The sequence below is a fragment of the Pseudarthrobacter sp. WHRI 8279 genome, from assembly GCF_040224115.2.
In the GTDB taxonomy this organism is placed as follows: domain Bacteria; phylum Actinomycetota; class Actinomycetes; order Actinomycetales; family Micrococcaceae; genus Arthrobacter.
On record NZ_CP168163.1, the window covers coordinates 113,933 to 171,009 of the forward strand.

Below are 57,077 nucleotides of genomic sequence, written 5' to 3' on the forward strand. Positions count from 1 at the left end.
TTCTGGGCACCTTGATCGCAGAGAACTTCGCCCCCGAGGTCCGCTACACCGGCGCTTCACTGGGCTATCAGCTCGGTGCAGCGATCTTCGGCGGCACGGCCCCGATCATCGCGGCATGGCTCTTCGAAATCAGCGGTGGACAGTGGTGGCCCATCGCAGCCTATGTCGCCGGCTGTGCCTCAATCTCGATCGTGGCCTCCTTTTTCATCAAACACGTCGCACATAGCGAAGGCACGGATGCCCCTTCGGTCACCGAGCCTGCAGCCAGCACTCACCAAGGGGCAGCGATTTGAGCTGCCCAGCTCCCCAAGCCCATTAACTCGTTGAACTCCTGAACTTCGTATACAAGAGTTCAACGGCAAGAACCGCCTTGCCGCGCTGACCATGCAGGATCTCGGGCTCATCCTAAAATTGACTCTTACCGGCAAGCAGCCTTCAACGACACCCACGGCAGCCCGAGGGGGAGATAGCGATGCAGCGTGCCCGTTAGGCTTTGAGGATATTGACTTTCGCCCCGATATCCTCAAAGCCTGCACAGCCCGTCGTCACCTCGGCGCATGATCGGCCGTTCTCAGGGGCGCCAAGTGGGTCATGCTCGCTGTGGTCCGGGCAGGCAGTGGCACTGAGCTGGCAACTGATGACGACCGGCGCCTTCGGAAAGGGCGGCAGATTAGCGGGTGCTGAGGGAGAAATCTGGCGCACCAATCCCTTCACGTTGCAGGACGTGGCCCTTGACCGTGCAGCTATGACGGCGAGGTTGGGGGAGTATCCCAGCTTGGAGCGGGTTTGGGCACGCTCTCTGCTGGACAGGGAAACATGCTGTTTCCGAGGGTCGTTTTTTGCTCGGGGTGTCGGTAGACCGGTTCCGTCCCCTGTTCGTGCTTGCCCACGCATATCAGCGCCAGTGCCGGTGGCACGAGGCCGCGCGGCTACAGGAGGAAGCCTTGCGACTGGCCCGTTCGCCCGCCAGGGAGGCATAGTCCGGTATGAAATCGGCCGCTGTTTCTTTGATGAAGCCCTCTACCCTCATGCGGCCGCGCTGGTGAATTACTCCTGCTTACGCACTCCTGGGTGTCAAAGGCAACCTAGGAATGACCGGTGGCGGCAGGTTGGTTTGCCCGTTGGCGGCAGGTGATTGACCGGTCACGGCAAGTATTTTTGGACAGGGTCAGGCGCCCCGGGCGTGCCGGGTTTTGGGGCGCCTGACCGGGTTTTGGGTTAGTTCATGGGGCGGGTGCCTTTCCCGTTTTGGGCTTGCATGAGCCTGACGGACTCGCCGCTGGTTTGGCAGAGGTGGGCGTGGTGGAGGAGCCGGTCAACGGTCGCGGTGGCGATGGTTTTGGGCATGAGTTCATCGAACCCGGAGGGGTGGATGTTCGAGCTGATCGCCAGGGACCGCTTTTCGTAGGAGGCTTCCACGACGCGGTAGAAGCCCTCGGCTGCGTCCGCGGAGACCGGCAGCAGGCCTATGTCATCGATGCAGATCAGGTCCACGTTGGTGGCGCGGGTGATGGCTTTGTTGACGCTGTCGTCGATGCGGTGCCGGCGCACCAGGGCGCCGAGGTCTTCCATGCTGAGCCAGGACACGGACATGCCCTGATCGATGGCCAGTTGGCCGAGGGCTTCCAGGAGCAGTGTCTTGCCGGTGCCGGAGGGCCCGCAGGCAATCAGGTTCTCCCGCCGCCGGACCCATTCCAGGGTCCGCAGGAACGACGTTGTTGCAGCCGGCAGGGTGGAGAGGGCTTCGTCCCAGACATCGAAGGTCTTCCCTGTGGGGAATCCGGCACGTTTGCGCCGGGTGGCCAGCATCGAGGCGTTCCGGCCGGTGGCTTCGGCTTCGAGCAGGACGCGGACGACTTCGGTGGGGTCCCAGCGTTGGGCTTTGGCGGTGGCAAGGACCTCGGCGACCACGGCCCGGGCGTGTGGCATCCGGGTCGTGCGCATCAGTGCGATCACGTTCTCCACCGCCGCGTCAGCCAGGGGCGGGGTTATGGTGTTAGCGCTCATCGATGGCTCCTTCAAAGTCTTGATCAGTGGTGGTGTTAGGGGTGGTGCCGAAGTTGGCCCAGGCGCTGGTGCCCTGACTCAGCCACCGGCCCTGGTCGGTAACGGTGTGGGTGGCGCCGGTCGTGTGGCTTTTGCCGTTGCCGGTGTTGACGATGGAGATCAGGTCCTCGTGGGTGAAGCGCTGGTGCACCGCTGCCGCTCCCAGGCCCTTGTCGACCTCGTCGACGCCAAGGACCTTGGCGAGGGTGACAGCGCGTTCCATTTTGTGCCGGATCTTCTGGGTACCCGCGGCAGCGGCTTCCTTGAGCCAGAGCGCGGCTCCGGCGCCGAGGGCCAAGAACTCCTCCTCTGCCTTGTTCGTCGGGCGGATCACCCGTTCCAGGGCCCCTGCAGGGGCCGGCGGGAAGTGGGTCTCGATGATCGCGGGGGTGCCGGGGCGGGTGAGCTTATGCCGGGCGACCTCGACCGGGCCGGAGTCCCCAACGTGGACGATGATCACCTCGGTCTCGGTGCCCCGCACCCACACCATCTGACCCATCAGGGTGTGCGGGACGGAGTACCGGGACTGCTGAAAGGTGATCATGGGCATGTTCGGCGGGACCTGCCGGGTATGGCCGAAACTCGCTGTCACCGGGGTCGCCGGAACCGGGTGCAACCGGGGCTGTTCGAGAACCCGGAGCATGTCCTCCGGGATCTCGAGAGTGGCCCGGTGCACCCGCGAATTCACCTCCTCCATGAACGCCTCGCAGGCAGCCTCCAGCTCGGAGAAGGACCGGTATTCGGGCAGGAGGTTGGTCTCTTTCGGGACGATGTCGGCTTTGGCGATCTTCACCGCGTTCTCCACCCCGCCCTTCGAGGCCGGGTCCGCCGGCAGACACGTCTGCAGCGAGGTTGAGTAGTGCCTCGCGAAGGCCACGATCTGATGGTTGCGGACCGGGATCCCGGCGACGTGCTCGACCGTGACGGTCTTCTCGTTATCGGTCAAAATGTAGGTCGGGACCCCGCCGATCAGGCGGAACGTCCGGTCGAGGGCGGCGAACACGCTCGGCATGGTCTTATCCCGCAAAGCAATCACAATCCGGAACCGGGAGAACGCCAGCCAGGCCACGAACAGCACAGTCTTGACCCCGTCCACGATGGGACCGTCGCCGTAGTCATACTGCAACCACAGACCCGGCTCAGGAGTCCAAGGACGGTGCACACGCACGTTCCGTGCACGGTATTTCGCCTTCAGTTCAGCCAGCGTGGTCCTGGTCGTCCGCTCACACCCGGTGAACCCCAAAGCGACGAGTTTCTCATGCACCACGTCGCCGCGGATCTTCCCGCGGGACTGCTCGACCCAGGAGATCATCTGTGGCAGGAACGGGTCAGTCATCCGGCCGCGCTGCCGGGCCACCGGCGCCTGCGCACCGTCCTGGCGGGCTTTCACATAAGCGCGCACCGTGTTGTGTGAGACGCCGCAGATCTTCGCGGCATCCCGGTACGACCGGGTTAAATCGTAAGCAGCTAAAATTTCCATGAACTCTCCTGGAGACTTCACAACGAGCCCCTTCCTCCCCACAACGGGTGAAATACAGACGATTGGCATCGCCATTTCACCGCGGAAGGAAGGGGCTCTCCCCGTAACGACACGAGGGATGGACAAGAGGAATCCCAGCACGCCCAGCCACACACCGTGGCCTACTGCTGTCCAAAAATGCTTGCCGCCGCTGGTCAAAACAACTGCCGCGAACGGTCAACCAGTTTTGCCGTCTCCGGTCAGTTTAAAGTTGCCGCTTACACCTGGGGGAGGAACCATCGACGATGCTGCCACAGGCCTTGGGGAGCCCCTCTCAGCCGCTACTGGCATCCCTGCGGATCAGAGGCATGCGTATTCCTAGATCGAACCCCGCCTTAGAGTCGACAAGGGAGACCAAAGACGGGCGTTCAGGGGACTCCTTGGGACAAGCAGGTTCCCGAACGGCAGAATCTGTCGTCAGGACACATTTTCCCTATCTCTTTTGGCCAGTGCGTGCTTTGCTGAATTCTCAACGTGTCAGAACGATCAACGGGGGAATTGTGGAACTTTGGCAATGGGCGTTGGCCATACTTGGCGGGGTTTCCGCAACTTTCATCTTGGCGGCCATCGTTTGGGGCATGTGGGATGTTTTAGGGGATATTCGTTTAGACCCAGCTTCTAGAATTGTGTGGGTGCTTGTGATGGCCTTCGTGCCGCTGTTCGGGGTAATTGCGTGGCTCTACGCAAAGCCAAGGCTATCCAGCACCTTGTGACGATGCCCGGCGAAATATTGGTTCGTTGGTCCTGGTTCGCTGGAACAGCGACGCCTAATCCGGCCGGAGAACCAATTTGGTCATGGCTTAGCCCGGAGGTTGACGTAGCGGGACCAGGCGTCGCCTGCCGCATCGGCGTGGAGGAAAGCGATTTGGTGGCTGTATCCGAGTGCGTCGGCGACCAGTGGCGGTGGTGAGACTAAGAGGTGTTCGTCGAGAGCCGAGTTACGTGCGCCGCGAAGGTCGATGCCCAGCCTTCGGAGCCTGTCCATGATGCCGTTTGGGTGCAGGGGTTGGCCAGCTCGGGTCCCCGGGAAGAGCCAGGGGCTTTGCGTGTCTGATCCTGTTCTGAGGTTCGGACGGCTTTTAAGGTGCTCTCGAAGCAATTCGGCGAAGGGTTTGGGAATGGGCACCGGGTGCGCGCTGAAGGTGATCCACATGTTGCCGGTGGTTTCATTGGTTTCGATAGCGTCGGTCCGGAGTTTTGCGACCCGAACGAGCGGTTGGGCGAATAGAAGCAGCAGGATGCCGGCGACTCGGTAAGGCAGGGACTCGCTGGTGCCGGTGAGTAGTTCCCGGAGCCAGGCCACGCGCTGGTCCTGGGGGATCGCGGGGCGGGTCTTGGCAGTGTAGTGGCCCATGTCCACTCGGTGGTTTGTGCCGGTGTTCTTGATGAAGACGATGAAGGTGCGGATGGCTTTTCTGGTCGTGGGACCGGTGGCGAGCCAGGTTTCGATGTCTTGTTTGGTGCAGTTCGCCGCGGTCCGCTGATGGGTAGCCCAGAGCCAGTCCAGGAACTTGATGGTTTCCGTAATCTCCTGTTTGGCGGAGTGCACCGGGGCCTGAGCGCTCTTCTCCGGTGTTGTGATGGACCGGATGCGCCGGAGGTGATGCCACGTGGCGAACTGTGCGACGGGTTTGGCGACCTCCTCGGGCAAGTCGCGGAGCTTGTCGTCAACCCAGGTCTCGAACCGGGCCAGATACGGGTCTTGGTAGGGGAGGAGTCCGTGATGAATGAACAGGGCGCGCAGGTGATTGGCTTCGCGGTTCGCTGACTCAGCCGCGGCATCGAGTCCTTCGTGTGTCAGCGGAGTCTCCCCTCTCAATAGAGAGCCGAGGAGGGCTTGGACTTTAAGGGAGCGCTTCCACGTGATGATGCTTTCAGGCCGGTCTGCTTTGCAGAGGACATCAACAATTTTGCGGGTTGTTTCGGGGCCGGGGCCAGAGGAGCCTGGCGACAGTAGTTCGTTGAGGTCCTCCCGGAGAGCGCATCGGGCGCAGATACCGCGACGGTAGAACTCACCTTCAACATTGCAGCGGACGCAGTGGAAGTCATGGAGGATGCCGGCGCAGGGCGCGCAGCGTGGCCCTCCGCTACTCTCTGGTGGTCCTGGTAGAAGTCTGTGCTGGCCGCACTCCGGACAGGTCCCCTGGGTGCGGGTGGCGGTGGTGAAGCAGGGACCGCAGATTCGGCCTTCGGGCCAGGTGGCGCGTGTTCGGCCGGCGGCCCGGCGGCAGCGTGCGCACGTCGCGGTCCCGGTGGTGCGGGGCCGGCCGCGGCTGGTGCTGCGGGGGCTGAGGCCTTCGGGTTTGTCAGTGGTCATCGTCGATGATGCGTGCCCGGCGGGGCCTGACGGTGCGGTTCAGGTCAACGACGTTGGGGGCGCTGGTTCCGGTTTTGCGGGCGCGGGCGTCGGCGGCTGTGACGGTGATGAGGTCCTCGGGTCCGCAGGAGAATATGTCGCAGATCGCGGCGATGACCTGCAGCGCGGAGGGTGTTTCATTGAGTGTGTAAGGGTCCGGTCTCTAACTAGGGTGTGACCTGCGGTTTCACACCTTGAAAGGACGGGCCCTCTTGGCCGAAATCAGTATGACCACCAACCCCCTTGAAGGCGTTTTGAGCGCCGATCAGATCGACGCTCTCGTCACGGCTGCGGAGGACCTCGGTGAGGGCCGCAACGGTGTTGAGGAGCTCCTCTCCCGGATGACCCGTGCGGTCCTGGAACGGGCCTTGGAAACGGAGATGAGCGACCACCTCGGCTACGAGTCCGGGGACCCCGCAGGGCAGGGCACGGGAAATTCCCGCAACGGCAAGACCACCAAGAGCGTGCAGACCCTCCAAGGGCCGGTGCAGGTCACCGTGCCGCGGGACCGGAACAGCTCCTTCGAACCTGTCATCGTGCCCAAGCGGGCCCGCCGGCTGGGCAAGGTCGAAGACATGATCCTGTCCCTCTACGCCCGCGGAATGAGCACCCGGGACATCGGCTCCCATCTCGATGAGATCTACGGGACCAAGGTCTCCGCGGCGACGATTTCAAGGGTGACCGACGTGATCGCCGATGAGGTCGCCCAATGGCAGAACCGGCCGCTGGAGTCCGTGTATCCGATCGTCTACATCGACGCGATCTGGTTGAAAATCCGGGACGGCGGCGTCGTGGTGAACAAGGCCTGCCACGTGGCCGTGGGCGTGGACGTGGAGGGCCGCAAGCAGGTCCTGGGCCTGTGGCTGGGCACCAGCGAAGGGGCGAAGTTCTGGGCCAACGTGCTCACCGAAATCCGTAACCGCGGAGCCGCCGACATCCTGATCCTGTGCTGCGACGGGCTCACCGGACTGCCGGCAGCGGTAAACAGCATCTACCCCCAGACCGTCGTGCAGACCTGCGTGGTGCACCTGCTGCGATCGGCCATGAAATACGCCTCCTACGGTGCACGCAAAGCCATGGCCCGGGACATGCGCCCGATCTACACCGCACCGACCGTGCAGGCGGCCGAACTGGCCATGGAGGCCTTCGCGGAGACCTGGCAGACCACGGCTCCCGGGGCGGTGCTGGCGTGGCGGAACGCATGGGAAGACTTCACCCCGTTCCTGGCATTCACCCCGGAGATCCGCAAAGTCATCTACACCACGAACCAGATCGAATCGATCAACTACCAACTTAGGAAGATCACCAAAACCAGGGGCTCATTTCCCTCCGACGAGGCCGCGATCAAGCTGGTCTACCTCGGGATCAGAAACATCGAGACCACCCGCGGCGGCGAGCTCGGAACAGGCACCCAAGGCTGGCACCAGGCACTGAACGCTTTCGCCGTTCAATTCCCCAACCGACTTCCGATCTGACCACCCGGCAGACCGGATAACCGACCGGTCCCTTACACAGAAAACTTGACACCCCCGCAGCGCGACGCGTTCGGGTTTCTGGTTGACGAGACGGTAGACCTGTGGCCGGGACAAGGTGATGCCGCGCTCGGCCAGCAGAGGGATGAGGTCGGTGGTGTTGTGCAGTCCCCGTGCTGCCATGAGCTCGGAGAGCCGCCGCCCGCTGAGCGAACCGTTCTGCCTTCCATTGCGCAACAGACGCACGGTAATCGAGCTTCCCAGCGCGAGTAGCTGCGTTCCGGCGCAGTTCCCGTGAAATCGTTGACGGGCTCCGCTTCAATTCCTGGGCAATTTTCCTCACACCGGTGCCCTGCGCGTTCAACAGCGCGATCTCCTCACGTTCTTCGAACGAAAGGTACCGGCCTTTGAGCGGGGCAAGCAGGAACGTCGGCATGCCGCCACGATCCCGGAACCAGCGCGTTCCGGCCGCCTGCGACACGCCAGCCAATATCGCCGCCCGCTCGCTCGTACACCCAGTCGCGATCTCACGCCAGAACGCCCGCTCGGTGTCCCGCCTCAACGACGGCTTCCCTGGCGATTTCATGACAGGCCTGCCCGTCGCCACTTTCATCCAATCTGCTGGCCTGCCCATCGCTACCTCCAGAATCGAGGTGTTGCGACGACCGGTTGAATCCGTCTAGTACACCTCCCGGGAAATGGGCGCCCGGTGCACCGGAAACGCTGTGCGCCAGTCCTTGGGGGCCACCGGGGTGTGGTGGGATAATGCCGTGGCGGAATCGCTGTTCTCATCGCTGAAAAACGAGTTTTACCCTCACCACAGCTTCACCACGCGGCAAGACGCCAGACGGGCCACTATGCGCTACATCGAAGTGTTCTACAACCGCTGGAGGCCTCACACCAACAACGATGGTCTGCCGCCGGCGACGGCGATGGCCAACTTCACAACCAGAAACCAACAGCTTCCCGCTGCTGCCTGACCGAAAAGAAACTACCCGACTGTCTCACATCTTGACACACCTCACCACCGGCAAGACTTTCGACGTTTGGGACGAAGCGCTGTCCTCGGTGCCGGCGGCAACGACGCAGTTCCTGCGCACCCTCGAATGGGTCAAGCGGAAGGAGAACCTGATTGCCTGCGGGCCTTCCGGCACCGGCAAAACACTGCTGCTCGAAGCACTGGGGCAACAAGCGATCGACGAAGGCATGACCGAGTCCTGGTGACTCTGGAACACCTCGGCGCACTCGTGCGCCGGCACCGCATCGATGACAGCGTGAACAAAGTCATCGACCGGGCCACCAACGCCGATCTGATCTGCATCGATGACATCGGCCTGTTGTCGGTAACCGCCGACGCTGCAGAAGGGTTCTACCGCGTCGTCGATGCAGCCTACGAGAAGCGGTCCCTGGCCATCAGCTCCAACATCCACCCCGCCGGGTTCGACGAGCTCATGCCCAAGACCATCGCCACGCCCACCGTCGCCCGGCTGCTCCACCACGCCCACGTCTGCCAAACCAGCGGAGAATCCGTCAGGCTGCTGCAGCGAAAGCTGCGGAACTCACGTGATGCGCGGTTGAGCTCGTTCAAAGAGATGGCCGACGTCAGTCCAGAACCACCGTGGTCGTCCTCACCTCGGTATACGACAAGAGTTCATCGATCGACTCTTCACGGCCGACACCCGACGCTTTTGTTCCACCGAATGGTAGGCCCCAGTAGTGTCTGCTACCGCCATTGACGATCACATAGCCGGCGTCGACCTGTCGAGCCACCGTAAGCGCTCGCGTGGTGTTCGAACTCCAAACTGTCGCAGTAAGTCCGTACTCGACACCGTTCGCGATGCGCAATGCCTCGTCATCAGTCTCGAACGTCACGATCGATAGCACAGGACCGAAGATCTCGGTTTGCTCGACGAACGATCCGGGCACGACGTCAGCTAACACCGTGGGGGAGAGGAACCATCCTTCCTCTCCCAAGCCCTCGGGCCTCGCACCTCCGGTGACAATCCTGGCGCCGTCGCTCACCGCAGTGCTGATCGCGTCGACAGATTTCTGATACTGCGCCTCGGAGACGAGTGGACCCATCTGAGTCGACTCGTCGAGAGGGAGTCCGACTCGAATAGCGCGGACCAGTTCAGCGACGCGTTCCGTCAGCTGCGCAGCGACGGAACTGTGAACGAGAAGGCGGCTGGTGGACCCGCAGCTTTGACCTGCCGTCCAGGTGAAGTTCATGCCGTTGACCGCACCGTGAGCCGCCTTCTCGAGGTCGGCGTCGGCGAAGACGATCTGTGCATTCTTGCCCCCCAGCTCGAGCGAGATGTGCTTCACCCCCACCTCCGACGCGTCGCGTTGTATGGAGCGCCCTGTGGCGGTGGAGCCGATGAAGCCGATTCTCCTAATATCGGGGTGCCGAACGATCGCGCGCCCAGAGATCGAACCTCGGCCACTGATCGTGATGAGTAGGTTGGTCGGCAGTACTCCAATTGCGAGTTCCGCGAGTCGCAGCGACGAGAGGGGAGTCTGATCGGGAGCTTTCAGAAGAACCGAGTTGCCGGCGACCAGAGGCGCTGCGATCTTGGAGAGAGCAAAAAAGATCGGGTGATTGAACGCCCCGATGCGAGCAACCACGCCGAAGGGTTCGTTCGTCGTGAAATGGAGATTTTCGCTGACCGGCACGGTTCGCCCACCAAGGTCGAGGGCCATGTCTGCGAAAATGTCGATCAGTTCGAGTCCGGCTTCGACGTCTCGCCGCATCATAGCGAGAGAGAATCCGCCGTCGACTGCGTCGAGCATGGCCAGTTCCTCTGCGTGTGACTTGACGACCTCGGCGAATGTGCGGAGCTGTGCTGCTCGTTGCCGCGGTGGGAGAGCCGCCCACAACTTCTGCGCAGCCTTCGACGCAGCTACAGCACGGTCGACGTCGGCCACCGAACAGTCGGGAACCAAGGCGAGCGGCCTGCCGGTGGCTGGATTCTCGATTTCGTAGCGATCAGTGACGTCGATCGGCTCATTGTCGACAATCACGTTCCACTTATTTTGTCCGATCCACTGCTGGTTCATGCTGTCTCCTGAATCACGGGATCGAAAGTCCCTTGTGTTCGAGTGCGGCGAGGGAACCGCCACACGGTGTCGTCGTCGAAGCCGGACCCTAGATCGGGAAGGTCTTCGCGATCGCCGCCATCGATGTCGGTCGGCACCGCGCCCGCCCTTATCACGGCTAGGTGCATCTTGGCGAGAGCATCGACATTAAGAGCCTGGATAACAGCTCGTTAAACCGTTGTTCCCGCAGACGTGAGCCCATAGCCAGCCTGTAGCACCACCGTGGCTTCGCCCCTTTGAGCCAACCATGGCGGCACCGCGTTCGGGGGTGCGAATAAGTGCAGAACTCTCATACACGGGGATTCCTACGGTGGCGAGATGCATTGCCGGAATATTGAGGGCCCCGATGATGGGCCGATGCGCTGGCCGACGAGAGTGATTGCCACGACGGCGGGAGGGTGCGCATGCACAACAGCACGCATCTCATGCCGACTGCGAAGCACCGCAAGGTGTAGCGGGAGCTCGTTGGGCACACTCCAGCCAGGCGGTAGCGAGTTGCTATCTCGTTCCCGTGAACTGCGCACACCAAAGCAGGAGCGATGTCGGCGCCCGGGCTCACAGCACCTGCTACACACTGTCGCTGAAGTCGACGACCGAGGTTGCGTACCCGGCACCAACGTGCTTAGGCTCCTTCGCGTACCGCGCTCTTAGTTCAGCCCACCGCCTTCCTACTTCTCTACCGCCCTCGAGATATGCTGAGGGAGCGGTCCCATACGGGTGGCGGGCCGGACCTGGCGTGATGTATCCGGCAGACTCGAACTCAGCTCGATCAATCTGGATGCTATATGGCATGAACTTGGTGATGTCGCCATCGGGAAAGAGCGGGTCGGTAGCCCAAACGATGCCATCGTGGGCGACTTGAGCGTCATCCCAAGCGCCCGCCGCTATGGCATCCCGAAGGACCAGCACGGGCTCCGGACCGCAGGCAACGTCACCGCTCCATGCCGCTGGTACCTCGCCCGGGAACGCGTTGAGCGACGTCAGCCAGTTGTCCGCGGTCGGTAACAACGGAAAGCTGCCATGCACTGCTTCGAGATCATTCTTGTATGCGTCGTTTCCCGGAAGCACACCCAGGTGTTTCGCAGCGACGATCTGCGGGAGCTTTGCCAGCTGTCCGTAAGCTTCAGACGAAATTTTTCCCTTGAACACGCCCGTATTGTCGTAGACCACGAACGCCGCATCGGGCATCGCTTCGACGAGTGCAGAGTAGTACGCAACGACTTGCTCGTCATCAAGGGGAAGCCACATCGGTCGACCTGCGAAGAGACCGTCAGCTCCGAGACTCATCAGCTTCTTGCCGCGAGAAATTGTGTCGCGGGTGTTCAACGTTGAGGCCCCGCAGAAAACCGGTATGCGATGCGCGACGGTGCTGATGACGGCATCATTGAAGGCAAGCAGCTCGTCGTAGGTGAGTGTCGCCACCTCGCCGAAGGTGCCGTTCGTCAATAAAACATCGACTCCAGAATCGACAATCAGATCCACCATGCGAACGGTCTCGTCGAGATTGACCGTGTCGACAGCTTGAGCGGAGTCTGAGCCTTGCCTCGACGGCGTCGGAACGATGCCGACAATACCGGTGATATCGGCTGCGGTGATGCCTCGAGCCGTCATAGTTCATCCTGATCGTAGAAGGCGCCAGCCCGGTAGATTGGCTTGAGTGGCGGAGTAGGGTTAACGGGCGCGGGTGTCGCGTTGAGAATCGATTCCGGTTCTTCGTAGAGCAGGCCAAAAGCCTGCAGTGCAGGAATGTCGTGCATCGAGAAGAGCTGTACCGACTCAGTCGGGGAGGCATTCACCCATCGAAAGTTAGTCCAGTTCGGAAGCGCGATGACGTCGCCGGGCACGAAGCTGATCGTCTCGTCATCGGTGACGAACGAGCCGGAGCCAGAGATAACGTAAGTGATCGCGCTGGATGAACGGCGGTGGGCCTTGCCATCGAACCCTGGGGCGAGGCGTTGCACCCAGCAGTCCATGGTGGCCATCGTCGGGCCACCAGTCACCGGATTGGCGTATCGCAGCGCCAGCCCGTCGTAAGGGTTGCCCGCGTCGAGGTCGTAGAGATTGAGGCGCGCTTTGACTTCGCTCCAGGGATAGCGCACGGGCAGTCTGCTCTCGCGACCGCGTTCCCACGTTGGACGCAGCCAGTGGCTGCGGGTTCCGATGCCTTCGCTGCTCGAAGGGCGCACGTTCTGGCTGTCGTCGCCGTAGGGCTCGTAGTAGACTGCACCGAGGGCGAAGAGAAGGCCTATGTCGAGGCCGTCGAGCCAGACAACGTCGGAGTCGCTCGGGTTGTGGTGGTCGTGCCACGAGAATCGCGGGGTGATCAGAAGATCGAAATCTTCCATGGGCAGACGCTCGCCGTCGACGGTCGTGAAAGCCTCCGGATCTCCCTTCGTGATGAATCGCACAGCGCCCATGGTGTGTCGATGCGACCAGCATACTTCGCCCGGCTTCACGAGCTGGAAGCCGGCAGAGATGGTGTGCGTGGTGGCGCTTCCGCGATCGAGGAGACCAGGGTTGACGAAGGTGAGGTGCCGCCTCGCCGTGTCGACGGGCCCGAGTGCAATGGTCGCCTCAGCGAGGGCCTTCTCGACATCGTCCCATGCCCACCGGTAAGGGATGCCTGCGGGGCGAGGCCCGCCAATGGCCCGCATCAGGTGCTCCTCCGCAATCCACTGACCGCGCAAGTACTGCCCTGCTGCCTGCTGGTCGAATGCTGCGAGCGCTTCGGCCTGAGTGGCTGCGGGGGTTTCGATATTGACTGAATCCATAGCTGGTCTCCTTCGGCGACGCTAAGTTACTCTGTCCTCAACAATACGATTCTGCGTGCGAGAAGGCAAGAGTTCGCGATGCTTCTATTGATTTCCTTGCGGCTGTACACACCCCAGGGACAGCGGCTTCGGGAAATCAACATCATTCAAGGCATACTGTGCCGAACAGGACCGCACGCGAACTTTCATCAGCAAATTACTATATTGGCTATCTACTAATTAGCCGCAAAAAATAACGCTGGCAACTTCGCAATCACTCACTCACAGTAGCCAATTAATTGTCAAGACCCATATTTCCGAAACCCCGGAAGGTTTCATTCCTGCCCTTTACCGGCTCTTCAGAATTGAGAGTGTAGTTTCGGTCTGAATCCGCCGGATTCCAGCAGCGATCTGGCGACATAGTTGGTGAGATTCCGGAAGCCGAGGGCAGATCCTCGTAGGTGTTCGAGTCTCCCATTGATCGCTTCACTTGGGCCGTTTGATGTGCCGGGTCGCTCGAAGTATGCCAGCACGTCCTGGGCCCGTCGTTTGAGGGTGCGCCCGAGAGTTCGGAGCTCGGTCAGCGCGGTGGGGACGCCGCTGCTGAGGGAGTCAATCACGGCTTGCATCATCTGCTGACCTTTGGCCCGGTCTGGTTCCCGGTAAGCGGCAACCATGCGCTGGTAGGCGCCGCAACTGGCTTCGACCTCAACATGCGTATCAGCGGTGAACAGGGTTTCCAGGCGTTGGCGTTGGTTCTCGGTGAGCAGGTCCGCGCCTGTGTGGATGGTCCGGCGAGCCGAATACAGCGGGTCCCCGGCCCGTCCGCGGTGCCCGCACGTCTGCTGCTGAACCCGCCGCCGGCACGAATCAAGGGCATCGCCGGCCAACCGGACGACGTGGAAGGGATCCATCACCGGGACCGCGTCGGGGAGTTCCTCGGCCGCGGCGCTCTTGAACCCGGAGAACCCGTCCATGGCCACGACCTCAACCCCGTCCCGCCATTCTTGGGGGCGTTCCTGGAGCCAGGTCGCGAAGGCTTGTTTCGAGCGGCCCTCGACCATGTCCAGCAGGCGGGACGGGCCCGTGCCATCGCGGATTGGGGTCAGGTCAATGATGACGGTGACGTACTTGTCTCCGCGGCGGGAGTGCCGCCACACATGCTCATCAACACCAATGACCTTGACCCCGTCGAAGCGGTGCGGATCATCGATCAAGACCCTCCGTCCTTCGGCCAGGACGGCCTTGTTCGCGGTATTCCAGGTGACGCCGAGTCCTTCGGCGATCCGGGCGACCGTGAGGTGCTGGCAGACGACGCCTTCCAACGCCCAGCGCAGCCCCCGGCGGGAGAGTTTCGCCCGCGGCTCGGCAGCCTTGGAAGTATCCTGCCGCCAGACGTGCCCGCACCCGGCGCAGCGGTAGCGGCGGATGCTGACCAGCAGTGTGGTCGGCCGCCACCCGAAGGGTTCATGGCCCAGCCGACGGGTCACCGTGTCACGGGGAACGCCCTGGCACCCGCACTTCCGGCACCAGTCATCAGGATCAACAACACGGCAGGCAAGGACGGCGCGGCCCGGGCGGACATGCTGCCCGGTCACTTCGAGTCCGAGTCCGTCGAGGCGGCAGAATGTGGTCAGGTCAGGGCTTTGGAAGGTAGCGTTAAACACGAGGGCCTTGCGGTAGAAAAATCACGATCTAGACAATCCGATTCTCTCCCAAGGCCCTCACCCCAGCCGAAACAACCTCCCCGCCCCGGACTTCTCACGCGGCAGCGCCGATTACACTCTCAATTCTGAAGAGCCCATTTACCGGGCATGGGCAGAGGCTGGGGGGTGGGTTGAGGGCAGGACGGGCCCTGGCGCATGGCGCCCCGCTTTCCAAGACGTGCCGGGCAGGGGCATTGACAGCCAGGCGGTGTCTGATCCTTGGCATACGCGCCGGCCATCCACGCCCGTCGCAGTGGCTTCTGCCCGCTCTGTCCGGGGAAACGCGCTCTGTCCCGGGAAGCCACTCACCCGACCCTGGCCGGCGGTTCGCAGGAGTGGCGACGTCACCGTGGTCAGACCCCGCGGATCCTCCAGCCGTCAGCGGGCGTGTAGACAGCGATGACAGGGCCCTCAGCAAAAGCCAGATTGACCCCGAGGTACGCCGCAGGACAGCAGAGTTGCACGGCAGGCCCCGCAGGGCATCTGTCGCCTTTGTCAGAGCACCGTCAAGGCTCGCGCAGCCGAGAACGGATCGCCCGACGGACCGGTCCGTCACGTACTCCAAAAGGTAAAGCATGCCCGGAAGCATGACACGGCCATCAGCGCCAGGCAAAGGGCCCTAGGTCCCACCGTTTGCGCCGCAAGCAGCGCGATGAAACGTTCCGGCAGGATCAAAACCAATCCCGGGGGCTGATCTGGCCACTCATCACACCTGGAGCAGGCGCCCGCAGGAGCATCGGCGTACCCCCTGCTCAGCCCGCAGCGGGGTGCCTGAACGGGTCCACTCATGCCCTCAGGCCTCCTCCGATCCCAGGGCCACAGGGATCGCCGAGGTCAGCGGGTCCGTTCTTGGCGCTCCTGACAACGCTGCCCGGACCGCAACCCATGCCCCGGGGCCGCCCCGGGGTGCGGAAGGCCAATGGCGCCGCCGCCGGATCATTGCCGCTGCAGCCCATATGCGCCGCTCCCGGGCCGAACGGGGCTCCGGGAGCGCGGACCGGTGGCCCTTGTCCGAGGGCAAACTGTTGGCCCGGGCAGGGGGCAGACGGCGTTACCGCCTGTTATTTTGGATGATGGAAGTATAAAACAGTCAAGCAGGGTTTCTGTTGTGAGGCCGGGAGGCAGATATGGACGAGTTTTCCGATTTCCGGGCACCGTTATACGAGGTGAAGGCCAACCTGTTCAAGGGCCTGGCGCATCCGGTGCGGATCAGGGTATTGGAGCTGTTGAGTGCAGCGCCGGAGGTGTCGGTGACGGAGATGCTTGCCGCGACCGGGCTGGAGGCTTCGCATTTGTCCCAGCACCTTTCGGTGCTGCGCCGTTATCATCTGGTGACAGGTGAACGCCGGGCCTTGCAGATGTTCTATTCCCTTGCCTACCCCCAGGTCGCGGAGCTCCTGGCGGTGGCCCGGCTGCTGCTCAACGACATGCTGCGCAACACCCGCGAACAGCTCGAGCACTCAGCGGCGGGCACTCCTGAGACTGCACCGGCCGTGGCCGGGTGAGTGCCCTTAGTACCGCCCGTGCGCTGCTGCCTTCCTGGCGGGACTACAGTGAGCTCCCGCGCAGCTGGAAAGGGGACCTCGTCGCCGGCATCACGGTCGGTATCGTGGCGTTGCCCCTGGCGCTGGCCTTCGGTGTCAGCTCCGGCGCCGGTGCGGCCAGCGGGCTGATCACCGCAGTGATCGCCGGGGTGGTCGCAGCGGTCTTCGGCGGGTCAAACATCCAGGTTTCCGGGCCAACCGGTGCCATGGTCGTCGTCCTGGGCCCGGTCATCGCCACGCAGGGGATCGGGGCGCTGGCCGCTGTTTCGGTCCTGGCCGGGGTGATCGTCATCGCGGCCGGGGTACTGAAACTCGGCCGTGTGGTCGCCCTCCTGCCCTGGCCGGTGATCGAGGGTTTTACCCTCGGGATCGCGGTCATCATTTTCCTCCAGCAGGTCCCTGCCGCGTTCGGCGTCAAAGCCGGGCCCAGCAGCAACGCCGCCGTTGCAGCGGTCCAGGGGCTCGCCACGGGGTCCCCGGCTGCACTGGTGGCCCCGCTGGCCCTGGTGGCACTGGTCGCGGTGATCATGATCGCCGCGCCCCGGATCCACCCGCAAATCCCCGGCTCACTGATCGCCATCATCATCGCCAGCCTCGCGGCCCAGCTCCTGGATCTTCCGGTGGCGCGGATCGGGGCGCTGCCGGATACCCTGCCGGCCCCGGTCATCCCCGCCCTGGACTGGGCCACGGTCGCTGCGCTGGCCGGCCCGGCGGCGACGATCGCGGCCCTGGCCGCCATCGAGTCGCTGCTCTCGGCGCGGGTCGCAGCCTCAATCTCCGACACCGGCCCTTATGACGCGGACAGGGAGCTTGTGGGCGAGGGCCTGGCATCGGTCTGCTCAGGGTTCTTTGGCGGCATGCCCGCTACCGGCGCCATCGCCCGGACGGCGGTGAACATCCGCTCCGGCGGCCGGACCAGGGCTGCAGCGGTCATCCACGCCCTGGTCCTGCTGGCCGTGGTCTACCTCGCCACCGGCCCGGTCTCCCGTATTCCCCTCGCTGCCCTCGCCGGGGTTCTGATGATCACGGCCACACGGATGGTCTCACTGGCAACACTGCGCAGCGTCGTCGGCTCGACCCGCGCCGACACTGTCGTTTTCTTCGTCACCGCCCTGATCACCGTTTCCTTCGACCTGATCCAGGCCGCGGCGATCGGGATCGCGGTCGCGTCGTTCTTCGCCCTGCGCACCCTGGTCAAATCCAGTGGGGTGCATCGTGAAGAAATCCCCGGCGCGGTCCAGGACGGGGATGAGCACATCGCCGTGTTCCGCCTCGATGGGGCCCTGTTCTTCGCCGCCGCCGAGCGCGTCCTGGAACGGGTCAGCGCGATCCGCAACGTCGACGTCGTCATCATCCGCATGTCCCAGCTCCAGGTCCTGGACGCCACCGGGGCCAGAGTCATCACCGACATCGTCAACGCCCTCGAGCGCCGGGGCATCACCGTGCTGATTAAAGGCATCCAGGACCGGCACCTGGCCTTGGTCACCCGGGTCGGTGTGCTGGAGTCCCTGCGCCACCACAAGCACCTGTTCGATGAGCTGGCCCCCGCGGTGGAGCATGCCCGCAGCCATGTGGCCCGCGCCAGGGCCGCCCGCACCGCCGAACAGCAAGCACGGGGCAGCGCGCCCGCCGGGGGCGCGGAGTCCGGAAAGACCACGGCACGATGAATGATCAGGAGCACCGTATGCTGCCATCAGCCCGCCTGGAATCCCGGCCGCACCGGGAGTCCATGCCGCGTTACCTCCTGGGTTTCGGACTCGCGGCCCTTCTGCTGTTCGAGGTCCGGGCACTGCTCGCCGGGCCCACGAACCCGGCCTGGCTGGCCGCGGTGGTCCTGACCGGCCCGGTCGTCGGTATCCCCGCGGGGATCGCCGCGTTCCGGCGCCGCAATGCCCCAGCCCGTGGTCCCGCGGGTGCTGGCAGCCCGCGCCCGGGCGGGGCCCGGCCGTGAGCGGGGAAGGTATGCCGCTGCCTGCCTGGAAGTACCCCGGGGCCGGCGGCGCCGGGTACCCGGCGGACGCGGCCGCCTGGGACCGCTGGTACGCCGCCCCCGGCTACGGCTGGCCGGCGGCAAGCCCGACCGTGCGCGCAGCGCTCAACGGGCTGATGCCAGGGCGGGCCCTGGACCTCGGATGCGGGGGCGGCAGGCACGCCGTCTGGCTGGCCGGACGCGGCTGGCATGTGGAGGCCCTGGACTTTTCCGCGGAAGCCTTAGCCAACGGGCTCGAACGCGCTTCCGCCGAAGGAGTCACCGGCCGGATCACCTGGGCCTTCGCCGACGTCACCGGGTACACTCCCGAGCCGGCGAGCCTGGACCTGATCCTTTCCGCGTTCGTGGACCTGCCTGCACCGGATTTGGAACACGTCATCGACCGCACCGCCCCCGCCCTCGCGCCGGGCGGAATCTTCCTGTTCATCGGCCAGGATCCCCAAGACCCGCACCAGGGAACCACCGGACCACGGGACCCTTCCAGGCTGCACGGCAGCACCGAGGTCGCCGCGTGGGCCAGGGCAGCAGGTCTGGAGATCGAATCGGCCGGAACCCTCTCCCGGCCCCTCCCCGGATACCGCCGGCCCGCATTGGACTGCGTCGTCCTGGCCCACCAACCCCACCGGGCTGCGGACGTTCGGTCCCTTAACACCCGCCTGTCCGCCCGGAATACCGCCTGCCGCGGCGGCCCTGGGAGCGGCCGACACCGGAGAACACGATGTCCGTTCCCCGGACCCCAACGACTGATTCCCGCCCCCTCATTTCCGCCAGCCCATATTCCGGAAGCAGGTCCCCATGCACCGTCATCTGACCAGCATCTGGTCTGCTTCAGCCGAGCTTGAAATGCTGCAAATGCAGACCGACCGTGCCCACGAGGCCCTCGTACAGGCCCTTTGCAAGGCGATGGCCGCGCAGATGCCCCCAGAAGAGGTCGCCGCCGCAGGGAACATGAGCCTGCCCGAACTCTTCGACACCCTCCGCAAGCACACGCCCGCCCCGTCCGTGGAAAACCACGACGCCATACACGACCTCTAAGCTCCCAAACACCCCACGAAAGTTCCACAGCCCCGCGCCCGTGCCCCCAAAGCCGCGCCCCAACCGCTTCAGACAAGCGCCAACCACCCCAACAACCCAGCCGGTATGCAGCCAGGAGCCATCGATGAAACCACACCTTCCCTTGACCACCCACACTGTTCCTGCCCGCGGAGCCCAGGTTCTCGGAACCGGCTTCTACCAACCCGAGAGGGTGCTGACCAACAACGAACTGAGCCGGATCGTGGACACCAGCGACGAATGGATCCGCAGCCGGGTCGGCATCCAAACCCGCCAAATCGCCGACAACGAATCCGTAGCCGACATGGCGACCCGGGCAGGAATCGACGCCCTGCAGGACGCGGGAGTAAACGCCCGTGACCTGGACCTGATCATCGTCGCGACCGTCACGGCCAAAGACCGCTCTCCCAGCACCGCAGGCCGGGTTTCGGCCGCCCTGGGCGCGGCCTCGCCGGCCGTTTTCGACATCAACGCCGCATGCTCAGGATTCACTCACGCGATGGCCATCGCGGACCAGGCAATCCGCGCCGGTTCAGCAACCACTGCAATGGTCATCGGAGCAGAAAAACTCAGCGATTTCACCGACTGGTCCGACCGGAGCACCTGCGTTCTGGTCGGAGACGGGGCAGGCGCAACCGTCCTGACCGCCTCCAACGAACCCGGAGTGGCCCCCGTACACTGGGGCTCGATCCCGGACCTGGCGTCAGCAGTCAGGATCGAAGAACCCTCGCTGGTCCTTGAACAGGAAGGCCTCACCGTCTATCGGTGGGCCATAACCCAGGCAGCCCAACTGGCCCGAAAAACATGCGAACTCGCAGGAATCGAACCCGAACAGCTCGCCGCGTTCATCCCACACCAAGCCAACCTGCGCATCATCGAACCCCTTGCCCAACAACTCGGCATCAAACCGGAAATCACAGCCCGGGACGTTACCCCATCCGGGAACACCTCATCCGCGAGCATTCCCCTCGCCCTCGCCAAGCTCGTCCGCGCCGGGGACATCGCACCGGACAGTCCCGCCCTGCTCTTCGGATTCGGCGGTGGTTTCTCCTACGCCGGGCAAGTCATCCGCACCCCCGGACCCCGTAGCCGCCCAACGGCAGGTGCCCCGTCCCTCACCTAGCGTCCGCGCGCCTGAACTCGGGCCCGCCCTCGACCATCGACACGCCTAAAGATGCGGGTTAGATTCAGCGCACGCACCAACACCGAGAAGAAGTGAGGAACACCAAGATGAAAACGAAGCTGGTATTCGCGTCAGGTGTAGCACTCGGCCTGGTCCTTGGGACCAAGGCAGGCAGGGAAAGCTACGAGAAAATCAAAGTGAAACTCCGCGGATTCTGGCAAGACCCCACGGTCCAGGACAAAGCACCTGAGCTTCAAGGGCAGGCAAGCCAAACGGTGACAGAAAACAAGGAAGCAACAACTGCCGCACGCCAGCACAACACCGCGCTCCACCATGAAGGCACAACATCCAGCCACTCTCCCCACGACCACGCAACGGCAGATGGGCCCGAAAGCGCCTTCTACGGCATAGGCGGGCCGGCCTCAGGAGAGGCCCCGGAAGCTGAATCCCCACACCAGCACCCACGAGAGACCGGCAACTAAGACCACACCGAGCAGACATCAGGTTCTGGCCGACCTGAAACATGAGGATGGCCGGGGTTACCGTTAGCCCTTTCCGGTTCCGGGACTCCGCGCCATTTAGCGACAACAGAACACCGCCATATAGCGCCGAAGCTCACAAAAAACGTGAAAAAAGTTGTCGTTTTCAGAAGTCGCCTGCACCACTTCATGCGGAAGTATGGCCCTGGTGCACAGGACTGTTGACATCCGTTTGTCAGAAGCCACCTGCACTACCGGTATTTTCATCAGAAGTCGCCTGCACTAGCCTGAATTATGGTCAAGAGTCGTCTGCACCGTCGGCGCCAGTCATGACATCGGATGACCCGCAGATTCTTGAGCGGGGCCTGCTGGGCATGTCGGATGAGGCGTGGGAGCGCCTGCGCCGGCAGGACGAGGTCATTGGGCCTTTGGCGGCCATGGCCACGGTCACCCACGCGGCGGCGGACAGCGCGGCCGAAGAGTTGGGATTGTCGAGACGGCAGGTCTACACCCTGATCGGCCGGCGCCGAAAGGGCACCGGTCTGCTGACGGACCTGGCCCCGGGCCGGTCCGCCGGCGGCCGGGGAGGCGGGCGCCTGCCGGAGCCTGTGGAGGCCGTAATTCGTGAAGTCGTCCGGAAGACTTACCTGACGAAGCAAAAGCCGTCCCTGGCGGTTGTGCACCGCCAAATTATGCGCGAATGTACGACGCTGGGGTTGGCCGTGCCGGCAAGGAATACTGTCGCCCACCGGATCGAGGCGCTGCACCCGGTGGAAGTCAGGCGCAGGCGTGAGGGCAGCGACGCCGCCCGGCCTCTGCAGTCGGCCGGCGGAAAGGTGCCGGACATCGTGGCCCCGTTGGACCAGGTCCAGATCGACCACACCGTGATTGACCTGATCATCGTTGATGACCGGGACCGGCAGCCCATCGGCCGGCCCTACCTGACGGTGGCCATCGATGTTTACAGCCGGTGCATTCTGGGAATGGTCGTGACCCTGGAGGCACCGTCTGCGGTGTCGGTTGGCTTGTGCATCGCGCACATGGCGTGTGACAAGCGGCCCTGGCTGGAAGCCCTGGGCGTGGACGCGGCCTGGCCGATGAGCGGCAAACCCTGCGCACTTTATTTAGACAACGCTTCGGAATTTAAGAGCGAGGCGTTGCGCCGCGGTTGCGAGCAGCACGGTATCAATCTCAATTACCGGCCACTTGGGCGCCCGCACTACGGCGGCATAGTGGAGCGCATCGTCGGAACGGTGATGCAGCGGGTCCATGAACTTCCCGGGACGACTTTCTCGAACCCGGGACAGCGGGGCGGTTACGATGCCGACAAAATGTCCGCCCTGACCTTGACGGAGCTGGAACGCTGGCTGGCCTTGGCTGTCGCCGGCTACCACGGCAGCATCCACGGATCCCTGAACCAGACACCCGCCGGACGCTGGGACGAGGGCGTGAAAGAGTTCGGTGCGCAGCCTGTCGTTGCGCATCCCGCCGCGTTTCTCATCGATTTCCTGCCGGTCATCCGGCGCCGAATCACCCGCACCGGTTTCGTCATCGACCACGTCCACTACTTCGCGAACGTGCTAAAACCCTGGATCGCACGGCGGGACCGGGAGGAAAAATTCATCATCCGGCGGGATCCGCGGGACATCAGCAGGGTCTGGGTGCTGGAACCGGAAGGAACGGCCTATGTGGAAGTCCCATACCGCACCGTTTCCCACCCGGCGGTGACGTTGTGGGAACACCGGCAGGCGCTGGCGCGGCTCCGTCAACAGGGACATGACCAGGTCAACGAGGAAGCACTGTTCCGCATGATGGATCAGATGCGCGAGATCACCGCCACCGCCCAAAAAGAAACCCGCAGATCACGCCGGGACCTGCAACGGCGGCGCCACCTCCAGGCCTCCGGACCCGTGAAGAACCGGTCGGCTCCACCTGATGAAATGCTCCCGCCCACAAATGACGAGGCGGCAGCCCGTCCTTTTGACGAGGTCGAGCAGTGGTGAACATCGATGACTACCCGCCGCCGGATCTGTCCCATCTCCAGCCCTGGGCGCAGGTTATGGCGCGCCTTCCGGCGGAGGAACGGATCCGGCGCATTCGGGCGGACCGCTGGATCGGCTACCCCCGGGCCGTGCAGACTCTCACCCGGCTCGAGACACTCTATGACTGGCCCGGCAAACAACGCATGCCTAACCTCCTGCTGATCGGACCGACCAACAACGGCAAGTCCATGATCATTGAACGGTTCCACCGCCAGCACCCGGCGCACTCCACCGCGGACCAGGAACACATCCCAGTGCTGTGTGTCCAAATGCCCTCCGAACCGTCCGTCCCGCGGTTCTACACGGCCGTCCTCGCCGCGCTCGGTGCGCCCCCGGGACCGCGCCGGCGCGTAGCTGACCTGGAACAGCTCACCCTCGCTGTGCTGCGGCGCGTCGGTGTGCGGATACTGGTGATTGACGAACTGCATAATGTGCTGGCCGGCCGTGCCGATGTCCGGCGCGAATTCCTGAATCTGCTGCGCTTCCTGGGAAACGAGCTGCGGATCCCGCTGGTGGGGGTCGGGACCCGTGAGGCCTATCTCGCGATCCGCTCCGATGACCAGCTCGAAAACCGGTTTGAGCCCGTGACGCTGCCCTTATGGGAAGCCGATGGCGACCTGCTGTCTCTGCTGGCAAGCTTCGGCTCCTCCTTCCCGCTGCGTACGCGCTCGAATCTGGCGACCGATGACATGGCCCGCTACCTCCTGACCCGCAGCGAGGGCACTATCGGGGAGCTCACATCGCTCCTGACCGAAGCCGCAGTAGCCGCAGTGGACAGCGGCGAAGAAGCCATCAACCACCGGACCCTGACCCTGGCTGAATATGACGGTCCCAGCGTCCGGCGCCGGAAGTTCGAACGCGAACTCAGATGAGACCGCCGGAACGCTGGCCCCTGCACCCGGCGCCGGCAGAAACGGAATCGTTGTCCTCCTGGCTGCGGCGGATTGCCTCCAGCTACGGCATGGAATCCTCCGAGCTGCTCGAACACGGCCTCGGCCACGGGGAACTCAGCGACCCCGAGCTGGATCTGAACCCGCCGACGGACCTGCTCGAAGAGCTCGCCAAGCGCACCGGTCTTGACCAACACCGGATAAACGCCATGACAATGGCCGGATGGGTGCCATGGCTCTTCGACAGCCTCGACCCTGCCCCCGGCGCTTACGAAACCTATGTGCACCAGCTCTCGGTACTCCTGCCGCCCAAGCGGCGCACTATCTACACCCCGCGGAAGTGGCTGCCATGGCTGTCGGAAACCGGGATGCGGCGGGGCTGCCCGGACTGCCTGGAATCCAGCCCGACGCTACTGCTCTTCTGGCAATTGCCGCTCATGGCCAGCTGCCAGGTACACGGGCGCCGGGTCGAAACCTACGAAGGACGCCCGCCTGACTACATCCTGTGGGCAACTCCCGCCGATGACCAGCGGCCCCTGCCGGAGCCGTTGTCCCTCATGGACCGGCGCACATGGCAGGCGATAACCACCGGATCCGTTGACTTGCCCCGGTATCCGGTTCACGCCGGCACTTGGTTCCGGCTGCTGCGGACCCTTCTGGACGAACTCACCACAGCCCAGGGACGATATGGCCGGCAACTGGAGGACGTGCGCCGTGTCTGGGAACACTGCGGTCACCCGTTCCGGGCCGGCCTGCATTCGTGGCAACCGTTCGAGACCCTCCACTGGACTGCCCAGCAGCAGCTGCTCGAAGCAGCTGCCGCCGCGATGGAAATGATCGAAGCCGGCTCACTGACCGCCCTGGGCACTTCCGCACACCTCTTCAGGCCCGAACCAAACCCCCGGATCAGCGACGGAACCCCGCGTGGCACACTGACAGCAAGCGCCGGCGCTCAAGAAAGACCGACCCTCGATGAGCTCTTGAAACAGGCAACCGACGCACTGGACGCCTGCATCGCAGCAGCCAAAGAAGACCCGGTCGTCGCGCAGCACCTCTTCGACTTCGCACGGTACGGATGCCGCAGTGACCAATCCCTGCGCGGCCTCCGGCAAACCTTCGCCGAGCTTCAGATACCCCTCGACTTTCTGTCACAAACAGAGAACCAATCACCCTTTGCCTGACTTAGAATAAATAACGGGTTAAGTGACATATTTTGCATCCGCACTGATTTGCAATCCCACTGTCACTTAAACGAACGTATAAAAGACAGAGGAGAACCCAAGTGCTCGTCGGCTACATGCGCGTCTCAAAGGCGGACGGCTCTCAGACCATGGACCTGCAGCGCGACGCGCTCCTGGCCGCCGGCATCGGCGCGGACTCCCTCTATGAAGACCGTGCCTCCGGGAAAAAGGACGACCGGCCCCAGCTGGCCGCCTGCCTCAAGGCTTTGCGCCGCGGCGACACCCTCATGGTCTGGAAGCTCGACCGGCTCGGCCGGGACCTGAGGCACCTGGTCAACGTCGTCCACGACCTCACCGAACGCGGCATCGGACTGAAGGTCCTCACCGGACAGGGCGCCGCCATCGACACCACCACCGCTTCCGGGAAGCTCGTTTTCGGGATCTTCGCGGCCCTCGCCGAGTTCGAACGCGAACTCATTTCCGAACGCACCCTCGCCGGGCTCGCCTCCGCCCGCGCCCGCGGCCGGAACGGCGGACGCCCCTACAAGATGACCTCCGCGAAGCTCCGCCTCGCCATGGCGTCCATGGGCAAGCCGGGAACCAAAGTCAGCGAACTCTGCATCGAACTCGGCATCACCCGCCAGACCCTCTACCGGCACGTATCACCTACCGGAGATCTGCGCCCCGACGGCCAAAGGCTCATTTCCCGGTAGGGCGCGGGCTGCGCCGGACGCGGAGGGCGGGATATTGGCCGGACCCTCGCGGGGCCAGGTTGGCCGCGGCCGGGGCCAGGGCAGCCACCACTAGAGATGGCACACATCGCGCTCTTGCAGCATCATGCCGGAAGCACCCGCTTCCGAATAATCCGCCCAGACCAAAGCCAGGGCCGGGACTGTCCCCACGCCCGGCACGCAGCCGGGGCCCAGAGCTACCAAGGCCCCCTGCTTGGTTTGCTCTTCCGGTTGCCACCCCATTCGGGGCTGGGGTCGGTAGTGTCGGGTCATGGATAGCGGCACCTTGGTCAATTTCTTGTTGGTTCTCTTTTTTGTGCTGTTGGGAGGGGTCTTCGCCGGTACGGAAATGGCGCTGGTATCCCTTCGCGAGAGCCAGGTGCGTCAGATAGGAAAGCTTGGGAAGGGCGGGGCGAGGACTGCCGCTTTGGCCCGGAATCCCAATCGATTCCTCGCAACTGTCCAGATCGGTGTGACCTTGTCGGGTTTCTTCTCAGCCGCCTACGGCGCTTCCACGATTGCACCCGATGTGGCACAAATCCTGGAAGGTTTGGGGATGGGCCCCGCAGCAGAGCCGGTCTCCGTTGTCGGAATGACGTTGCTGGTGGCGTATATGTCCCTGGTGCTCGGTGAGCTGGTGCCCAAAAGGTTGGCGATGCAGAACGCGGTTGGCTTCACGAAGGTTCTGGCCCCTCCGCTGATCATCCTTTCGCACGTTATGCGGCCTGTCATCTGGATGCTGTCCGTTTCAACCAATGCCTTGGTCAAGCTATTGGGCGGCGATCCCCACGCCAAACAGCAGAGCGTCAGCTCCGAGGAACTCTGGGACATGGTCGCGGAGAGCGACATGCTGGAGGAACCCAGCCGAAGCATCCTCAGCGACGTGTTTGGGGCCTGTGTTTCGTCAACTTTAAGTAGGCCATTTCAGCGATAAGAATCAGGCCACCTCGGCACGTTTCCAGGCCATTTCAGCTGTTTGGTTATTTCATCAGGGCATTTTTGACCCGGTAGGACTCACCACGGAATTGCAGCAGGCGCCCGTGGTGCACCAGCCGGTCGATGACGGCTGCTGCCATGTTGTCGTCCCCGAACACCGTTCCCCAGCGGGAGAATTCGAGGTTGGTGGTGATGATGAGGCTGCGTTTTTCGTAGCCGTCGGCGATGACCTGGAACAGCAGTCTGGCCCCTTCGGTATCGATCGGGAGGTATCCCAGTTCGTCGATGGCCAGGAGCTGGTTTTTGGCCAGGGAAGCGAGCTCCTTGTCCAGCCGGTCCTCGTCCTTGGCCCTGCGCAGCATCATAACCAGGGCGGAGGTGGTGAAGAACCTGGCTGGGATGCCCTGCCGGCAGGCGGCTGCCACCAGGGCGGTGGCCATGTGGGTTTTGCCGGTGCCCACGTCCCCGTAGAGAACCAGGTCCTGGGCCCGGTTGATGAACTCGAGGGATTCGAGGGGTTCGCGGCCGTAGTCCTCGGGGAACCTGACGCTGGTGTAGTCGAATCCCGTGAGTGTTTTCAGGGCAGGGAGCCTCGCGGATTTCAGCAACCGCTGGCGGCGTGATTCCTGCCGGGATTCGTGTTCGGCCAGGAGCACCCCGTGCAGGTATTCGCGCTGTTTCGGGGTGCCTTTCTCGGCCCATTCGGTCAACACGCTGCCGGTCAGTGAGGCATGTTTGCCCGCTTCGAGGATGTCCTGGACGGTGATCGGGTTCATGCGACTTCTCCGGTGCTCGTGTTCAGGGTGGTGAAGGTGTCATAGACGCTTAAGTCCACGTTGGCGGCGGCCGGTTCGGTGCCGTGGGCTAACCGGCGGGCGAGCATCCCCAGGGCTGCCATGTCCGGAGTGTCTCCGCGGCGGATCAGCGTGTCGGCGGCGGCCATCGCGGCGTCGAAGCCGGCGGACCCGGTCGCGGCATCCACCGCGTTGAGCAGGCGGCGACGGTCCGTGGGCGCCGCGGCATCGAGCCAGTCGCGGACCGGGTCGGTGACCAGGGCCCGCAACGGGGAATGGCTCCAGGCTCCGGGCTTGGTCACGAGCAGCGGAACCAGAGACTCGGGGTCGAAGATCGTCTCGGCCTGCCGGCCGAACACCCGGTCAAAGGACCGGATCGGCTCGGAGTGCTCATCCAGGATCTGCACCACGTCGTGGCGCAGCCCCACGGTGAGCATCCGCCCATGGAAGGAGGACCCGGCGGCGTAGGTGTTCCCGTCAATGAGCAGGTTCCCGGTCTTGTCGGCCTTGCGCGATTCGTAGCGCACCGGGTCGAACCCGACCCCGGGCAACGCCAGGGATGAGGCAACGTCGTGGGTGAACAGTTCGCCCAAGGGCAGGCCCTTGCGGTAATGCGTGGTGGTGGCCAACGCGTCGCACCGGGCCATGAGCACCTCGTTCAAGGCCTGCAGGCTGGAGGCCACTGGTTCGGGAACCATGAGGTTACGGCGCAGGAACCCGACCGCGTTTTCCACGTTCCCTTTTTCATGCCCGGAGTACGGGTTGCAGTAGCGGGATTCGGAGCGGTAGTGAAGCTTGAACGCCCCGAACAGTTTCGTCTCCACGACCTTGGTGCCCACCCGGCGTCCGATGCCGGTGGCGTTATCAAAGACCAGGTGCCTCGGTGCGGCCCCGATGTGCTCGAACACCTTCCGTAGTCCGTGGCAGACGCATTCGGCGGTTTCGCCGCGGTATGCCTGGACGAAGCGCATGTTCGAGAACGGGAAGGTCACCACCAGGATGTGCAGGATCTGCCGGATCCCGGCGATGATGGCCTCTGCCTGACCGAAGTCGACCTGCGCGGTCCCGGCGGGCCACACCAACTCGGTGAAACCAACACCGGCGATCCTGTTGCGGGCCGTCCATTTCTTCACGAACCGCTGCACCGGGGAATACGTGCCGGTGAAACCATGCTCCTCCACGAGCCGGTCGAAGACGCGTTTGGCCGTATGCCGTTGCTTGCGGTTCCGGCGCTGGTCCTCGGCGAGCCACGCTTCGATAATGTGCTCGAACCCGGTGAGCACCGAGGCCCCGAGCCGGGCCAGCGGCGCCGGCGGTTCCGGGGAGTAGTTCTCCTGATCGGCGTATCTGGTCACCGAGGACCGGCTAACACCGAGCCTGCGGGCGATCTCCCGGCCCGGGACTCCCTGGGAGTCCAGCCTTCTGATATTTTCTTGTACGGACATGGGTACCGTCATCTGCTTTCCAGCCCTTCCGGCGCATACGCTTCGCAATGGCAGCGCCGTAAGGAACCTATCTGGGGGTGGCGGGCCCATGTCCCTGACACTCTGGGAAGGGCACCGGCCACCCGGTGATCTCTATCTCCAGGCAAGCCCCCGAAACCATGATTTCGGGAAGAAAAAACTGGCCTGATTCTTACCGCTCTTTTGGCCTGAAACGAGCCACCAACTTGGCTCAAATACCTGGCTGAAACGGCCTACAGATAGTCGATCACACACAGGGCCGGGGACCGCTCCCTCCACGAAGTCATGCGCCCCCGCACCGAGGTGGCATTCATCAACGGCGCACTGAGCATTGCGGCCGCCCGCAGCATCGTCAGGGACGGCCCGTACTCGCGCTATCCCGTGATCGGACGGACCGCGGATGACGTCCTCGGTTTCGTCCACATCCGTGACCTGATGCCCCAAGGCGACGGGTACGAGGAGGGGACAGTGAAGAGCATTGTTCGCGAGATTCTTCCGCTGCCGGGAACGAACAGGGTGCTGCCATCGCTGGCCAGGATGCGCCGCCTGGGTCACCACATAGCGCTGGTGGTTGACGAGTATGGGGGCACCGACGGCATCGTCACCCTGGAAGACTTGGTTGAGGAACTGGTGGGTGAAATCTACGATGAGTACGACACCGGGGCCGACCACGAGGACCGCGTCAGCGTGTCCAACGGTTCTGTCGACGTCGACGGCGGCCTGATCCTGCAGGAGTTTGAGTCAGCGACCGGCATAGCACTGCCCGATGGGCATTACGAAACAGCCGCCGGATTCGTCATGGATCGTCTCGGCCGCCTGCCCCGGCGCGGGGACCGGGTGGAAGTGGCAGAGCACGTGTTGACGGTGGTCGCGATGGACGGCCTGCGCATCGGGCGGATCCGGGTCACGCCCGTGAACGAACGGCCGGTGGAACTTTGAGTACTTCCGGGCCTCCGCATCAGCAGCCGGGTGGACGCCGCCGATGACCCGAGGTTCGGTTCGATGCCGACCGCGCCGGGCACATCCGCGCCGGGGCCAGTACGCCGGACCGGCGTGCTGATCAATGTTTGGAGCCGCCGGAAAGGTTTGGCTCCGACAGCCCACCCACTTACCGCTCGGGATTGCGATCGCCGGTGGGGCAGGTTGTGGGTTGGCCGGGAACTTGGCTGGCGCTCAGAGCGCAGGGGTACTGGGCCGCGGTGGTAGGGGGTGTTGTCGCCCAGCATGGCCTAAGGACGTTGAGCATCCAGCTCCCTACATGTTTCTCAGCCTGCGCTGTGCCGGGTTGGACGGAGCGGGAGCGAAGACGGCCAGTAACTCGCCGATCTCGTGTGTTGCGGTTGCCGGGTGGTGGAAGCGCCGGTGGGGGTCCACGGTGTAGTGGCTGCGTCGTCCCACTCTCTGGCGGGTGAGGTAGCCGACGGTCTCGAGGTCCTTAAGGATGCTCAGGGTCGCACGCCCGGTGATCCCAACACTGCCGGCGATCTCGCTAACCAGTGCGTCAGGGGAACCGGCCACGACCAGCAGTACCTGGGCGTGTTTGGTGAGCAGTGTCCACTGTGGCCGCTGGGACTGGTCCCGGGCCGCGGACCCGGAACTGTCTGCATGGTCCGTCGCTGGTAGAGGAGTCCCGTCGCCGGGAAGGAACGTGGAAGGCATTTCGTGGTTTGTCCGTTCGGAAGTAGAGGGCTCACGACCCGACCAGAGGCGGGGCCGGTTGGCGCATGGTGGTGGTGGCCAACTCCCGCGTATCTCCGCCTCGGCGATTCGGGAATCTAGGTGGTGGCACGGCACCGCGTCAACGGATGCGATGGCCGTGGGCGGCGAATGGCCCATGGTTGTGGCTAGGCAGAAGGCGGGGCGGGATCGGGTGGCGGGTTCCTGGGCAGCTCCCCGCCGTGCCCGGGGTCGCTGAGGCGATCTCCGAGCGGGCCGGACGGCGCACTTTCATGGCTCCTGGGCGCCGCATCGGCTACGACGAACAGGACCTCGGCCCCGTGCTTCAGGGAGGGCACCGGGAACGCCGAAGGGGTGGTGCGCGGCGGGAGGGGCATTCGCGGTATCTTACCAACTGCAAATGGAACAACACGCCGGGGGCAAAATGCTCATCTGTTCGGTCAGCGCCTCCTGTATTGCACACGCAAAATGCCCCGTTCTGGTTGTTCACACACCAGAGACAGCGAAAACTACTAACCAAAGTCAATCATGCAGCTGCGGCTGGAACCCGCCAAGATACTCAAGCATGAAACACTGAATGCCGTAGACCGGATATCGAATACGAGAATCATGATGAGCGGTGAGGTGCCGGCCGTACGCTGGCATGGAAATCCTTGATTTGGCGGGTATCACCGCAGGCACTGGAGTGATTCTGCTGACGGCCCTTGATGTCTTTCACACCCTGCTTTATCCCCACTGCATGGGACCAGTGTGCAGGATGATCGTGTGCGGGTTCAGGCGTCTATCCAAAAAGATTCAGTGACGGGCGCACTACTCAGATGCCCGAACTTTGAGACGGCCTAGATCGACGCCCCTTGTTAACGTGCCCGAGGAAGCGGAGCGATCATGACGATGGGTTTTACTGTGGATCTCTTGCAGCACCCTCTGTGAGGGTAGTACCAACGGGTTGCAGCCGAGGTAGTAAGTGTCAGGGCATGTAGGGGGCGTAGTAGGGCAGTGAGTCATCGAGGACCGGCACCAGCACGGTCAAGGACTCGTCCGCGTATGTGACGGTCATTGGCACCATTGACCCTGGGTCAGCACCGGCCCGCTCGAAGAGAAGCGGCTCACCTCTCTCGAGACGAACCGAGTTCTCACCGAGGACTAGGATGCTGCTGAGCTGTCCTGCGACGTTGATGTCGAGCATAAGGTCCTGGTCAGTGTCGTTGATGATAGTTCCCAAGACGCGGCCAGGCTTCTGGGCGGAGTCGCCGACTATCAGGATGTTCAGTAGTCGGACGTTGCCGCTTGATGCGTGTGCGCCGTCGGTGAGTGAGTCGCTCATCTGGGTGGCGATTGGATTGGTGAACGAGCACCCGCACAGCGTTAGACCGAGCAGTATGAAACAGCCGGTCGTCGCCGCAGGCTTGCCTTTTGTCCAAGGTTGCATTTGAAGGGCTCCTACTTGCGTGGTCCCGATCAGAGCAGGTTTTGAGCTTGATCCTGAGGGTCGGGTAGGGATGAATGCGTGTGACTGGCACTTGAGGTTGCGACCATCGAGGCTCTGCAAGGTAATGGGCCTGTCGCAGGGCTTCGTGGGAAGCCTCCGAGCCATCTACGCCGACAGTCATTTTTCGCTATTTCCTGTCCGTGCCCCATTAAGGACTCCGATCTTGGTTTAGGTCCCAAGCTCCTTGCCGCTGGCTTCAAACGGTAGATCACTAGGAGGCTCATCGAGAGTGCCTGTCAGAATTGGTTGGGTAGTGGTGGATACCGTCCCAGAGGATCAGGATCAGGATCAGGATCAGGATCGCCAAGAGACGGACGAAAATCGGGGGCCGCCGGGCGATTGCCCATGGTTGTGGCTAGGCAGAAGGCGGGGCGGGATTGGGTGGCGGGTTCCTGGGCGGCTCCCCGCCGCGCGCAGGGTCGCTGAGGCGATCTCCGAGCGGTCCGGACGGCGCACTTTCATGGCTCCTGGGCGCCGCATCGGCTACGACGAACAGGACCTCGGCCCCGTGCTTCAGGGAGGGCACCGGCAACGACGATGGGGTGATGATCACGGCCGCCCCTGCCCGGCGGGCGGCGCGGGCCAAGGCCAGGGCTATGGCTTGGGACTGAGGTGCGCGGCGGAAGGGGCAAGCGCGGTATCGCACCAACTGCAAATGGAACAACGCGCCGGTGGCGTCCAGGGCGGGGTGCGCCCGTGCGGCGACGGTTTCGGCCTCCCGTAGCGCTTCCCGGTGGAGGCGGGCTGCGATGGCGGCGTCGGTGGTGAAGGCCGGTTGCGCGAGGGGCACCAGCAGAACGGTCGGCCGTCGTTGCGCGCAGGCGAGGGCCGCGGCACGGCGTGCCACTGCCGTCGCCTCAGGACCATCGGTGATAACCGCGGCAATGGGGCGGGGCGTTGGGCGGGCGGGTTTGTCCATCATCGTTCCCTTTCGGTTTTGCTTCCAAGGGGTGCTTTGTCCGTGGTGTGGGTGAGCGGCCGCCGTTCCCTCAAGGGACCGGGTCCTGAGCACCGGGCCACGGAAGGGGGCTGCTGAATTGGCCGGTGTGGAGGGGCGAGGCGGTCCACCAGCTCGGCCAACAGGAAATACATCGCCTTCAGACCGAGTACCACTGCTGAGCAGGGGCAGCGCGCGGGACCGCCCCGGGCCGAGATGTCCCTGGGCGGCAACGCCAATGGATCTACGTAACTCAAAACACGTATCATGGTTCGCATGCAGCCTCCTTCCAACTGGACTTTCCTATCCAACCACGGGCACGTGCTCGTCGCGTTGGCGGGTGATTCTCAGTCGCGGATGCGGGATGTGGCCGCCAAAGTCGGCATCACCGAACGTGCCGTCCAAATGATCGTTCGCGACCTGGAGGAAGCCGGGTATGTCGTCCGCGAGCGGGTGGGTCGTCGGAACCGGTACACCGTGGTGCAGCAGAACCGCTTTCGGCACCCGCTGGAGGAACACGTGCGGGTGGGGGATTTCCTGGCCCTCGCCGCAGCAGCACCCCCGGTCAGCGATCGTCTCAGCGCTTCCTCACCGCCCGACGTGCGAGCTTGATCATTTCCTCGACCACGAGGACGCAGGACGCCACCGCAAGGCAGGTCAGCCACTGGGTGGCGGAGAGCGACGTGGTGTCGAAGATGCCCTGGAGCGGGGCCAGTTGCACGGCGAGGACCTGTAGGACCAGGACCGCGGCGAAGGAGATCCACAACCAGCGGTTGGTGAACAGATGCCGCGTGAACACCGTCTGCCGCTCGGACCGAGCGTTGAGCGCGTTGAAGAACTGGAAGAGGACGAACGTGGTGAATGCCATGGTGGACGCCACGGCGGCGCCGTAGGCCCCCTCGGCCAGGGTGAGCACCGACAGGGTACCGATCGCCATGACTGCGCCGGCCCGCAACATCCGTAGCAGCCGGGTCCGGTCCAGGATCCGATCATCGGCCCTGCGCGGCGGTTCGTCCATCAGCCCTGGTCGGGCGGGGTCAACGCCCAGGGCCATCGCCGGGGGGCCGTCCATGATGATGTTGACCCACAACACCTGGATCGCGGTAAGCGGTGCCGGGAGCCCGGCCACGGTCGCGCCGAGGAAGGACAGGATGGCGCCGATGTTGGTCGACAGTTGGAAGCGGACGAACTTCACCACGTTGTCATAGATCGATCGGCCCTCGTGGACCGAGGCGACGATGGTGGCGAAGTCGTCGTCGGTGAGAATCATGTCGCCGGCTTCCTTGGTCACCTCGGTGCCGGTGAGCCCCATCGCCACACCCATATGCGCCGCGCGCAGGGCTGCCGCGTCGTTGACGCCATCGCCGGTCATTGCCGTCACGTGCCCCATGGCCGTCAACGCCCCGACGATGGCGACTTTGTGTTCCGGGGCGACCCGGGCGAATACCCCGATGCTCTCCACGCGTTCCGACAGCTCTTCCGGGGTCATCCGATCCAGCTCGGTGCCGGTGACGACTTCGCCGCGGATGCCGAGCTCCCGGGCGATGGCGGCCGCGGTGTCCCGGTGGTCGCCGGTGATCATCTTGACCGAGACCCCGGCCCGGTGGGCGAGTGCGATGGCGTCCTTGGCCTGCGGGCGGGGCGGGTCAGCGATGCCGACCAGGCCGAGCAGCGTCAGGCCGGTCAGCCGGTGCTCAAACGCGTCAGCGTTCGACGAATCACCGGCCGCGGGCAGGTCGTCCATCAACGTCGTCGCGGCGGCCAGCACCCGCAGACCACTCGACGCGAGGGCTGTGACCTCGCTTGCCATCTGGTCCCGGCCGGCGGCGTCGAGGTCACGAACTCCCTCGGCGGTGAGTAACGCCGTGCTGCGCGCGAGGAGTACGTCGGGAGCGCCCTTGAGGTAGACGCGGATGCGTCCGTCCTCCTCGTGTGCGGTCACCATGAACTTGCGGGCGCTATCGAAGGGCAACTCGGCCACCCGCGGGTGCGCCGCACGCAGCGTCGGGGCGTCGATCCCGGCCTTCACGGCCGCAACGACCAGCGCGCCTTCGGTGGGGTCGCCGACGATGCCAGCCCGGCCACCCGCCCCCGGGGCAGCCAGCACAGCGTCGCTGCACAGAACAAACGGTTCCAGCAGACGCCCCGGATCCCCGGTCCGCTGCCCGGCGGTCTCGGCAATGATCGACCCTGTCGGGGAATACCCCTCGCCGTCGATGCGCATGCGCTGGCCTGCGAAGACCAGCGCACGGGCCGTCATCTGGTTCAGCGTCAGCGTTCCGGTCTTGTCGCTGCAGATGACCGTAGCCGAGCCCAGGGTCTCCACCGACGCGAGCCGCTTGACGATAGCTCCCCGCCGGGCCATTCGACCGACGCCGAGGGCGAGGGTGAGGGCCAGGACGGCCGGCAAACCTTCGGGCACCGTGGCCACGGCGAGGGCCACCGCCGTGAGCGCCAGCTCGCCCAAAGGCTCGCCACGCACGAGGGCGATTGTCACGTAGATGGCGATGGCGATCCCGCCGATCAGGGCGATCCGCTTGCCCAATGAATCCAACTGCACCTGCAGCGGGCTCTTGGGCTCCTCGCCGCTCGCAAGCAGTTCCGCGATCGCGCCGACCTCGGTCTGCGCGCCAGTGGCGGTGACCACGAGTTCGGCCCGGCCGCGGGTGAGCGCGGTGTTCATGTAGCCCATGCCGGTGCGGTCGCCCAGCGGCACTTTCTCACCGGGAGCGGCGCCCACCGGCAAGGTGTCCTTGGCCACCGGCTGAGACTCCCCGGTCAGTGCGGACTCGTCGATCTCGACTGACTCCGCCACCAGGAACCGTCCGTCGGCCGGCACCCGGTCTCCCGCCTCGAGCAGGACCAGATCACCCGGCACAAGCTCGACCGCTCCGACCACCCGCACCGACCCGTCCCGGCGGACCCGTGCGGTGGGCACCAGCATGTCGCGCAGCGCCTCGAGGCTGCGCTCCGCCCTGTTCTCCTGAACGAAGCCGATCAAGGCGTTGATCAGGAGCACGATCAGGATGACGATCGTGTCCTTGAGGTCCCCGACGACGCCGGCGAGAACCGCGGCACCGAGCAGGATGAGGATCAGTATGCTACGAAACTGATCGAGGAATCGCAGCCAACCTGGCCGCCGCGGCCGCTCGGCCAAACGGTTCTCACCGATCAGTTCCCGGCGTCGGGCAACCTCTGCCTCACCGAGTCCTTGCGCGGAATCGACGCCCAGCGACTCCGCCACGACGGTCGCGATCTGAAGGTGCGGATCCCGCAGAGGCGCTTCCTTCGCGCCAATCGCCGGAAGGAAGCTGGATGACTGGTCGTCCTTGATCGCCATTACTGATCATTCCTCGTGGTGTCTGGTGTCTGGTGTCTGGTGTCTGGTGTCGTATGCGGTCGGCGAGGGTGATGGGGGGTGTACTCGTGTTCATCTTGAGCATCGTCTCGTTTGCCGGCCGAGTCAACACCGGGGCCAGGCCAGCCTTGAGGGGGAAGAGACGGTGGACAATAAGCCGCATGAGGTACTCATGCGGCCACTCGTGGCCGGTCATCGAGGTACCGGCCCGTCAGGGGACGGATGGTATGGACAGGTCCTCGTCCCCGCGCTGCCCACGATGCCGCGCGGGGCCCAGCAGCGGGTTCGCGGATGCAACCGTAAGGCGATGGCGACGGACCACAGGGCCAGAGCAAACCACGGGATCAGGTTCGACACAGGAACTCCTCTTCTCTTGCCACTGCCGTTGGCGGGGCTAAACTGATACAGCCAGACTAAAGCAGAATAACTCGCGAAACAAGGTTCGCATGTGTCTCTGAGATCGTTATCCCGCCAAAGTTACTGTGCTCGGGTGGTGGGTCATTGCCCCGCTCGTTGTGCGGGGAATTCACCCGTAGCTCTTGCCTGCCGTGCGAGTTTCTTGATGTTGCTCGAGGATAGGGGCAAGCAGACTGCGCAAGGACGTCAAGTCACCAGCAACGGCGCGGCGCTTCTGGGACCCTGGGGGTCCATTGGAGCTTCTGAGATGAGCGGGTGTTGCGACGATTTGTCGGAATCCATCGGATTTGGGAGGTTCAGGGTCTCATGGGGAGCTGGATGCTGATCGTGGTTGGGCTGGCCGCCTTGATCGCCGGAGCCGAGCTCGTGCTCCGCGCAGGCACTCGATTGGCAGCCCGGCTGGGTGTGTCTCCCCTCGTCATCGGGCTGACCGTGGTCTCCATCGGCACCAGCACCCCGGAGCTGGCCGTCGGCGTCGACGCAGTGTGGGTCGGCGCCGGGGATCTCGCGGTCGGCAACATCGCCGGCACCAATCTCGTCAACCTGCTCCTCATCCTGGGGCTCAGCGCTCTGCTGCGCCCCTTGACACTGCACGGTCAGATCCTCCGCTTCGACTTACCCATGATGGCACTGGCAGCCATCAGTGTGCTGCTGATGACGCTGGATCGGACGCTCTCCCGGACCGACGGCGTGCTGCTGGTGGCCATCGCACTGATCTACACGGCTGTGATCCTGCGTGTTAGCCGGCGGGAGTCGGCGTCCGTACGCGCGGAGTATGAAGCCGAATACGCCGCGCCGCCCCGGCCCTCCCCGAAAGGCAGGCTCGTGGATACTGTTCTGCTCGTGGCCGGGATCGCCGTGGTGGTACTGGGAGCACACGGGCTGGTGGGCGGATCCGTGGAACTCGCCCAGCAGCTGGGTGTATCCGACGCCCTGATCGGACTGACTATCGTCTCCATCGGCACTTCTGCCCCTGAGCTGGTAACGACTCTCATCGCACCGTGCGAAACGAACGTGACGTGGCGGTCGGAAACCTTATCGGCTCCAGTGTCTACAACATTGCGTTCATCCTCGGGGTGACCACGCTGACCGCCCCGGGCGGAATCACCGTCTCCGAGCAGCTCGTCCAGGTGGACCTGCCCCTGATGACCGCGGCGGTGCTGCTGTGCATCCCCGTATTCCTCAGCGGGCGGAGGGTCCACCGTTTTGAAGGCGGGCTCTTCGTCGTCCTGTACCTCGGGTATCTCGTCTGGCTCCTAATGACCCGCACCTGACCCGGAGTGACAATGTCGGGGTAGTTCCCGGGCGCCCGTGGTGCTTTCCGGCCCAGACCTGCTCCGAAGAGCCTCCGCAAACATGGACCGCACCGCGCAAGATCGCCACTCTTGATCTGGGAACAAGGAATCAAGGACACTTGCGTTGAATCCGCGCCTCCAAGCGGACGATGACGCCTTTGTCGAAGAGATGAGCGGGTTCCGCCCGCGGCCGTTAGGATCGGATTACTGCAACAGGCAGGAGGCCGCAGTCCGCGCAAGTAATGCAGCCATGAGGTTCAGACGAGAGGACCCGATGCAGCCCCGAACGGACAGTTCAGTCCCGCAACCGGAAAACGACCCGACACCCCGCCGCCGCCGACGCCTGGCTATCGAACACATCCGGTACGCCGCCGTCATCGGGGCAGCCACTGCACTGTTCCTTTCGGCCGTAACCTACCTTTGGGCCCTGGGCAAGGCAGTGACGTTCGTCCACATCCTGGCCGTAGAAGGCCTGTCCTCCGATCCGGCCCTGGTGAAACTGTTCGAGAGCATCGATTCCATCTTGATCGCGACCGTGCTGCTCATCGTCGGCTTTGGGGTCTGGGAGCTGTTCGTGCACGACCTCGATCTTCCGCCGTCGCTGACCACCACCTCTTTTGATCACCTGAAGGGGCGGATCGCGGGCACCCTGGTCCTGGTCCTGGCCGTCCGATATTTGGAGCGCCTCATTTCCAAGCCCTCACCCGAGGAGATCCTGGCCCTAGGCATCTCGACCGCACTCGTCGGCGGCCTGCTTCTCGTCTTCGCGACCTCCCGCCGTTCGCATTGACGCGTGCTGCAGGATTGAATCTGCCAGGCATTCCATCCATGGCCCGGCTACCGGATGCACGAGACCCACACCTCGGACTCGAGGCACCTGCGATGGCGCAGATAAGGCACCTCGTCGGGCAAGTTCACCGGTCGCCTCATCCGGACACGACAAGACAATGGCAGCCGCGTGGGTTGACGAGCCGGGCCCGGTCAGCGCCGGCGCAAGACCGTGCCGCCCTCCTCATACCCTCAACCGTGGAGCAGCTGACTAGGCCGATCGTGAGGTCGAGCTCCGGTCACAGGGTCGTCCCAAGACAGGATCCCCTCGCGGACATGTGGTGGCCGTGCAGACGACTCTGGACATTTCGTGCAGACGACTTAGAGGAGAATGACAGCGGCGTCGTAAAAGTTACAGCCGTAACTGGTCATTATCGCCGGACTTGTGGGACGCATGGTGCAGCTGATCAACACCGCCTTCGCCGTCTATGAAATGCATCAGCAGTCCGGACGAACCCGTGAGGCGCAGCGCATCCGTGCAGTGGTCGAGCAACAGCTTGCCCCGTTCACCGGCGCAGTGGCGAACATTGTGGAGCAGTCCACCCGGGACGGGGTGCTGACGGACACCAGCGGGACCCTGACGGACACCAGCGGGACCCTGACGGCGGCCTTCGAGTTCACGGCCAAGACCGTCGCCGACGTGGAAGTGCCGATCGCTGAGATGGTGCTGCTGCCCTCTTCGGCGACGCCGGCGGACATTCGGCGGGCCGTCGCCAGCCACGGATTCTCCCGGTACATCCCCACGGACGAGGACGGGAACCCCTCCGGTTACCTGCACCTCAAGGACGTTATGGACCTGACGACGCCGGAGAAGTTCAGCGACCCAGTACCGGCCAAGCGGATCCGGCGCCTCGCGCCGGCGTTCAGCGGCAGCGATCTCGAGGACGCCCTGGCCACGATGCGCCGGACGGGTGCCACGTCGCCCGGGTCTTCGACGCCCATGGCACAACAACGGGTGTGCTGTTCCTCGAGGACATTATTGAGGAACTTGTGGGCGAGGTGCAGGATGCCACCAGCGCATAAACTCGCGAGACCATCTGAAGTACCGAACCGAACCGGCCGCAGCGGCCGGACCCTTCACGGAAGTTGAGCACCATGACCGTTTCCCCCCTTATTTGGGCCATCACCATTGCCGTGATCCTGGCCTTGCTGGCCTTCGACTACTTCTTCCACATCCGCAAGGCCCATGTGCCCACGCTCAAGGAGGCCGCCGCCTGGTCGGCCCTCTACGTGGGCCTGGCCGTCGTCTTCGGCGTCCTGGTGTGGGTTTTCGGCGGCACCGAGATGGGGTCGGAGTACTTCGCCGGCTACATCACGGAGAAGGCCCTCTCGGTCGACAACCTCTTTGTCTTCCTGATTATCATTGCGAGTTTCAGGGTGCCCCGTGAAGACCAGCAGAAGGTGCTGCTCTTCGGCATCGTCTTCTCGCTGATTGCCCGCACCGGCTTCATCCTGCTGGGCGCCGCGCTCATCAATTCCTTCGCGTGGGTGTTCTACATCTTCGGTCTGATTCTGCTGCTCACCGCCGGCAACCTGCTCCGGCCGGACGCCCACGGCGAGGACCAGGCCGACAATTTTATGATCCGGATCGCCCGGAAGCTCTTCCACACCACGGAGCACTACGACGGGGACAAGCTCTTCACCATCCAGGATGGCAAGAGGGCGCTGACGCCGATGCTGCTGGTCATGGTGGCGATCGGTGGAACCGATATCCTCTTTGCCCTGGACTCCATCCCGGCGATCTTCGGGCTGACCCAGAACGTCTACATCGTTTTCACCGCCACGGCGTTTTCCCTGATGGGCCTGCGCCAGCTTTACTTCCTGATCGACGGACTCCTGGACCGCCTCATCTACCTCGCTTACGGCCTGGCGTTCATCCTTGCCTTCATCGGCGTCAAACTGGTGCTCCACGCCCTGCATGAGAACAACCTGCCGTTCATCAACGACGGCCAGCCCGTTCCCGTGATCGAGATCAGCACGGCCACCTCCCTGACCGTCATCGTTGGGGTGCTCGTCCTGACCGTCGTCGCGTCGCTGCTGAGCAAGGCCGGCAAAGCCCAGACCTCCATCAACAATGCGCGCCGGCACGCCGTCAACTACCTCGACCTGGAATACACCGCTGACTCGTCCGAACGCGAACGGATGTACCGGATGCTGACCGATGAAGAGTCCCAGATTCTCACCATGGATCCGAAGTACCGCAACAAGGCCAAGGACATTGACAAGATCCGGGCGCTGGTGGCGGAAGCGCACCGGCAGCACGAAGAATACCTGGCGCGTTGATTGGCACTCCCGCTGGTCCTCGTCCTGGCTACTCAGGCGGGGACGGGGCCGTCGGGGAAGTGCTCCCCGGCCGGCCTTCCGCAGGCATGGGTGATGGCGGCTTGCAGCCGGGCCAGCACTTCGGATGGCTGCCCGTCAGAGGGAATGACGGCAAACCGGGGGAATTCCGGGAGTGAGTGGTAGGCCTCGTCCAAGGACTGAAGGTCTTCGAGCCGCTCGGAGTCGGTGCCCCGAGCCAGGACCCGCGCGTGGGCCTCGTGGGGGTCAATGTCGAGGTAGATGACGAGGTCGGGCTGGGGGAGCGCGCGGATGAGGAAAGGAAGCAGGCGTCCCCGGGGAAGTCCGTGCATCTGGCGCAGCGCGAGCTGGCAATGTAAGTCCCGGTCCATGACCACCAGGCCTGGAAATTGTCTGGCGCGGCGGTGTGAATTCAGGACGTTGAACGTCCGGACTGCCGTTTCCAGAAAGTCCGCCAGCCGCGGTGGCAGGTGAACGCGAAGTCCGGCACTGATGAGGGACATCTGTCGGCGACCCGCATAGTTGCCGAGAAACAGGGCGCCCTTCCCCGTGCGGCGGGCGGCATCCACCAGGGCCCGTGCCGCCGTGGTCTTTCCTGAACCGTCAATTCCGGTGATCACGATCAGCAAGCAGTCTCCTTTGGGCGGGCGGGTCTTGGGCCGCTACCCACCCCCAACGTATGCGATCACGGCTTTGTAGCGGACGGCAGCTCGAGGCGCCGGATCGCGAGGTAGCCGATGATGAGCAGCGCCACCACGAGCACGACGACTGCCCATTCCAGCGCCACCGAGACATCAGCCGCTGCCTGTAGTTCTGCAGCCTGCCGGATTCGCCGGCCACCACAGGCCCTGGGCCCTGGGGAGCTGAAGCTGGTTCTGGAAGGCCATGTCCGGTCAGCCGGTCGGCCCTGGATTGGACGGTTTCTCCGCTGTGAGAGAACCCGCGTGGGCGCGTGCGGTGGGGTCCCTGCGGACCTTGATCAGGCTGGCGGTTGTGGTCACTGTCAGAATTACTGCGATGACGATGAGGCTGGTGTTGGTGCTGATTTCCGGTACCCGGCCATCGAGGCCGTGGCCCCAGTGCAGGACCAGTTTCACGCCGATGAAGGCGAGGATGAGCGCCAGTCCAGTGGAGAGGTAGACCAGCCGATCCAGGAGGCCCTTCACAAGGAAGTACAAGGCCCGCAAACCGAGCAGGGCGAAGGCATTGGCGGTGAAGACGATGTACGGCTCGGCGGTGATGCCGAAAATGGCCGGGATGGAGTCGAGTGCGAATAATAGGTCGGTGCTCCCGATTGCCAGCAGCACTATGAACAGCGGCGTTACCGCGCGGCGGCCGGCGATGCGGGTGAACAGCCGGCCGCCCTCGTAGTCCTTGGTGACGGTCAATGTCCGGCGGGCCACCCGGACCAGCACGTTGTCCTGCACGTCCGGGTCGGCGTTGCGGTGCCGGTAAAGCTGCACAGCGGTCACAATCAGGATCAGGCCAAAGATTAGGAACATGAAGGAAAACAGCTGGAGCAGTGCTGCACCCAGGGCGATGAAGATCGCCCGCATGACCAGAGCCAGCGCGATTCCGAAGATCAGGACCTTCTGCTGGTACTTCTCAGGAACGGCGAAGGTCGACATGATGATCACGAAGACGAAGAGGTTATCGATGGAGAGGCTTTTTTCGACGATGTAGCCGGCGAAGTATTCCGCGCCGTAGTCCCAGCCCACCTGCATCGCGAAGACCAGTCCGAAGACAATGGCCACGGCAATGTACAGAATCGATGAGATTGCGGCCTCGCGGAACTTGACAACGTGAGGCCGGGCAGCGGCCAGTCCAAGATCCAGGGCGAGCAGTCCGAGAATAAGTCCGATGGTGAGCATCCAGCGGAGTGCACTGACTTCGAGCATTGGTAGCCTTTCTTGTCATCAACTGATAGAGACTGATTGCTTTCCCTGCGCTCCCAGCCGCCGACCGGGCGTCTGCGGGTCCGATCGACTATTTTCCTTGAAATGGCAACCAAGGATTTTGACTCAGGGACACCCGCCGTGCCTGCCGGCGAAACGCGTTGGACGTTCCTCACCAACCACGCCCACGTCCTTCTTACTATCGCCCGTGACCCGCAGATCCGGTTGCGCGACGTCCCCGCCCTGGTGGGTGTGACGGAGCGGGCAGCTCAGAAGATCACAGCTGACCTTGTTGAGGCCTGCTATATCACCAGGACGAGGACCGGGCGGCGCAACAGCTACACCGTCGCCACGGGCCGTCCCTTCCGCCATCCCGTCGATGCCGGTCACGAACTGGATGAACTCCTCGCGGTCCTCGTCCCTGAGCCCACCCCGCGCACCCTAGACATCCGAACTAGAGTTCGCTAATCTAGGTTCGTTGGTATAGATAATACGCTACCGCACGGGGCGGTGGGGTGGCCGGCCGTGGTTTGGCGGTGGCGGTTTGGAAGGAGCTCGCTCTTGAACAATCGAGAGGCACGTTTCAGACCGCGACACCCCGCCGGTGTTTCCCGGTACCATCGCGGGGCTTCACGACTGGCGCCGCCCTGGTCCGCTTCGTTACAGCGCAGGAATCAGGAGATGTCCCGGTTGGAGCGTCTCGGGCATCAGGTGCTGGATACCGCCGGGGTCACATTCGAAACTGACTTGATGACCTACCGGGGCGGTGGCTCTGAGTCCGGGCGGACCCGCCGTATGGCCTCCGCAATAGAGCGTCTGGCCCGCGACCGCGGTGCCATCCACTGGCCGGCAACCGCGGTTCCGGCCTCCCACAGCAAGGAGAACCACCCGTGAGCCAGGAAAACTTGGGCGACGGACTGATACCGGCACCGGCTGACAGCATCGTGGTCGGACATGACGGATCCGACTGCGCAGACTACGCCCTGGACACGGCACTTGGACTCGCAGACCAGCTGCAGGTCCCCGTCGTCATCGTGCGGGCCTGGTCCATCGCTACTGCCCCGCAGCCACCCGGCTGGGAGTTCGGATACGTGCCGTCCTTTGACGAATACGCCGCTGCCGTGCAAGGGGAGCTCATGCGGGATGTGCACACGAGGGTCGACAGATACCCCAAACTCTCCGTCAGCTCCAGGGCCGTTCACTCCGGCGCGGCCAAGAGCCTGATAGACGTCTCACGGGACGCCCGCATGCTGGTGGTCGGATCGCGCGGACGCGGCGGTCTCGCCGGGATGCTGCTCGGCTCCGTCAGTGACCACTGCGTCCGGCACGCTGCCTGCCCGGTCATGGTCGTGCGCCGTCGGAGCTGAAGCCACGGAACTCCGGCCACCGTTGGCTCCTTTGCCCGGTGCTGGCGGCCCGATCTGGGCAGGCCTAGAATTTCTCCGGCCGCAAAACGTCTACGTCACTCACGAACAGGATCATGGCGTAGTCCTGGTAGTAATGCTCCTGGAGGTAGGCGGCAATCGCTCCGGCCGTCGCTTCGTCGCACACCACCTCGACGCGGATGTTGCTGTTCGCTTCCCAGCCGGCACTGCGGACGCCGCGGTGGCCTTTGCCGCGAGCGTCGGTGATGGTGTATCCATGGGCGTTGAGCCGGTCCATGTCCCGAACGAGAGTGCCCTCAAGTACGGCTTCAGTGACGACGGTCAACAGCTTGCGTTTATGGTTTCGCATCAGTCTCATCCTTTCGCGAAAGTATGTGCCCACACCGCGAGGGCGTGGTAAATCGGGATACCCAGCAGGACATTGAACGGGAACGTGATCCCCAGCGCGGCGGCCAGCGACAGGGTGGGGTTGGCCTCGGGCACGGAAATGCGCATGGCCGCCGGGACCGCGATGTATGACGCACTCGCCGCCAGTGTCGCAAGAACGACCGTGCCGCCGATGGAGAGGCCCAGCACCCAGCCCAGTCCGGTCCCCACCAGGGCCGAAAAGAGCGGCATACCAATTCCAAAGGCCATCAGGAATGGCCCGTGCCGGCGCAGGCTTCCTATCTGTGTCGCGGTGATCAGCCCCATCTCCAGTAGAAAAAGAGCCAGGAATCCCTTGAAGAGATCGAAGAACAACGGCTCGATCGAAGATAATCCGTCCGGCCCCGCCGCCCAGCCGATGAGCAGCCCGCCCAGGAGCAGCACAATGCTTTTCCCGAGGAAAACCTCGTGGGCGACCGACCTCCACCGCGTCTCTCGAGAGAGACCCCGGGCCAGGACAATTCCCACAATAATGGCCGGCACTTCCAGCAACACCAGAAGCAGGGGCATGTGCTCTTCGAACGCGACCTGGCGGCTGCCAAGATACGCGACGGCCACGGCATAGGTGCCTACGCTCACCGAGCCGTAGTGGGCGGCGATGGAAGCGGCATCCGCGCGTTTGAATCGGCCCAGGTAGCGCAGCACGGGAAAGGCGGCCAGTGCGAGGAAGAATCCCAACGCCACGACGGCCAGCATTTGCGGCAGCAGGCTGCCGAAAGGCTGTCTGGCCAGTTCGATACCGCCCTTAAGCCCGATGGCCAGCAACAGCACGATACTGACAAACTCGTAGATCGCAGCCGGTAGACGCAACTCCGAACGCAGCAGACCAGCGGTGGCGCCCAGCAGGAAGAAAAGGATGATGGGATCGATCATGTGGTTGCTCTCTTGTTCGTTTCCGGCTTTTACGAAGTCGGGGTGCAGGCAATGGCCCGCCCCCCAAGTTCAGGGACTGCAATCCACCCGAGGCACCAGCATCCCAGGATCCCATTAACACACGCTATTTGATTCACGATCAAAATTTCAGGTATTGTAGAACGTAGCATCTGCGTCTGAGAGGCGGCCGTCGGTTCTTTTCTAACTAATCATGCGTACCTTTCGGGTGTGCTGCGACAGTTCCGGCAGTTCGCGCTCAGAGTGAAAGGTCAGTTATGACCAGTTTTGATTCCGGCAATTCAACCCGGCTTTCCGTCTATTCCGGTGAACGGATTTCTCTGCTTACCCAGCATGGCAAGGAGCGGGTGATCATCCCGGTGCTCGAGCGTGCGCTCGGCTGCCGGCTCGAACATGTCACGGGCTACGACACGGATCTGCTCGGTACTTTCACCCGTGACATTCCCCGCGCCGGCACACAGCTCGAGGCTGCGCGCAGGAAGGCGCGGGTAGGCATGGAATTGTCAGGATTGCCGCTGGGTATCGCCAACGAGGGTTCGTTTGGCCCGGATCCGTACATGGGGATGTTCCCCTGGAACATCGAACTCATGATCTGGATCGATAGTGAGCGTGAACTGGAGGTCGTTGGAACAGCCGAAGGCAAGACGAATTACTTCCACCTGCTGACCGCGGACTGGGCGGAGGCCCAAACGTTCGCCCGTGAATCGGCGTTCCCCGGACACCACCTGGTCGTTCGCCCGGACGGCGAGCACGACCCCCGCATCCGTAAGGGAATCGCCGCCTGGCCCGAGCTGGAGCGCGCCTTTTCGAGAGCGTTGGCCCGATCGGCCAACGGCAAGGTTTTTCTCGAGACAGACATGCGCGCCAACGCCAATCCGACGCGCATGGAAACTATCCGTCTCGCGGCCGAAGACCTTGCACAGAAACTTCGCTCCAGATGTCCGGCCTGCGGCACCCCGGGATTCTGGAAAGTGGAGCGAGTGGCAGGACTCCCGTGCACCGGCTGCGGCGAGCCAACGAGCGAGACCCGCGCTGAGATTCATGGATGCCTCACCTGCGCGCACCGCTACACTCGCGACTTAACTGACCCACCACGCGCCGACCCGCGATTTTGCGAATATTGCAACCCTTGACCCTGCCCAAAAACCTCGACGCGTCCCATTGCCCACCGCGTTCAGGGCGATACGCAGCTTGAAATCAACACCGGAGCAAAGATATGCAACCATCACATTTAGTGGACATCAAGCCCCGCAGCCGGGTCGTCACCGATGGAATCCATGCCGCCCCCGCGCGCGGCATGTTCCGGGCGGTCGGCATGGGCGACGATGACTTCGCCAAGCCCCAGATCGGCGTGGCGAGCTCCTGGAATGAAATCACTCCCTGCAACCTTTCCCTGAACCGGCTGGCCCAGGGCGCCAAGGAAGGCGTCCACGCCGGCGGCGGCTTTCCGATGCAGTTCGGCACCATCTCCGTTTCGGACGGGATCTCCATGGGCCACGAGGGCATGCACTTCTCCCTGGTGTCCCGCGAAGTCATCGCCGACTCCGTCGAAACCGTCATGCAGGCCGAGCGCATCGACGGCTCCGTCCTGCTCGCCGGCTGCGACAAGTCCCTGCCGGGCATGCTGATGGCCGCCGCCCGGCTGGACCTCGCCGCGGTCTTCCTCTACGCCGGCTCCATCATGCCGGGCTGGGTCAAGCTGGAGGACGGCTCCGAAAAGGAAGTCACCCTGATCGACGCCTTCGAAGCCGTGGGCGCCTGCGCCGCCGGCAAGATGAGCATGGAGGACCTGACCCGCATCGAACGGGCGATCTGCCCGGGCGAAGGTGCCTGCGGCGGCATGTACACCGCAAACACCATGGCCTGCATCGGCGAGGCGCTGGGCATGTCCCTGCCCGGCTCGGCAGCGCCGCCCTCGGCGGACCGCCGTCGTGATGTGTTTGCCCGCAAGTCCGGCGAAGCCGTGGTGAACCTGCTCCGCCTGGGCATCACGGCCCGCGACATCATGACCAAGAAGGCGTTCGAGAACGCCATTGCCGTCACCATGGCATTCGGCGGCTCCACCAACGCGGTTCTGCACCTGCTGGCGATCGCCCGCGAGGCTGAGGTTGAGCTGACGCTCGATGACTTCAACCGGATCGGCGACAGGATCCCGCACCTGGGGGACCTGAAGCCGTTCGGCCGCTACGTCATGACCGACGTCGACAGGATCGGCGGTGTTCCGGTCATCATGCGGGCGCTGCTCGACGCCGGGCTGCTGCACGGTGACTGCCTCACCGTGACGGGCAAGACCGTTGCCGAGAACCTGGCGGCCATCAACCCGCCGGACCTGGACGGCAAGATCCTCCGTGCGCTGGACAACCCGATCCACAAGACCGGCGGCATCACCATCCTGCACGGCTCCATGGCGCCCGAAGGTGCCGTGGTCAAGAGCGCAGGCTTCGACGCCGACGTCTTCGAGGGAACTGCCCGGGTGTTCGAGCGCGAACAGGGTGCACTGGATGCGCTGGACAACGGCGCCATCCACAAGGGCGACGTGGTGGTGATCCGCTACGAAGGCCCGAAGGGTGGCCCGGGCATGCGCGAAATGCTCGCCATCACCGGCGCCATCAAGGGTGCCGGATTGGGCAAGGATGTCCTGCTCCTGACCGACGGCCGCTTCTCCGGCGGCACCACCGGTCTCTGCATTGGCCACGTTGCACCGGAAGCGGTCGACGGCGGACCCATTGCCTTTGTCAAGGACGGGGACCGGATCCGCGTCGACATCGCAGCACGCAGCTTCGACCTGCTGGTCGACGAGGCAGAGCTGGATGCCAGGAAGGATGGCTGGGAGCCCCTGCCGGCCAAGTTCACCAAGGGCGTGCTCGCAAAGTACGCCAAGCTGGTGCACAGCGCCTCCACCGGCGCATACTGCGGGTAAATCACAGGCACCCATTTGCAGTCCACGGACGGTGACTTCGCTGAGAATCAGCCGAGGACTCGTCGGCTACTACAGAATCATTCAAGACGACCGAAAACACAGCTCGGAACTTTCCGTTCCACTCATCGCACTACGACCCACCAGCACCTTGCATCCCCAGGTCCCGTGATGCTCTGGACACCCTTCCAGTAGGTCGGGCCTTCCAACGGACAGCGAACCTGCCGCCGCGCGGGGCGGGCACTGCCTCTGTCGGCGAAGGATCCACGTGCGACATTTGCCCCAGCCGGAAAAGTTCTCGCTCAGCCTCCGGATTGCGCGTACGGAAACCCCAACTGGGGACGAGTGCAGAGGACTTCTGAAATTCCGTGCAGACCACTTCGGAAAATGACATCTGAAACTGACAAAAGTGCTCATATCGTTAGTCAAAACTGGTTCTCGAAATGAAACCTGGTCAAAACCTAAAGTGGAGGCTTTTTGACGTGTCTGGCAACGTAATTGGTTATGCGAGGGTGAGCACCCGGAGGCAGTCTCTTGATTCCCAAGTGGATGCGCTCGTAACTGCTGGGGCTGTGCGAGTGTTTCAGGAGTACGCGTCCGGCGCCACCCAAGCGAGGACGCGGTGGAGGGAATGCCTGGACTACCTCCAGCCAGGCAATGTTCTCACGGTTGCTGACCTGACCAGGCTGGGCCGCAGTACCGCGGACCTGGCTGACATTGTGACGGTGCTGGGACAGCGGGGGATAGGATTCCGTTCCCTGGCAGAACCATGGCTGGATACCACCAGTGCACACGGCAAGCTGATCTTTGACATGTTCGCATCCCTTGCTGAGTACGAACGGTCCCGGCTGTCTGAACGGACGAAGGCCGGCCTGGCGGCAGCGAAAGCACGCGGGCGGCTTGGTGGCCGGCCTCGAACTATGACGCCATCAAAAACAGAAGCTGCCCGGCAGCTGCGCAGCCAGGGAAAAACTTTGAAGGAGACGGCCCAGATACTCAGTGTCAGCGTCTCATCACTGACTCGGGCCCTTAGCCGGAAAGACGTCTCAGAAGTCGCAACTGTAGCTGCGTAGCGCCGCCTAGTTTTGGAATAGCGTCTGGGACGCTCATCACGGACAAGTCCGCTGTCGTATTTGACCGGGACTTGTTTCCGGGACTCGAGCACCGCGTGGATGTCGTGGCGGGACACTACAGTTGAGACGCTCGGCCCGCTGAGACGGGGACCGGCTACTGACTTCAGCACAAGAAGGAATTGATGATGGTTACTCCCTTAGAAGACGAAATCCTCAAGGGCTTTCGCCGACGGCTCGAAGAGGCCAGCGTTGTTCCCAACGAACTAGTAGATGAGCTCGTGTCACTTGCAGGCGGTGCGAGTGCGCCCAGCCCGCAGGCGCTGCTGGGCGCGATCAGGAGTAAGGCCGGTGAGCAGCCCGTATGATTCAGATCGAGCAGATCCGCATCGAAGAATTCCGTGGCATCCGAGCAATTGATTTGGAACTCAAGTCCAAGAACTTTGTTGTGTATGGTCCGAACGGATCGGGTAAGAGCGGCGTGGTGGATGCAATCGAGTTCGCACTCACAGGGGGCATTGGGCGGCTCTCCGGCGAGGGGACTGCAGGCGTCACCATTGCGCGGCACGCGCCACACGTTCACCGCAGGGATGACCCAGGCGCGGCAAAGGTCATGCTGACAGTCAGAGATCTCGCTTCCGGTGAGTCCGCTGTGCTTACACGAAGCGTCAAGGACGCCGGCAACTTCACGCTGAATCCAGATACTCCTGCAGTGCGTAAAGCGCTGAACGAGGCGATGGGGCATCCCGAGCTTACGCTCTCGCGGAAGGAGCTCATAAGATTTATCGTTGCGAAGCCTGGTGATCGTGCCGCTGAGGTTCAGGCTCTGCTGAAACTGGACAAGATCGAGGTGCTGCGCCGCGCGCTCAAGACTGCATCTTCCAAGGCGGCCACCGAAGCTAAGCAAGCAGAAGGTGAGCGAAAGCTTGCAGAGCAGAGTTTCCAGCAGCATCTCAGTCTTACTTCCCTCTTTCCCAGCGAGGTGCTCCGTGAAATTAACGCCCGACGTTCAACGCTAGGGCTGACGGAGCTTACCGAGTTTTCTCTTGAGACTGACGTTCTTAGTGGAGCAGCCAGTCGTCAGGCTACTGCCTCTTTCAATGTCGAAGTCGCACGCGAGGATGTCAGTGCGCTTCAACGAGCCATAGATGATGACAGTTCGGTCAGAACGGCCTTTGGGGGCCTTGATGACAAGCTCGAACTATTCAGGCAGAATCCGACAACTATTGATGCAATCCGTCATCGAGCGTTGCTCGATGTGGGACTCGTCGCGGTCGAAGCAGCTGCCTGTCCGCTGTGCGAAGTCGCCTGGGAATCTCAAGCAGCACTTGAAGCGCACCTGCGCGAGCGTATTGCAGCAACCGAGACTGCACAGCAGGCTCGCACAGACATCATGGAGTCCGCCAAGAAATACCGGGAGGCGATCCGTGCGCTGCGGGATCGGGCAGAGCAAGTTCTTGCAGCCGCGCGCGTTTACGGCAGAGAACAACTGCCTCATGAAATTAAGGCGTGGGCCGACGGGCTCGCTCTCGTAGAGGGAGGGCTTAGCTCTTTCGAATCGGTCACAGGTGAAGATCCGGCTCATTCAGCGGATGCGCATGCTGCGCCCCAAGCGGTTTCCGTCGGGCTGAAGGCACTTGCGACAACACTCAACGAAGTACCTGACGAGTCGGCATCCGACGCTGCGCGTTCATTTCTTGACATCACCAAGGACCGATGGGCGCGCGTTCGAACGTCTCGCGCTCCAGCAGTCCAGGCGAAAATCGTAAAGGAAGCAGCTGAGGGGGCGTATGAGGCCTTCTGCGCTTCCGCCGACGAGGCGCTCTCGACGCTGTACCAGACCGTCGAAAGCGACTTTAGTCGGTTCTACCAGTTCGTTAATTCCGATGATGAGGGTGCTTTCCGGGCGGAACTCGTGCCGAGTTCAGGAAGCCTGGACCTGAGCGTTGATTTTTACAAGCTCGGAATGTTCCCGCCCATTGCCTACCACAGCGAGGGGCACCAAGACGGCATGGGAATATGCCTGTATCTCGCGCTCGTGAAGCAACTCCTCGGAGACGATTTCCGTTACGCAGTGCTTGACGATGTGGTGATGTCCGTGGATGCAAGCCATCGACGCCGATTCGCGGAGCTACTGAAGAATGAGTTCCCGAAAGTCCAGTTCGTGATCACCACCCACGATGAAGTTTGGGCGAGGCAAATGAGGTCTGCGGGACTTGTCACCAGCAAAGGAATGGCGCGCTTCTCCAGCTGGACTGTCGACGCGGGTCCCACACACAGCGATGGGGATGCATGGAATGCGATCGAAGCCGATCTGGAACGTGAGGACGTTGCCGGCGCGGCTCATAAGTTGCGCCGGACCTTGGAATCGAGTGCTGCTGACATTGTGGAGAGCATCGGAGGTGGGGTGACGTATCGGAGTGATGCTTCATATGACCTCTCCGTCTTCCTGGATTCGATTAAGGCCAGACACGGCAAGCTCCTCAGGATGGCGGCGGATGCGGCACAGTCGTGGCAGAACCAGCAGCAGATGGAATTGGTTGAGGCGCAGAAAGAGCGCAGAAACCACGCGCTCCCAGAGCATGATGCCGAGTCATGGCTCGTCAACAAGCTCGTCCACAACAACGACTGGGCGAATGGCTCGGTCCCAGATTTTCGGCCGGTGCTGGATTCCGCACGCGCCTTCTTGGCTCTGTTCCGGTGCGAAAATTCGAACTGTGGGTCGTGGGTTTCGGTAAGCGGCAGAGCAGGCGATGAGGACTCGCTTCGCTGCGCATGCCAGGCCTATAACCTAAATCTGCGGAAGAAAAAGTAGGTTCGTAGTCCAGAATCGTCGCCGTCAAAGGTGTCTCGGTTCCAAGGAAGTGGAACGGCGACCGAGAAAGCCGTGCAGGCCACAGGTACTGAGCCTCTCTGCTTTCCTGAGCGGACGAACCACCACTCTCGCATCCACTGACCCGGGGTTCCATATGCGAAAGTAGGTGAACCATCTACCTGGGGGAGATAGAGCATGCCGGCTGTGCCCGATGATCTGCGAAGAAGATTCCAGAACTGGGACGGGAAGGGCCGTCCACCGCAGGAGGCCTTCGAGTGGGAGAAGCGGAACTGGCAAAGGTACCTCGGCGACAAGAGCATCTTGGAATCACTTCCAAATCCCATTGACCGTGCTGGCGTTCTGGAGGCGTTCAAGCAAGTCGATGACCCCGATTCGGCTCTCGACGCCTACGTCGCCAGCTACCTCTGGGGTTACGCCAAGGCCGGCTTTGGACCGTACCGGGCGGAGCGAGTCATCCGCTTGAACACGGACCTGGAGAACGGAAAGGATTTCGCCGTCGAGTTACATACCCTCGCCCGGATCGCGATGGCCGATGGTGGGGCTGCTGCGTTTGAGTATGTCGTAGACAAACGACGAGCCGATCAAAGGTTCTTCGCTCAGTGGGCACCCGCCTTCGCGACAAAGTACATCAGCTTCGCTACTAAGGCTTCAGACCTGGTAGTAACCACCCCAATCATGGACAGCATCGTCGCGGGATGGTTCAGGAACCACTGCAAAGAGATCGGGCCCCTGTGGCTTACCTGGTACAGCGCCGGCAGCTACCGCAAGTACACGGCTTGTATGACCGAATGGGCACAAGATCTCAGCATTGAACCCGAGCAGGTAGAGCAGCTGATCTTTAGGGGAACTGACCGCGGTGGGGATTTAGCCCCGTCCTCACACAGCGTTCGTTTGGGATACCGCTGTCGCCTGAGCGAAGGCTTCCTGTAGCAGTGCTCTGTTGGGTTTGCCTGTGCGCGCATCGGTCTTGTTATAAGCGAGCGGACTCGGGTGCGGCGCCTCAATAATCGGGAGCCCCTTGAGCTCAGGAGAAGCCCCGAGCAGCAGCTGGGACCAGGCCTCCTGTGCTTGCTTGCCGAGAAGGAGAACCACCTTCGGGCGGGTCTCCAACAAGTCCATCAACTCCGCCAGCAGTGGAGCAGCCCTGCGCGCTTCAGCAGCCAAACTCCGTGGTGCAAAGGACGGGTTTGCGACCCACCAAGGGACGACGTTCCAGTGCAGCGACCTGGAATAGGGGAGGCCGCCGGCTTCAGCGGCGAGTGTGGAGTTATGTGCCGTTGGGTCATTGTTGTCCCGGCTGATGAATCCCGAACCCAGTTGCGCTTCCCCGGACGGGTCCTGCAATAGAACCAGCACATCGGCTCCCTCCGCCGCCGCCCGCGGATCAAAATAAGGGACGCTTTCTTGTGTGGAAACCCGGATGTGGTCGACCCACCTGTTGAGTGGGCCAACAACGCCTTCGTATCTTGTCTCCTGCCGGTGCTGAAGGACGTGGGGGAGGTGATGCCGGCTAAGCAAGGTACCTGCGTTGTAGGCATGCTTGTTCCATATGACGGTGGATCTGTCTTTCACGCTGCCAGCTCGTTTCGCGATATGCGATCATCCAATGCTCTCGAATACCAGAGTTGCCTGGATGCGGTCACCGCCGCCGATCATTCCCTTGCTCCCGCTGCTGGCGGTGGTTATGGTGTGCAGCCGATAGCCCTTTGCAGCCTGATCGTTGATGGCCTTCTCTAGGGAGGTCAGGTTGCCAGAACCGGTTCCCCACAGTTTTTCTTTGAGGATTACTTGCAGGACGACGTACTGCATGACACGACTTCCTTCCCTTGCTTGCCAATTGGGAGCAATGCTACTCCGCCCCAAAACAGCTGCAGCTGGTTTCCTGCTTTTCTCACCAAGGATCCTTTGTTCAAACACGCGGCAGGCGCCGGAGGGGGAGCGAGAGAGCCGCAATTTCACGCCAGCTCGCATGGAACGCGCTGGACAGCGTATCCAGGCCCGGGAACTTTGCTGCAGATGCTGCTGCCGGTCACTTAATGGCGTATTCGAACGCGTCTCCACCCTGAATCGGCTCGAAGATCAGTGTCCCCGCAAGAGGCGAAGGAACATCCACCAGGACCAGGCCGCTGACCTTCTCCGCGGGTCCGATGCGATCGGGCAAAAACTGCGACCGGTCGGTCAGGCAGTTATAGATCATGTTGGTAGAGAGAGTCCCTGTCGTGGTTCCCTCCGCCTTGATGAACTTGAAGGACAGGGCATTGATTGATATGCCTTGGCTGAGATTGTTAACTTCTCCGAGGGCCGGGGTCGTTTCCATATCCACCAGGACAGCCATCACCTGGCCATTGGAAGGCGACAAGTCACTCGGGTAGTCGCACGTGATGGGAACCACGTCCTTGACGGTGAATGACAACAAGGTCTCGTTGGTTGCCGCGAGGCTCATTGATTGATTTTTCCCGAAGGCTGAGATTAGGTTGCCCCGGGCGCTCAGGCTCTTTGTAGGGGTAGCAGATGGCGTGGGCGTTGGCGTGGACGTGGCTGCCGGACCGGATGAGCTCGACTCCGTCTGAGCCTGGCCGGAGTTGGGACTTCCGCAGGCGGAGAGCGCCAAAGCAGGAAGCACTAAGAGAAGCAGCATCGAATTTTTCACAACGTTCATAGGCTTACTGCACTTTCGGTTATTCATCAGTTGAGCTCTGATCATATGCAGTGCCAACGCCATCGAACGCCGTCCCTCCGGTAGCTATTCGTATTTTTGGGGAGAGGCTGACACTGGGCGTCGTTGAGGGCGGATAACTTCGCCCCACTCCTTGATGAGGGCTTTGAATCCGTCCATGAAAACATATTCGTCGCCGAAACATCGTAAAAAACACAGCAGCATAAAAAGGCGCCCGCAGGGCCCTGCGAGCAGGGCAGCACATCTGGCGGCTGGGAGATCGATTATTCGAGCAGCGGGCTGATCCAGACTAAAGGGATCCGTATTTTGTCTGCCCCCTCATTTACGCTCCTTAAACAGGACTGTGCGAGGAACTTCAGAAGGGGGCGTTGTGAAAGCACTTGAGGATTGGCGGGCGCTTACGCCGGAAGAGCGGACAGGGTTGGGGCTTGCTCGACGGGTACCCAAACCCGAAACCACGGTCGCAGCCAAGCATGAGGAAGTTCTGGACATGTGGGACGACGATAATCTATTTGGCCCAAATGACATCCCAGCCTCATCGCCGGTGAAGGTGCGTTGGATCTGCGGTCGGGGACACAAATTTATTGAGTCAGCAGTGGTTCAGTGTGGAGCCACATCAGGTTGGCGCCGACAGGGCGGTGGCTCACGTGCCTGTCTTATCTGTATGGGTGAGCAAATGCACGGGTGGGTGCGCCTCGAGTGCGGACACGAAGTCATTGCCAAACCCGGCGCCGAAAACCTGGGGTCAAGCTCATGAAACTCCTCTGGGACTCCATCGGCACCGAATTCGGCGGCCGCCACGAACTCTACGAACGGAACTACTCCGGCAACCACGAGAACGTGAAAGCCGAGATCCTCTTCGCAGCTCAGGCCCAGGGGACCACGGACTACATGAAGGGCTTCGCGGACCAGTGCCTGGCCGAGTACGACCTCGACGGCTGGACCGTGCCGGACCTCATCAGCAACGACGACGTCAGCCTGTTCTTGAAACGACACTAGCCGACGGGAAAAGGTTGCAGGTACGGCACGGCATTCCGTGCCGTACCTGCAACCGGCTCGTCAGTAGCGCGATCCGCCCACACCGACCTCTTGCCCGCTGTGGGCGGGTTTTCCGCCGTCGCCCTGGCAAAAAGCGATCGCCGGGACCACCGGACTTCCCATCGTCACGGTACCCACCGGTTACGCCGGTTCAGAAACCACCAACGTCTGGGGAATCACGGAGGAGTCCTCGGGTAAGACGCAGAAAAACACCGGCCGGCCTCGGATTCCGCGAAGAGCAAATACCCGAAGCCGTGTATCTCATAACGCCCCACGTGCCGCCGTCGAATCCCGCAGCACCGTCGCTGCGGACCTGGAACCGCTGCTGAAATCCGCTTGGAAGGGAAAGACCCCATGATTTTTCTGGCGCATCACCTGGGACTGCTGTTCCACGTCACCCGCAGGCAGGACCTGGCACTGTGGGAGGCGGAGCTGGCGGCCCCCACCGTCACATTGACCTCATCCGCCT

The 57,077-nt window shown here is 63.1% G+C and carries 50 protein-coding genes and 8 pseudogenes (2 of these 58 running past the window's edge); 33 read left to right on the top strand and 25 right to left on the bottom strand.

Annotated elements, in window-relative coordinates; all coding sequences use genetic code 11:
- A protein-coding gene (locus ABRP28_RS20580; protein ID WP_350006243.1) for an MFS transporter crosses the window boundary here: on the top strand, positions 1-293 show its end. The gene continues 1,069 nt to the left of window position 1, outside the view; 293 of the gene's 1,362 nt are visible here — the last part of the coding sequence; its start codon lies off the left edge, out of view; the stop codon is at positions 291-293.
- A 925-nt stretch (positions 294-1,218) separates the two neighbouring features.
- Here ABRP28_RS20580 and ABRP28_RS20585 read toward each other — a convergent pair.
- Together ABRP28_RS20585 and istA (ABRP28_RS20590) are read right to left on the bottom strand one after the other, a co-directional pair.
- On the bottom strand, positions 1,219-2,007 hold the full coding sequence (locus ABRP28_RS20585; protein ID WP_350006261.1) for an ATP-binding protein: 789 nt from the start codon (positions 2,005-2,007) through the stop codon (positions 1,219-1,221).
- On the bottom strand, positions 1,997-3,547 hold the full coding sequence (gene istA / locus ABRP28_RS20590; protein ID WP_350006263.1) for an IS21 family transposase: 1,551 nt from the start codon (positions 3,545-3,547) through the stop codon (positions 1,997-1,999). Before istA (ABRP28_RS20590) ends, ABRP28_RS20585 begins: the two co-directional genes overlap by 11 nt.
- Positions 3,548-3,873: 326 nt before the next feature.
- On the opposite strand from istA (ABRP28_RS20590), the gene ABRP28_RS20595 reads away from it, so the two are divergent.
- Entirely contained in the window at positions 3,874-4,278 is a 405-nt protein-coding gene (locus ABRP28_RS20595) for a PLD nuclease N-terminal domain-containing protein (RefSeq protein WP_374153001.1), read from the top strand.
- Between the two features lie 80 nt (positions 4,279-4,358).
- Here the strand turns inward: ABRP28_RS20595 and ABRP28_RS20600 are convergent, their stop codons facing one another.
- Together ABRP28_RS20600 and ABRP28_RS20605 are read right to left on the bottom strand one after the other, a co-directional pair.
- On the bottom strand, positions 4,359-5,384 hold the full coding sequence (locus ABRP28_RS20600) for a recombinase XerD (protein WP_259460384.1): 1,026 nt from the start codon (positions 5,382-5,384) through the stop codon (positions 4,359-4,361).
- A 487-nt stretch (positions 5,385-5,871) separates the two neighbouring features.
- Positions 5,872-6,048: pseudogene (locus ABRP28_RS20605) on the bottom strand (helix-turn-helix domain-containing protein); the annotation flags it as partial.
- Between the two features lie 100 nt (positions 6,049-6,148).
- On the opposite strand from ABRP28_RS20605, the gene ABRP28_RS20610 reads away from it, so the two are divergent.
- Complete coding sequence (locus ABRP28_RS20610; RefSeq protein WP_330193105.1) at positions 6,149-7,396, top strand: IS256 family transposase; 1,248 nt, start codon at positions 6,149-6,151, stop codon at positions 7,394-7,396.
- A 36-nt stretch (positions 7,397-7,432) separates the two neighbouring features.
- Here ABRP28_RS20610 and ABRP28_RS20615 read toward each other — a convergent pair.
- Both ABRP28_RS20615 and ABRP28_RS20620 read right to left on the bottom strand, forming a co-directional pair.
- A pseudogene (locus ABRP28_RS20615) lies at positions 7,433-7,576 on the bottom strand (helix-turn-helix domain-containing protein); the annotation flags it as partial.
- 19 nt (positions 7,577-7,595) lie between these two features.
- Positions 7,596-8,006: pseudogene (locus ABRP28_RS20620) on the bottom strand (helix-turn-helix domain-containing protein); the annotation flags it as partial.
- A gap of 85 nt (positions 8,007-8,091) precedes the next feature.
- Here ABRP28_RS20620 and ABRP28_RS20625 point away from each other — a divergent pair.
- Positions 8,092-8,373, top strand: coding sequence for an integrase core domain-containing protein (locus ABRP28_RS20625; RefSeq protein ID WP_374153002.1), 282 nt, complete (start codon positions 8,092-8,094; stop codon positions 8,371-8,373).
- Between the two features lie 43 nt (positions 8,374-8,416).
- Positions 8,417-8,937: pseudogene (locus ABRP28_RS20630) on the top strand (ATP-binding protein); the annotation flags it as partial.
- Between the two features lie 58 nt (positions 8,938-8,995).
- Here ABRP28_RS20630 and ABRP28_RS20635 read toward each other — a convergent pair.
- The 5 genes from ABRP28_RS20635 to ABRP28_RS20655 all read right to left on the bottom strand — a co-directional run bounded on the left by ABRP28_RS20635 (position 8,996) and on the right by ABRP28_RS20655 (position 14,906).
- A complete protein-coding gene (locus ABRP28_RS20635) occupies positions 8,996-10,450 on the bottom strand; it encodes an aldehyde dehydrogenase family protein (protein ID WP_205834947.1) in 1,455 nt (484 codons plus the stop codon).
- A 344-nt stretch (positions 10,451-10,794) separates the two neighbouring features.
- Entirely contained in the window at positions 10,795-11,103 is a 309-nt protein-coding gene (locus tag ABRP28_RS20640) for a class II aldolase/adducin family protein (RefSeq protein ID WP_374153003.1), read from the bottom strand.
- Positions 11,057-12,100 (bottom strand): dihydrodipicolinate synthase family protein, encoded by a 1,044-nt coding sequence (locus ABRP28_RS20645; RefSeq protein WP_169998708.1) that lies wholly within the window; start codon positions 12,098-12,100, stop codon positions 11,057-11,059. The genes ABRP28_RS20640 and ABRP28_RS20645 overlap by 47 nt, the downstream gene beginning before the upstream one ends.
- Positions 12,097-13,260, bottom strand: coding sequence for a cupin domain-containing protein (locus ABRP28_RS20650; protein WP_169998706.1), 1,164 nt, complete (start codon positions 13,258-13,260; stop codon positions 12,097-12,099). The genes ABRP28_RS20645 and ABRP28_RS20650 overlap by 4 nt, the downstream gene beginning before the upstream one ends.
- 338 nt (positions 13,261-13,598) lie before the next feature.
- Positions 13,599-14,906 (bottom strand): ISL3 family transposase, encoded by a 1,308-nt coding sequence (locus tag ABRP28_RS20655; protein WP_374153004.1) that lies wholly within the window; start codon positions 14,904-14,906, stop codon positions 13,599-13,601.
- Positions 14,907-16,072: 1,166 nt separating this feature from the next.
- Here ABRP28_RS20655 and ABRP28_RS20660 point away from each other — a divergent pair.
- The 12 genes and pseudogenes from ABRP28_RS20660 to ABRP28_RS20715 all read left to right on the top strand — a co-directional run.
- Positions 16,073-16,450 carry a metalloregulator ArsR/SmtB family transcription factor gene (locus tag ABRP28_RS20660; protein ID WP_350005856.1) on the top strand — a complete coding sequence of 126 codons (378 nt, stop codon included), beginning with the start codon at positions 16,073-16,075 and terminating at the stop codon, positions 16,448-16,450.
- Positions 16,447-18,156, top strand: coding sequence for a SulP family inorganic anion transporter (locus tag ABRP28_RS20665; RefSeq protein ID WP_350005854.1), 1,710 nt, complete (start codon positions 16,447-16,449; stop codon positions 18,154-18,156). Before ABRP28_RS20660 ends, ABRP28_RS20665 begins: the two co-directional genes overlap by 4 nt.
- A 17-nt stretch (positions 18,157-18,173) precedes the next feature.
- Positions 18,174-18,440, top strand: a complete 267-nt coding sequence (locus tag ABRP28_RS20670; protein WP_350005852.1) for a hypothetical protein — start codon at positions 18,174-18,176, stop codon at positions 18,438-18,440.
- Between the two features lie 11 nt (positions 18,441-18,451).
- Positions 18,452-19,321, top strand: coding sequence for a class I SAM-dependent methyltransferase (locus tag ABRP28_RS20675; protein WP_374153005.1), 870 nt, complete (start codon positions 18,452-18,454; stop codon positions 19,319-19,321).
- Between the two features lie 10 nt (positions 19,322-19,331).
- Positions 19,332-19,514, top strand: coding sequence for a hypothetical protein (locus ABRP28_RS20680; protein WP_350005848.1), 183 nt, complete (start codon positions 19,332-19,334; stop codon positions 19,512-19,514).
- A 124-nt stretch (positions 19,515-19,638) separates the two neighbouring features.
- A complete protein-coding gene (locus ABRP28_RS20685) occupies positions 19,639-20,655 on the top strand; it encodes a beta-ketoacyl-ACP synthase III (protein ID WP_350005843.1) in 1,017 nt (338 codons plus the stop codon).
- 107 nt (positions 20,656-20,762) lie between these two features.
- Complete coding sequence (locus tag ABRP28_RS20690) at positions 20,763-21,137, top strand: YtxH domain-containing protein (protein ID WP_350005841.1); 375 nt, start codon at positions 20,763-20,765, stop codon at positions 21,135-21,137.
- A gap of 326 nt (positions 21,138-21,463) precedes the next feature.
- Positions 21,464-23,137 carry a Mu transposase C-terminal domain-containing protein gene (locus tag ABRP28_RS20695; protein ID WP_350005860.1) on the top strand — a complete coding sequence of 558 codons (1,674 nt, stop codon included), beginning with the start codon at positions 21,464-21,466 and terminating at the stop codon, positions 23,135-23,137.
- A gap of 2 nt (positions 23,138-23,139) precedes the next feature.
- The gene (locus tag ABRP28_RS20700) at positions 23,140-24,048 is read left to right on the top strand and encodes a TniB family NTP-binding protein (protein ID WP_350005858.1); all 909 of its coding nucleotides are present in this window, start codon (positions 23,140-23,142) and stop codon (positions 24,046-24,048) included.
- Complete coding sequence (locus ABRP28_RS20705) at positions 24,045-25,247, top strand: TniQ family protein (RefSeq protein ID WP_350005839.1); 1,203 nt, start codon at positions 24,045-24,047, stop codon at positions 25,245-25,247. The genes ABRP28_RS20700 and ABRP28_RS20705 overlap by 4 nt, the downstream gene beginning before the upstream one ends.
- 101 nt (positions 25,248-25,348) lie before the next feature.
- Positions 25,349-25,960 (top strand): recombinase family protein, encoded by a 612-nt coding sequence (locus ABRP28_RS20710; protein ID WP_350005837.1) that lies wholly within the window; start codon positions 25,349-25,351, stop codon positions 25,958-25,960.
- A 289-nt stretch (positions 25,961-26,249) separates the two neighbouring features.
- Positions 26,250-26,873, top strand: a pseudogene (locus ABRP28_RS20715) (CNNM domain-containing protein); the annotation flags it as partial.
- Between the two features lie 85 nt (positions 26,874-26,958).
- On the opposite strand, the gene istB reads toward ABRP28_RS20715, so the two are convergent.
- Entirely contained in the window at positions 26,959-27,690 is a 732-nt protein-coding gene (istB, locus tag ABRP28_RS20720) for an IS21-like element helper ATPase IstB (protein ID WP_219885469.1), read from the bottom strand.
- Positions 27,687-29,153: an IS21 family transposase gene (istA, locus tag ABRP28_RS20725; protein ID WP_350005835.1), complete on the bottom strand. Its 1,467-nt coding sequence runs from the start codon at positions 29,151-29,153 to the stop codon at positions 27,687-27,689. Before istA (ABRP28_RS20725) ends, istB begins: the two co-directional genes overlap by 4 nt.
- 303 nt (positions 29,154-29,456) lie before the next feature.
- On the opposite strand from istA (ABRP28_RS20725), the gene ABRP28_RS20730 reads away from it, so the two are divergent.
- Positions 29,457-30,110: a transporter associated domain-containing protein gene (locus ABRP28_RS20730; RefSeq protein WP_350005833.1), complete on the top strand. Its 654-nt coding sequence runs from the start codon at positions 29,457-29,459 to the stop codon at positions 30,108-30,110.
- Between the two features lie 315 nt (positions 30,111-30,425).
- On the opposite strand, the gene ABRP28_RS20735 is transcribed toward ABRP28_RS20730, so the two are convergent.
- From ABRP28_RS20735 to ABRP28_RS20750, 4 genes are all read right to left on the bottom strand, one after another.
- On the bottom strand, positions 30,426-30,830 hold the full coding sequence (locus ABRP28_RS20735) for a winged helix-turn-helix domain-containing protein (protein WP_350005831.1): 405 nt from the start codon (positions 30,828-30,830) through the stop codon (positions 30,426-30,428).
- A gap of 185 nt (positions 30,831-31,015) precedes the next feature.
- Positions 31,016-31,225, bottom strand: a complete 210-nt coding sequence (locus tag ABRP28_RS20740; protein ID WP_350005829.1) for a hypothetical protein — start codon at positions 31,223-31,225, stop codon at positions 31,016-31,018.
- Between the two features lie 590 nt (positions 31,226-31,815).
- On the bottom strand, positions 31,816-32,277 hold the full coding sequence (locus ABRP28_RS20745) for a hypothetical protein (RefSeq protein ID WP_350005827.1): 462 nt from the start codon (positions 32,275-32,277) through the stop codon (positions 31,816-31,818).
- A gap of 415 nt (positions 32,278-32,692) precedes the next feature.
- Positions 32,693-33,256, bottom strand: coding sequence for a hypothetical protein (locus ABRP28_RS20750; protein WP_350005825.1), 564 nt, complete (start codon positions 33,254-33,256; stop codon positions 32,693-32,695).
- Between the two features lie 294 nt (positions 33,257-33,550).
- On the opposite strand from ABRP28_RS20750, the gene ABRP28_RS20755 reads away from it, so the two are divergent.
- The gene (locus tag ABRP28_RS20755; RefSeq protein WP_350005824.1) at positions 33,551-33,886 is read left to right on the top strand and encodes a winged helix-turn-helix domain-containing protein; all 336 of its coding nucleotides are present in this window, start codon (positions 33,551-33,553) and stop codon (positions 33,884-33,886) included.
- Here ABRP28_RS20755 and ABRP28_RS20760 read toward each other — a convergent pair.
- On the bottom strand, positions 33,852-36,614 hold the full coding sequence (locus ABRP28_RS20760) for an HAD-IC family P-type ATPase (protein ID WP_350005822.1): 2,763 nt from the start codon (positions 36,612-36,614) through the stop codon (positions 33,852-33,854). The genes ABRP28_RS20755 and ABRP28_RS20760 overlap by 35 nt on opposite strands.
- A gap of 753 nt (positions 36,615-37,367) precedes the next feature.
- Here ABRP28_RS20760 and ABRP28_RS20765 point away from each other — a divergent pair.
- The 4 genes and pseudogenes from ABRP28_RS20765 to ABRP28_RS20780 all read left to right on the top strand — a co-directional run bounded on the left by ABRP28_RS20765 (position 37,368) and on the right by ABRP28_RS20780 (position 41,455).
- Positions 37,368-38,323, top strand: a pseudogene (locus ABRP28_RS20765) (calcium/sodium antiporter).
- Between the two features lie 271 nt (positions 38,324-38,594).
- Positions 38,595-39,134, top strand: a complete 540-nt coding sequence (locus tag ABRP28_RS20770) for a YqhA family protein (RefSeq protein ID WP_350005820.1) — start codon at positions 38,595-38,597, stop codon at positions 39,132-39,134.
- Between the two features lie 555 nt (positions 39,135-39,689).
- Positions 39,690-40,195 (top strand): annotated as a pseudogene (locus ABRP28_RS20775) (CBS domain-containing protein); the annotation flags it as partial.
- Between the two features lie 72 nt (positions 40,196-40,267).
- The gene (locus tag ABRP28_RS20780) at positions 40,268-41,455 is read left to right on the top strand and encodes a TerC family protein (protein ID WP_350005818.1); all 1,188 of its coding nucleotides are present in this window, start codon (positions 40,268-40,270) and stop codon (positions 41,453-41,455) included.
- Positions 41,456-41,487: 32 nt separating this feature from the next.
- On the opposite strand, the gene ABRP28_RS20785 is transcribed toward ABRP28_RS20780, so the two are convergent.
- The gene (locus ABRP28_RS20785) at positions 41,488-42,102 is read right to left on the bottom strand and encodes a dTMP kinase (RefSeq protein ID WP_350005816.1); all 615 of its coding nucleotides are present in this window, start codon (positions 42,100-42,102) and stop codon (positions 41,488-41,490) included.
- Positions 42,103-42,366: 264 nt separating this feature from the next.
- Complete coding sequence (locus ABRP28_RS20790; protein WP_350005814.1) at positions 42,367-43,371, bottom strand: TerC/Alx family metal homeostasis membrane protein; 1,005 nt, start codon at positions 43,369-43,371, stop codon at positions 42,367-42,369.
- Between the two features lie 102 nt (positions 43,372-43,473).
- Between ABRP28_RS20790 and ABRP28_RS20795 the strand changes: the two genes are divergently transcribed.
- A complete protein-coding gene (locus ABRP28_RS20795) occupies positions 43,474-43,836 on the top strand; it encodes an AsnC family transcriptional regulator (protein WP_350005813.1) in 363 nt (120 codons plus the stop codon).
- Positions 43,837-44,258: 422 nt separating this feature from the next.
- A complete protein-coding gene (locus ABRP28_RS20800) occupies positions 44,259-44,735 on the top strand; it encodes a universal stress protein (protein WP_350005811.1) in 477 nt (158 codons plus the stop codon).
- A gap of 64 nt (positions 44,736-44,799) precedes the next feature.
- Here ABRP28_RS20800 and ABRP28_RS20805 read toward each other — a convergent pair whose 3' ends face one another.
- The gene (locus ABRP28_RS20805; protein ID WP_350005809.1) at positions 44,800-45,102 is read right to left on the bottom strand and encodes a P-II family nitrogen regulator; all 303 of its coding nucleotides are present in this window, start codon (positions 45,100-45,102) and stop codon (positions 44,800-44,802) included.
- 5 nt (positions 45,103-45,107) lie between these two features.
- Complete coding sequence (locus ABRP28_RS20810; RefSeq protein WP_350005807.1) at positions 45,108-46,052, bottom strand: sodium-dependent bicarbonate transport family permease; 945 nt, start codon at positions 46,050-46,052, stop codon at positions 45,108-45,110.
- 275 nt (positions 46,053-46,327) lie between these two features.
- On the opposite strand from ABRP28_RS20810, the gene ABRP28_RS20815 reads away from it, so the two are divergent.
- The 6 genes from ABRP28_RS20815 (at position 46,328) to ABRP28_RS20840 (ending at position 53,823) form a co-directional block, all read left to right on the top strand.
- Positions 46,328-47,203 carry a DUF6671 family protein gene (locus ABRP28_RS20815; protein WP_350005805.1) on the top strand — a complete coding sequence of 292 codons (876 nt, stop codon included), beginning with the start codon at positions 46,328-46,330 and terminating at the stop codon, positions 47,201-47,203.
- A gap of 83 nt (positions 47,204-47,286) precedes the next feature.
- Complete coding sequence (ilvD, locus tag ABRP28_RS20820; RefSeq protein WP_374153006.1) at positions 47,287-48,990, top strand: dihydroxy-acid dehydratase; 1,704 nt, start codon at positions 47,287-47,289, stop codon at positions 48,988-48,990.
- Positions 48,991-49,469: 479 nt separating this feature from the next.
- Positions 49,470-50,060: a recombinase family protein gene (locus tag ABRP28_RS20825; RefSeq protein WP_374153023.1), complete on the top strand. Its 591-nt coding sequence runs from the start codon at positions 49,470-49,472 to the stop codon at positions 50,058-50,060.
- A gap of 182 nt (positions 50,061-50,242) precedes the next feature.
- Positions 50,243-50,425: a hypothetical protein gene (locus ABRP28_RS20830; protein ID WP_374153007.1), complete on the top strand. Its 183-nt coding sequence runs from the start codon at positions 50,243-50,245 to the stop codon at positions 50,423-50,425.
- Positions 50,422-52,872 carry an AAA family ATPase gene (locus tag ABRP28_RS20835; protein WP_350005797.1) on the top strand — a complete coding sequence of 817 codons (2,451 nt, stop codon included), beginning with the start codon at positions 50,422-50,424 and terminating at the stop codon, positions 52,870-52,872. Before ABRP28_RS20830 ends, ABRP28_RS20835 begins: the two co-directional genes overlap by 4 nt.
- 204 nt (positions 52,873-53,076) lie before the next feature.
- The gene (locus ABRP28_RS20840; protein WP_350005795.1) at positions 53,077-53,823 is read left to right on the top strand and encodes a hypothetical protein; all 747 of its coding nucleotides are present in this window, start codon (positions 53,077-53,079) and stop codon (positions 53,821-53,823) included.
- On the opposite strand, the gene ABRP28_RS20845 is transcribed toward ABRP28_RS20840, so the two are convergent.
- From ABRP28_RS20845 to ABRP28_RS20855, 3 genes are all read right to left on the bottom strand, one after another.
- Entirely contained in the window at positions 53,770-54,465 is a 696-nt protein-coding gene (locus ABRP28_RS20845; RefSeq protein ID WP_350005793.1) for a uracil-DNA glycosylase, read from the bottom strand. The genes ABRP28_RS20840 and ABRP28_RS20845 overlap by 54 nt on opposite strands.
- A 27-nt stretch (positions 54,466-54,492) precedes the next feature.
- The gene (locus ABRP28_RS20850) at positions 54,493-54,702 is read right to left on the bottom strand and encodes a DUF4177 domain-containing protein (protein WP_350005791.1); all 210 of its coding nucleotides are present in this window, start codon (positions 54,700-54,702) and stop codon (positions 54,493-54,495) included.
- A gap of 220 nt (positions 54,703-54,922) precedes the next feature.
- Positions 54,923-55,336 (bottom strand): hypothetical protein, encoded by a 414-nt coding sequence (locus ABRP28_RS20855; protein ID WP_350005790.1) that lies wholly within the window; start codon positions 55,334-55,336, stop codon positions 54,923-54,925.
- Between the two features lie 978 nt (positions 55,337-56,314).
- Between ABRP28_RS20855 and ABRP28_RS20860 the strand changes: the two are divergent.
- Positions 56,315-56,569: pseudogene (locus ABRP28_RS20860) on the top strand (4-hydroxyphenylacetate 3-hydroxylase C-terminal domain-containing protein); the annotation flags it as partial.
- Positions 56,570-56,962: 393 nt separating this feature from the next.
- Positions 56,963-57,077, top strand: partial view of a hypothetical protein gene (locus ABRP28_RS20865; RefSeq protein WP_350005786.1) — the 5' portion only. 35 nt of this gene lie beyond the right edge of the window; 115 of the gene's 150 nt are visible here — the first part of the coding sequence; it begins with the start codon at positions 56,963-56,965; its stop codon lies off the right edge, out of view.

Bases quoted from the DNA above. Each gene is read 5' to 3' on its own strand.
- ABRP28_RS20750 (WP_350005825.1), bottom strand. From the start codon at position 33,256: ATGGACAAACCCGCCCGCCCAACGCCCCGCCCCATTGCCGCGGTTATC.
- ABRP28_RS20730 (WP_350005833.1), top strand. From the start codon at position 29,457: ATGCGCCCCCGCACCGAGGTGGCATTCATCAACGGCGCACTGAGCATT.
- ABRP28_RS20835 (WP_350005797.1), top strand. From the start codon at position 50,422: ATGATTCAGATCGAGCAGATCCGCATCGAAGAATTCCGTGGCATCCGA.
- ABRP28_RS20790 (WP_350005814.1), bottom strand. From the start codon at position 43,371: ATGCTCGAAGTCAGTGCACTCCGCTGGATGCTCACCATCGGACTTATT.
- ABRP28_RS20635 (WP_205834947.1), bottom strand. From the start codon at position 10,450: ATGAACCAGCAGTGGATCGGACAAAATAAGTGGAACGTGATTGTCGAC.
- ABRP28_RS20805 (WP_350005809.1), bottom strand. From the start codon at position 45,102: ATGCGAAACCATAAACGCAAGCTGTTGACCGTCGTCACTGAAGCCGTA.
- ABRP28_RS20735 (WP_350005831.1), bottom strand. From the start codon at position 30,830: ATGCCTTCCACGTTCCTTCCCGGCGACGGGACTCCTCTACCAGCGACG.
- ABRP28_RS20740 (WP_350005829.1), bottom strand. From the start codon at position 31,225: ATGCCCCTCCCGCCGCGCACCACCCCTTCGGCGTTCCCGGTGCCCTCC.
- ABRP28_RS20745 (WP_350005827.1), bottom strand. From the start codon at position 32,277: ATGCAACCTTGGACAAAAGGCAAGCCTGCGGCGACGACCGGCTGTTTC.
- ABRP28_RS20685 (WP_350005843.1), top strand. From the start codon at position 19,639: ATGAAACCACACCTTCCCTTGACCACCCACACTGTTCCTGCCCGCGGA.
- ABRP28_RS20675 (WP_374153005.1), top strand. From the start codon at position 18,452: ATGCCGCTGCCTGCCTGGAAGTACCCCGGGGCCGGCGGCGCCGGGTAC.
- ABRP28_RS20610 (WP_330193105.1), top strand. From the start codon at position 6,149: ATGACCACCAACCCCCTTGAAGGCGTTTTGAGCGCCGATCAGATCGAC.
- ABRP28_RS20670 (WP_350005852.1), top strand. From the start codon at position 18,174: ATGCTGCCATCAGCCCGCCTGGAATCCCGGCCGCACCGGGAGTCCATG.
- ABRP28_RS20625 (WP_374153002.1), top strand. From the start codon at position 8,092: ATGGGCGCCCGGTGCACCGGAAACGCTGTGCGCCAGTCCTTGGGGGCC.
- ABRP28_RS20815 (WP_350005805.1), top strand. From the start codon at position 46,328: ATGACCAGTTTTGATTCCGGCAATTCAACCCGGCTTTCCGTCTATTCC.
- ABRP28_RS20830 (WP_374153007.1), top strand. From the start codon at position 50,243: ATGATGGTTACTCCCTTAGAAGACGAAATCCTCAAGGGCTTTCGCCGA.
- ABRP28_RS20850 (WP_350005791.1), bottom strand. From the start codon at position 54,702: ATGCAGTACGTCGTCCTGCAAGTAATCCTCAAAGAAAAACTGTGGGGA.
- istA (WP_350005835.1), bottom strand. From the start codon at position 29,153: ATGTCCGTACAAGAAAATATCAGAAGGCTGGACTCCCAGGGAGTCCCG.
- ABRP28_RS20705 (WP_350005839.1), top strand. From the start codon at position 24,045: ATGAGACCGCCGGAACGCTGGCCCCTGCACCCGGCGCCGGCAGAAACG.
- ABRP28_RS20755 (WP_350005824.1), top strand. From the start codon at position 33,551: ATGCAGCCTCCTTCCAACTGGACTTTCCTATCCAACCACGGGCACGTG.
- ABRP28_RS20585 (WP_350006261.1), bottom strand. From the start codon at position 2,007: ATGAGCGCTAACACCATAACCCCGCCCCTGGCTGACGCGGCGGTGGAG.
- ABRP28_RS20695 (WP_350005860.1), top strand. From the start codon at position 21,464: ATGACATCGGATGACCCGCAGATTCTTGAGCGGGGCCTGCTGGGCATG.
- ilvD (WP_374153006.1), top strand. From the start codon at position 47,287: ATGCAACCATCACATTTAGTGGACATCAAGCCCCGCAGCCGGGTCGTC.
- ABRP28_RS20855 (WP_350005790.1), bottom strand. From the start codon at position 55,336: ATGAGCCTCGCGGCAACCAACGAGACCTTGTTGTCATTCACCGTCAAG.
- ABRP28_RS20760 (WP_350005822.1), bottom strand. From the start codon at position 36,614: ATGGCGATCAAGGACGACCAGTCATCCAGCTTCCTTCCGGCGATTGGC.
- ABRP28_RS20780 (WP_350005818.1), top strand. From the start codon at position 40,268: ATGACCGTTTCCCCCCTTATTTGGGCCATCACCATTGCCGTGATCCTG.
- ABRP28_RS20795 (WP_350005813.1), top strand. From the start codon at position 43,474: ATGGCAACCAAGGATTTTGACTCAGGGACACCCGCCGTGCCTGCCGGC.
- ABRP28_RS20690 (WP_350005841.1), top strand. From the start codon at position 20,763: ATGAAAACGAAGCTGGTATTCGCGTCAGGTGTAGCACTCGGCCTGGTC.
- ABRP28_RS20680 (WP_350005848.1), top strand. From the start codon at position 19,332: ATGCAGACCGACCGTGCCCACGAGGCCCTCGTACAGGCCCTTTGCAAG.
- ABRP28_RS20770 (WP_350005820.1), top strand. From the start codon at position 38,595: ATGAGGTTCAGACGAGAGGACCCGATGCAGCCCCGAACGGACAGTTCA.
- ABRP28_RS20810 (WP_350005807.1), bottom strand. From the start codon at position 46,052: ATGATCGATCCCATCATCCTTTTCTTCCTGCTGGGCGCCACCGCTGGT.
- ABRP28_RS20645 (WP_169998708.1), bottom strand. From the start codon at position 12,100: ATGACGGCTCGAGGCATCACCGCAGCCGATATCACCGGTATTGTCGGC.
- ABRP28_RS20595 (WP_374153001.1), top strand. From the start codon at position 3,874: ATGCGTATTCCTAGATCGAACCCCGCCTTAGAGTCGACAAGGGAGACC.
- ABRP28_RS20660 (WP_350005856.1), top strand. From the start codon at position 16,073: ATGGACGAGTTTTCCGATTTCCGGGCACCGTTATACGAGGTGAAGGCC.
- istB (WP_219885469.1), bottom strand. From the start codon at position 27,690: ATGAACCCGATCACCGTCCAGGACATCCTCGAAGCGGGCAAACATGCC.
- ABRP28_RS20650 (WP_169998706.1), bottom strand. From the start codon at position 13,260: ATGGATTCAGTCAATATCGAAACCCCCGCAGCCACTCAGGCCGAAGCG.